Genomic DNA, 57,671 nt, shown 5'->3' with positions numbered 1-57,671 from the left:
GATGCCGGCCCCGGCGCAGCCGGCAGAGCCGGGGATGCTCGAGCAGGTGCTCAAGAGCTCGGCGTTCAAGAGCGCGATGCGCTCGGCGGGCACCGTTCTCGGCCGCGAGATCACCCGCAGCATCTTCGGAACGGGCCGCCGCCGCTGAGAGCGCCGCGAAGCTCTAGCCCCCGCCGAGCTTCTTGTAGACGGCGCCCACGATCGGCGTGACGATGGCCCGCGGCGCGTAGCCGCTGGCCATCGACATGGCCTTTGAGGTCACCCCGGGTACCACCCGCATCTTGTTCTTCTCCAGGCCGTCGAGCGACAGCTTGGCGGTGTATTCGGTTGAGATCCACAGGAAGTCGGGAATCAGCCGCTCGACCAGGGATTGCTCGGCCGCGTCGGGCAGATCGGTGCGCACCGGGCCCGGCGCCAGCACGGTGACGTGTACGCCGGCGTTCTTGAGCTCGCCACGCAGCGACTCGCTGAACGTGTTGGCGAACGCCTTGGAGGCCGCGTAGGTGGCGTTGTTGGGGATCGGTGAGTTGCCTGCCGCGGATCCGGAGGTCAGGATGCCGCCGGATCCGCGTTTGACCATCCCTGGCAGCACCGCCAACACCAGATCGTGCACGCCGAGGACGTTGAGCTGCACCTGTGCCTTCTCGCCGGCCGGATCGAGGTCGACGACCGGGCCGAAAGTGGCGGTGCCCGCGTTGGCGCACAGGATCGAGATCTCGCGCTGGGCGAGTTCGTCGCACAGGACGCCCCGTGCTGTGGGGTCGGCGAGGTCGACGGCGCGCACCTCGACAGTGACTCCGTAGCGCTCGGTGAGGCGCTGGGCGAGGGAGGTCAGCACGTCCTCCCGCCGCGCGGTGATGATCAGGTGGTGGCCGCGGGCTGCGAGTTCGGTGGCCAACGCTTCGCCGATGTTCTGTGAGGCGCCGGTGACGACGGCACGGGCATCCGGACTGGGGGCGGGTACTGGCATGCGGCCAATCCTAAGAGGAGCGGGAGGCCATAAGGTGGCGGGCATGATGAACCCAGGGCGGGCGAGGGTGCTCGCGTGGGCATTGTGGGACTGCGGTGCGACGGGCCTCAACGCCATCGCCGTGACATTCGTCTTCTCGGTGTACCTGACCGGCAGCGTCGGCGCGGACCTCCCTGGGGACACCACGCCGGCCAGCTGGCTGGGGCGCGCCATGACGGTTGCCGGTCTCGCGGTGGCCCTGCTGGCCCCGGTCACCGGAATCTGGGTCGATGCGCCGGAGCGGCGGCGTCGGGTGCTGGCGGTGATGACCGGTGCGGCCGTGCTGTTGACGTCGGCGATGAGCCTGATCCGTGACGACCACCGCTTCCTGCTGCCGGGGCTTGTGCTGTTGGCCTGCACCGCAGCCTGCAACGAGCTGGCCACGGTGCCCTACAACGCGATGCTGCGACAGTTGTCCACGCCCGAGACTTCCGGGCGGATCTCCGGGCTCGGCCTGGCGTTGGGCTACGCGGGCAGTGTCGTGCTGTTGCTGCTGGCTTACGTCGGGTTCATTGCCGGTGACGGCGATACCCGTGGGCTGCTGGGCATTCCGGTCGCGGACGGGCAGAACGTGCGGGCGGTGATGCTGCTCACCGCGGTCTGGTTCGTGTTGTTCGCGCTGCCGATCTTCGTGATGGTTCCTCGCGTGCCCGCCGTCGGCGTGGTCGAACGCGTCGGCTTCTTCGGCGCCTACCGCAAATTGTGGGCCGAGATCCGCGGTGAATGGCAACGCGACCACAACGTCGTCTACTACCTGGTGGCGAGCGCGGTGTTCCGCGACGGGTTGGCCGGGGTTTTCACGTTCGGAGCGGTACTCGGTGTCAACGTCTACGGGATCTCCCAGGCGGATGTGCTGTTGTTCGGGATCAGTGCCTGTGTGATCGCGGCGGTCGGGGCTGTCAGCGGTGGTCTCCTCGATGATCGGGTGGGTTCCAAACCCGTCATCGTCGTGTCGCTGGTCTGTCTGATCGTGGTGGCGCTGTCCCTGCTGATGCTGTCGGGGCCCGTGGCCTTCTGGGTGTGTGGCCTGCTGCTGTGCCTGTTTATCGGGCCGACGCTGTCCGCAGCACGCAACTTGATGCTGCGGATCACCGCTGACGGCAAGGAGGGCGTGGCGTTCGGGCTCTACACCACCGTCGGGCGCGCGGCGTCGTTCCTGGCGCCGTGGCTGTTCTTCACGTTCATCGACATCTTCGGCGCCGACCGTGCCGGGATGGGCGGCCTGGTGCTGGTGCTGGTGCTCGGACTGGCCGGCATGTTGGCCGTACGGGTGCCCACCCGCCAGCCCGGCCCCGCCGTGACGACGTCGTGAGCTGACGACGGATGATTCGTCGGAGCCGCCCCTGAGTCGTCGGCCGACGACTCAGGGAGTGCCGACGCAGATCGTGATTCCCGAGCCGGTGCGATGTTGGGTCTGTACGCCGTTGACGGTCACGGTGCAGGCCACTTCGGGGCCGAAATTCACGACGCTAACGCTGGCGGTTTCGGTCGCCGGCTGAGCCAGTTCGACCTGCTTGCTCCACGGCAGCATGACGTTGAACTCGGTCTGGAGCATGTTGCCGGTGTCCAGGTAGGTGATGTTGATGGCCCGGCCCTCGCCGGTGACCTCGTAGGTGACGGTCTCGGTTGCCCCGGGTGTGGTCTCCGTGGGCGGGGCGCCGGCGGGCGGAGGGACCGGCCGCGGTGCGCGCGAGGTCGTGGTGGTGGGCTTCGGCGACGTGCTGAAGCTGGGCTGCGGAGTGATGGGTTGCGGCGCGACCACGGTTTCCTGGCTCGACCCGTTGGCGATCACCAGCGCGACGACCAGGCCGAGGGCGACCAGGACTGCCACCCCGGCCAGGATCCACAGCCACAGCCGGGGTTCGTGACCATCGGGCTCCGGCGGCGGAGTGGGCGCGCCCGGCGACTGGCCGGTTGCGCTGGGGTCGTATCCGTAGGGAGGCTGGGGAGGCAGCTGTTGGGTGGGATTCGGGGACGCCTGCGGTGGCGTACCGGGCACAGCCGGGTACGCGGGATACGGCGGCTGGTTCGAGTACGCCGGATCTGGATAGTTCACGGGGTAGCCGCTACCCAAAGATTGGGTCGGTTCGGACCCGTCGCGGCGTGGTGAATCGGTCATGCCCACCTCATGGCTGCGAGGGTACCTGTGCGGATGCTCAGTCCGCTGCGGCCGAGGTCCCAGCGATTGGGCGGCGGTGAGAGATGCTGGAGTGGAATGCGGAAGTGACAGGAGGGCGCGAGGTGGCCGCGGATCGGCATGTGCGGGTGAACTACGGCGCGTCGTTGTCACCGGATGCGACGGCCTTTGCCCACTTGGTCGACGACGGCGGCTATCCGCGCGCGGTGCAGCGTTTCCTGCGCGGATGGCGGGCCAGTTCCTCGCGTGACGTCGAGCTGCCCGTGGTGGGTCCAGTGACGAAAGTCATCCATTCCGCCGACGGCCATTGGCTGGCCTGCGAGGTGGCTCCCGAAGGCGGGACCCGCAGCCAGATCTGGGTGGTGACGACCGATCCCGACGACCGGGATGCGCGTCGGATCGACTACTGGCCGCCCGACGCCGAGGGCACCGCGGAACTGATCAGTTGGGACGGCACCCAGATTGCGGCGATCCTCACCGGGCAGGACGGCGTCGGCAGCTCATGTCTGATCGATCCGGCCACCGGGGACACTCTGGTGCTCGACCGGCGCTCGGGCGGCCGGCTGGTGGACGCGTGGGCGGGAGCCTCGCTCGTGCGGGTCGGCCCACGTGGATACCAGGAGCTCATCATGCTGTGGGGGCTCACCGAGATCGCGCTGCTGCCATCAGATCCCGGCTCGGTCACCGATTTCGGTGTGATTCTCGACGATCACACACCGCGCAGGCTCCGCAGTGGTTTCGACGGCGAAACCAGGCTTTACCACCCAGCCGGCACCTACGAACCCAACAGCACCGAAGGTTTCGTGCGGGCTCTGATCCGCAGCGACAACGGCGCCTCCCACGCCCGGCTCCTGGAGGTCACGGTCACCGCCGAGGGCGTGACCTATCACGTGGTCGCCGAGCGGGCCGGCTATGAGCTCGACGAGTTCGTGGTCAGCGACGATCTGTCCACCGTCGCGTTGTTGTGGAACATCGACGGTCGCAGCGAGTTGCAGATCCTGGAGTATGCCGACGAGACGTTGTCGGTGCCGATTGCGCTGCCCGGCCCCGTTGCCGGCGAGCTGAGCATCAGCGCGGGCGGGTCCATGGTGGCGGTGACCGTGCAGGGGCCGTCGCTACCGCGCACCGTCGAGCTCGTCGATCCACGCTCGCTGGAGTGGGAGCGGATCGACCGGGAACCCAGCCGCGGCCCGCTCACCTCGGCGCCGACACTGGAACGGATCAGCGCGCGCGACGGTTTGGAACTCACCGGGTGGCTGTACCGGCCGGCGGTCGAGGTGGTCGGCGCGGTGATGTTCCTGCACGGCGGTCCAGAGGGGCAGGCGCGGCCCGAATACAACGAGATCTTCCCGGCCCTGCTGGAAGCGGGTTTCGCGGTGTTGACGCCGAATGTGCGCGGTTCGGGCGGATTCGGCCGGGCGTTCGTGCACGCCGACGACAAGGAGTTGCGGTTCGCCGCGATCGACGACGTCGCCGATTGTGCGAAGTATCTGGTTGACCGGGGCGTTGCGCCGGCCGACCGGCTCGCCTGTACCGGATGGTCGTACGGCGGCTATCTGACGCAGGCGGCGCTGGCCTTCCATCCGGAGTTGTTCGTGGCCGGCATCAGCATCTGCGGGATGAGTGATCTGAACAGCTTCTACCACACCACCGAGCCGTGGATCGCGGCAGCGTCCTATCCCGAATACGGCCACCCGGTCGCGGATCGTGATCTGCTGGAAAGGCTTTCGCCGTTGCCGAAGGCTGATGCGGTAATCGCCCCGTTGCTGCTGGTGCACGGTGGAAACGACACCAACGTGCTGCCCGATGAATCGCACCAGATGTACGACGCGCTGATGGAGCGCGGGCGCACCGTCGAACTGCTGATCTTCGACGATGACGGACACGAGATCGTCAAACGGGAGAACCGCGCGGTGCTGGTCGATGCCGCCACCCGTTGGCTGTCCAAGGCGTTCGGTGCCTAGCCGGCAGTGAGTGCCGCCAGCGTCATCCGGCGCAGTACCGCGCGTGAATGTGTCTTGGGGACAGCGGGTCTCACGCTGTACGGGGTGGAGTTCAGCAGGCCGAACGCGGCGTGCGCCATCACGCGGGCGTCGTCCTCGGCCAGGTCCGGGTTGACCTGCGTCAGGACTCCCACCCAGATCTCCACGTACTGCCGCTGGGACCGTCGCACCTGACGCTTGGCGGCGTCCGGTAGATGGGCCAGGTCGCGGTCCTGGATGCGGATCAGGTCGGGCTCGCCGAAGACGAAGTCGAGGTGGAAGTCCACCAGACCATTGAGGGTGTCGGCGGGCGGGGCGCTTCGGGCGGTGACCTCCTGTGCGCCCGCGAGCAGGCGGGTACTGATCCCGACTAGCAGTTCGACCAGGAGGGCCTCTTTGTTGGGGAAGTGCCGATAGATGGCCGGTCCGGAGATGCCGACCGCCGAGCAGATGTCGTCGAGGCGTACCGCGAGGTAACCGCGTTCGGCCACAAGCCGTTCGGCGGCAGCGATCAGTTGGCTGCGGCGGTCGGACTTGGCCTTGCTGCGACGTGTGACGGCGCTGTCGGACATGGCGCCTTTCGGGGGTAGACAACTCAGTTAATGAAAACTAACCTACCATCAGTTAGTTGTCATTAACCGAAATGGGAGCCGCCTTGTCATCGCACCGCGACGAGCATCTGGCGCTGGTTGGGGAGTTGCGCGCCAAGCTCGCCACCGCCGCCCTCGGTGGCCCCGAGCGGGCCCGTCAACGCCACGTCGACCGGGGTAAATTGCTGCCCCGCGACCGGGTCGACGGCCTGCTGGACCCGGGCAGTCCGTTCTTGGAGGTCGCCGCACTGGCCGCCGACGGGATGTACGACGACGAGTGCCCCGGCGCCGGGATGATCGCGGGCATCGGTCGGGTCTCGGGCCGCGAATGCCTGATCGTCGCCAACGACGCGACCGTCAAGGGCGGCACCTATTACCCGGTCACCGTCAAGAAGCATCTGCGCGCACAGGAGATCGCGTTGCAGAACAAGCTGCCGTGCATCTACCTCGTCGACTCCGGCGGGGCCTTCCTGCCGCGCCAGGACGAGGTGTTCCCCGACCGCGAACACTTCGGCCGGATCTTCTACAACCAGGCCACGATGAGCGCGCAGGGCATCGCCCAGATCGCCGCCGTGCTGGGCTCGTGCACCGCGGGCGGGGCCTACGTGCCCGCGATGAGCGATGAGGCCGTCATCGTGCGCAACCAGGGCACGATCTTCCTGGGTGGCCCGCCACTGGTGAAGGCCGCTACCGGTGAGGTCGTCACCGCCGAGGACCTCGGGGGCGGGGATCTGCATTCCAAGACCTCCGGCGTCACCGACCACCTGGCCCACGACGACCGCGACGCCCTGCGGATCGTGCGCAACATCGTCGCCACCCTGGGCCCGGCCGAGGCGCCGCCGTGGGCCGTGACGCCCACAGTGGACGCCGTCGCCGACCAGACCGAGCTCTACGACGTGGTCCCGGTCGACGCCCGGGTTCCCTACGACGTGCACGAGGTGATCACCCGCATCGTCGACGGCGGCGAGTTCAACGAATTCAAGGCCGAGTACGGCACCACCCTGGTCACCGGGTTCGCCCGCATCCACGGCAACCCGGTCGGCATCGTCGCCAACAACGGTGTGCTGTTCGGCGAATCCGCGCTCAAGGGAGCACATTTCATCGAACTGTGCGACAAGCGCAAGACGCCGCTGCTGTTCCTGCAGAACATCGCCGGTTTCATGGTCGGCCGCGACTACGAGGCCTCGGGCATCGCCAAGCACGGCGCCAAGATGGTCACCGCGGTGGCCTGCGCCCGGGTGCCGAAGCTGACCGTGGTGATCGGCGGCTCCTACGGCGCGGGCAACTACTCGATGTGCGGACGCGCCTATTCGCCGCGGTTCCTGTGGATGTGGCCCAACGCCCGCATCTCGGTGATGGGCGGCGAGCAGGCCGCTTCGGTGCTGGCCACCGTGCGCGGCGACATGAGCGCCGAGGAGGAAGAAGAGTTCAAGGCGCCGATCCGCGCCCAATACGAGCACCAGGGCAACCCGTACTATTCGACGGCCCGGCTCTGGGATGACGGCGTGATCGACCCGGCCGACACCAGAACCGTGCTCGGACTTGCCCTTTCGGTTGTCGGCCAGGCTCCGCTGGAGCCGGTCTCCTACGGCGTATTCCGGATGTGATGGTGATGATGAAGAGCCTCGGATTCGACACAGTCCTCGTGGCCAACCGTGGCGAGATCGCGGTGCGGGTCATCCGCACCCTGCGGGCCATGGGCATCCGGTCGGTCGCGGTGTTCAGCGATGCCGACGCCGGCGCCCGTCATGTCCTGGAGGCAGACGTGGCGGTGCGTATCGGACCTGCCGCGGCCCGGCAGAGCTACCTCGATATCGCTGCAGTGGTCTCTGCCGCGCAGCGCACCGGGGCGCAGGCGGTGCACCCCGGGTATGGCTTCCTTTCCGAGAACGCGGAGTTCGCCGCCGCGCTACAGGCCGCAGGAATCGTGTTCATCGGCCCGCCCGCTGCGGCGATCGCCACGATGGGCGACAAGATCGCGGCCAAGGCCGCGGTGTCTGCATTCGGTGTCCCTGTCGTACCCGGCATCTCGCGTCCGGGCCTGACCGATGAGGACTTGATCGCGGGGGCGCCGGAGGTCGGTTTCCCGGTACTGGTCAAACCGTCGGCGGGCGGGGGCGGCAAGGGTATGCGAGTGGTGGAGCAGGCCGCGGACCTTCCGGCCGCCCTGGTGAGTGCCCGGCGCGAGGCGGCCGCGGCCTTCGGCGACGACACCCTGTTCCTGGAACGATTTGTGTTGCGGCCCCGCCATATCGAGGTGCAGGTGCTCGCCGACGGACACGGCAACGTGATCCATCTGGGCGAGCGGGAATGCAGCCTGCAGCGCCGGCACCAGAAGGTCGTCGAAGAGGCGCCCTCACCGCTGTTGGATCCGGCCACCCGGGCCCGCATCGGTGCGGCCGCATGCGACACCGCGCGTAGTGTCGATTACACGGGCGCCGGCACGGTGGAGTTCATCGTGTCCGCCGATGCGCCCGACGAGTTCTTCTTCATGGAGATGAACACCCGGCTTCAGGTGGAACATCCGGTCACCGAGATGGTCACCGGCGTCGACCTGGTGGAACAACAGGTCCTCATCGCGGCCGGGGAGAAGCTCGCGATCGGCCAGGACGATGTCGTCATGGCCGGGCATGCGGTGGAGGTCCGGGTGTACGCCGAGGACCCGGCCAACGGCTTCCTGCCGACGGGCGGGCCCGTGCTCGGACTGCGCGAGCCCAACGGGCCCGGGGTCCGGGTGGATTCCGGTCTGACCGCGGGCACCGTCGTCGGCAGCGACTACGACCCGATGTTGTCGAAGGTCATCGCTCACGGCGCCGACCGGGCGGCGGCGCTGCACAAGCTGGACCGGGCGCTGGCCGATACGGCGGTACTGGGCCTGACCACCAACACCGAGTTCCTGCGTTTCCTACTGGCCGATCCCGATGTGGCCGCGGGCCGGCTGGACACCGGCCTGTTGGACCGTCGGGCACCGGATTTCGCGCCCCAGGCGCTCGGCGATGCGGAGTTGATCGCGGCGGCGGCCTACCAGTGGATCAGCAACTGGACCGAGGCCGGTGACGATCTGTGGGCCCGGCCCACGGGGTGGCGGGTGGGGGAGCGTGCGCCGGCGGCCTTCCGGTTGCGGGCCGGCGACCGCACCGATCACGTGTACCTCACCGGCACTCCCGACCAGGCCACCGCCTCCGTCGAAAACGGTGAAACCCACACCGTCAGCGCGGCTTTCGTCGGGGATCGGTTCACCTTCACGCTCGACGGGATGCGGGCCGAGTACCTGGTCGCAACACAGCTGAGCGGCGGGATCGGTCAACTCTGGCTCGCCGGTGCCGGGCGCAGTTACGTCGTCGAGGAGGTGCGCGAGGCGCCGGTGCGACCCGACGACGAGCACAGCGGCGACGCCGAACTCGTCAGCCCCATGCCGGGATCGGTTGTCGCCGTGGGCGTTGCGAGCGGCGCCGAGGTGACCGCCGGAACCATGGTGGTCACCGTGGAGGCGATGAAGATGGAGCATGCGCTGACGGCCCCCACCGACGGTGTGGCCGAACTACTTGTCGCCGTCGGCGACCAGGTCAAGGTGGGCCAGCCGCTGGCCCGGATTACCGTTGCAACACAGGAGAACGAACAATGACGGACTTTCTGTCCACCGGCACTCTGCCGGATCACTACGCGGAACTGGCCAAGACCGTCCGCGACTTCGCCCAGAGCGTCGTCGCCCCGGTGGCCGCCAAACACGATGAGGAACACTCGTTCCCGTACGAGGTTGTGGCCGGCATGGCCGACATGGGCCTGTTCGGTCTGCCGTTCCCCGAGGAGTTCGGCGGCATGGGCGGTGACTACTTCGCGCTGTGCCTAGCCCTGGAGGAATTGGGCAAGGTCGATCAGAGCGTGGCCATCACGCTGGAGGCCGGGGTTTCGCTGGGCGCCATGCCGGTGTACCGCTTCGGCAACGACGCCCAGAAGGAAGAGTGGCTGCCGCTGCTGGCCAGCGGCAAGGCGCTGGGCGCGTTCGGCCTGACCGAGGCCGGCGGCGGCAGCGATGCCGGGGCCACCAAGACCACCGCCAAGATGGACGACGGTCACTGGATCATTAACGGCTCCAAGCAGTTCATCACCAACTCAGGTACCGACATCACCAAGCTCGTGACGGTCACGGCCGTCACCGGTGAGCGTGACGGCGGCAGGAAAGAGATCTCGTCGATCCTGGTGCCCGTGCCCATCGAAGGGTTCACCGCCGAACCGGCCTATAACAAGGTCGGCTGGAACGCGTCGGACACCCACCCGTTGAGCTTCGACGACGTCCGGGTGCCCGCCGAGAACCTGCTCGGCGAGCGGGGTCGCGGCTACGCCAACTTCCTGCGCATCCTCGATGAGGGCCGCATCGCCATCGCGGCGCTGTCGGTCGGTGTCGCCCAGGGCTGTGTGGACGAATGCGTCAAGTACGCCAAGGAACGTCAGGCCTTCGGCGCCGCCATCGGCACCTACCAGGCCATCGCTTTCAAGATCGCCCGGATGGAGGCCCGCGCCCACACGGCCCGCGCCGCTTACTACGACGCCGCGGCATTGATGCTGTCGGGCAAGCCGTTCAAGAAGGCGGCATCGGTGGCCAAGCTGGTGTCCAGCGAGGCAGCGATGGACAACGCCCGCGACGCCACCCAGATCTTCGGCGGCTACGGATTCATGAACGAATACCCGGTGGCACGCCATTATCGGGACAGCAAGATCCTCGAAATCGGCGAGGGGACAACGGAAGTGCAGTTGATGCTGATCGCGCGGGAGGCGGGCCTGTGACCGAGGGTGGGGACAAGAAGGTAATAGAGCAGCGCGGGCTGTGGTTCGAGGAGTTCGAGATCGGGGTCCGCTACCTGCACCGGCCCGGGCGCACCATCACCGAGGCCGACAACGTGCTGTTCACGACGCTGACCATGAACACCCAGGCGCTGCACCTCGATGCGGCGTTCTCCGATGCCCTGCCGCCGTTCAACGCGCGGTTGGTCAACTCGATGTTCACCCTGTCCACGCTCGTCGGCCTGTCGGTGGCCCAGCTGACCCAGGGCACCATCGTCGGCAACCTCGGATTCTCCGAGATCGCCTTCCCCAAGCCGCTTTTCCACGGTGACACGCTGTACGCCGAGACCGAGATCACCGAGAAGCGCGCGTCCAAGAGCCGGCCGGGGGAGGGCATCGTGACCCTCGCCCACACCGGCCGCAACCAGCACGGTGACATCGTGGCCACCGCGTCGCGCAAGACCATGGTGCGGATGCGCCCGGAGGGTGAGGCATAGATGGCACTGGGCAATAACGGGCCAGGTTGGTTGTTCTGCCCGGCCGATCGTCCTGAGCGGTTCGAAAAGGCCGCCGCGGCAGCCGATGTGGTGATTCTCGACCTCGAGGACGGGTGTGCGGCCAAGGACCGCCCAGCCGCCCGTCAGGCACTGATCGACACCCGGCTGGACCCGGCCCGCACGGTGGTGCGGGTGAATCCGACCAACACCGCCGACCATGAGCTCGACCTCAAGGCGGTCGCCGCCACCGACTACACCACGGTGATGCTGGCCAAGACCGAGCATGCCGATCAGGTGATGGCATTGGCACCGCTGGACGTCGTGGTGCTCATCGAGACCCCGCTGGCGGCGTTGAACGTGGTCGAGCTGGTGCAGCCCGACAACGCCTTCGCGGTGATGTGGGGCGCCGAGGATCTGTTCGCCGTCACCGGCGGCACCGCCAACCGCCGGCCCGACGGCACCTACCGCGACGTCGCGCAGCACGTGCGGTCGCAGACCCTGCTGGCCGCCAAGGCCTACGGGAAACTGGCGCTGGATTCGGTGTACCTCGACATCAAGGATCTCGAAGGTCTGCGGGCCGAGTCCGATGACGCGGTTGCCGTCGGTTTCGACGCCAAGGTGGCGATCCACCCGACGCAGGTCGCGGTCATCCGTTCGGCCTACGCCCCGACCGAGGAGCAGATCGCCTGGGCGCGGGCGGTGCTCGATCGGGTGGCAGGAGAACGTGGCGTTTTTCAGCACGACGGCCTCATGGTCGACGCTCCGGTGCTGCGCCGCGCCGAGCGCATCGTCGCCCTGGCCCCCTGACATCCCGTCTGCCCGTGAGGTGAAGGAACCCGACACGCCTGGAGATCCGTTACCGGCCTGGAGGCGGCCCAACTCGATTCGGGCGCATAATGGCGATATGCCCCAGTGCTGCGACGGGCCGAGCGGATCGTCTGACTAGCGCCACACCCAGGCATTAGCCAGAGGCCTCTCACCAGGGGTTTTGCACGTACCGCCGCCGCCCTGAGCACCTCATGGTCTGGCGGCGCAACATGCCGTCACCCGAGAAGGAGGCGGTATGGCTGAGCGGCTTTCGGCACCCTTGAGTGTCGATCTGGATCCGGTACGTCTGGTGGACGCGGACGGTTCACCCACCGGCGAGACCCGCTACAGTCGCGATCTGCCTCACGAGACCCTGGCTTGGCTGTACGAGTCCATGGTGGTCACCCGCGATCTGGACGCGGAATTCATCAACCTGCAACGCCAGGGTGAGCTGGCGTTGTACGCGTCGTGTCGCGGCCAGGAGGCTGCGCAGATCGGGGCGACGGCCTGTCTGCGCAAGACCGACTGGCTGTTCCCGCAGTACCGGGAGATCGGCGCGTTCCTGCTGCGCGGGATCACCCCGGGCCAGATGGGCGCGGTGTGGCGGGGCAAATGGCATGGGGGCATGGAGTTCACCAGCCGCTGCGTCGCCCCGATCGCGATTCCGATCGGCACCCACGGGCTGCACGCGGTCGGCGCGGCGATGGCCGCCCAACGCCTCGGCGAGGATTCGGTGACCGTCGCCTTTCTCGGTGACGGCGCGACCAGCGAGGGCGACGCGCACGAAGCGCTCAACCTGGCATCTGTGTTCAACACGCCATGCGTGTTCTTCGTGCAGAACAATCAGTGGGCGATTTCCGTGCCGGTGAGCCGGCAACAGGCCGGGCCGTCGATCGCACATCGGGCGACCGGCTACGGCATGCCGGGTATCCGCGTCGACGGCAACGACGTGCTGGCCTGCTATGCGGTGATGGCCGAGGCGGCCGAACGGGCCCGCCACGGCGGCGGTCCCACGCTCATCGAGGCGGTCACCTACCGGATGGGCCCGCACACGACGTCCGACGATCCCACGCGCTACCGGTCGGCGAGCGAGCTCGATGACTGGCTGGCCCGCGATCCGATCGCGCGCTACCGCACCTACCTTCAGACCGTGGGCGTGCTCGACGACCGTCTGGACCAACGGGTGGCGGCGCGGTCGCACCGGCTGCGCACCGAGCTACGGGACACCATCGTCGGAGCCGCCGATGCCGATCCGGCCGAGCTGTTCGACAACGTGTATGCCGAGATCACCCCGGATCTGGCACGCCAACGCGATCAGCTGTTGGCCGAACTGGCGAAGGAGGCGTGAGACCCATGACTCAGATCATCGATCGTCCTGCCGCTCAGGGTGATTCGCCGGAGCCCTGGGATCCGGCTCTGACTCTTCTCAACACGCCTCCGGCGCCGGAGTCCATGCCGGTGGCCACCGAACTGACGATGGTCGCGGCCATCAACCGGGCGCTACGCGACGCAATGGCCGCCGACGAGCATGTGCTGGTGTTCGGTGAGGATGTCGCCACCCTCGGCGGAGTCTTCCGGGTCACCGAGGGGCTGGCCGAAACCTTCGGTGCCGACCGGTGCTTCGACACTCCGCTGGCCGAGTCGGCGATCATCGGCATCTCCATCGGCCTGGCCATTCGCGGTTTCATCCCTGTCCCGGAGATGCAGTTCGACGGATTCAGCTATCCCGCGTTCGACCAGATCGCCAGCCACCTGGCGAAATACCACATGCGCACCCACGGCGACGTGAAGATGCCGGTGACGGTGCGGATCCCGTCCTTCGGCGGCATCGGTGCGGTCGAGCATCATTCGGAATCCACCGAGTCGTACTGGTTGCACACTGCCGGCCTCAAGGTGGTCGTGCCGTCCACCCCGTCTGACGCATACTGGCTGCTGCGGTACGCGATCAGCAGTCCGGACCCGGTGATCTTCCTGGAACCCAAGCGGCGCTACTGGGCTCGCGAACTCGTCGACACCAGCGCGCCGGCGCCACCGATCGGCCGGGCCACGGTGCGGCGCAACGGAACCGACGCCACGGTCATCACCTATGGCGGGCTGGTGGGTACCGCGCTGAACGCCGCCGACCTGGCCGCCGATCGGGGCTGGAGCCTCGAGGTCGTCGATCTGCGCTCGCTGAACCCTGTCGACTTCGACACTGTCGCGGCCTCGGTGCAGCGCACCGGGCGCGCCGTGGTGATGCACGAGGGGCCTCGGACCCTGGGCTTCGGGGCCGAACTCGCCGCCCGGATATCCGAGGAGTGTTTCTACGACCTTGAGTCACCCGTGTTGCGCGCCACCGGTTTTGACACGCCGTATCCGCCGGCCCGGCTGGAGAAGGCGTGGCTGCCCGGCGTCGACCGGTTGCTCGACTGCGTCGAGCGTGCGCTGGGTCAGCCGTGAACCGGCAGTTCCTGGTCCCTGATCTCGGCGAGGGACTGCAGGACGCCACCATCACCAGCTGGAGTGTCGCGGTGGGCGACACGGTCGAGCTCAATCAGACACTGTGCACCGTCGAGACCAACAAGGCCGAGGTGGAGATCCCCAGCCCGTTCGCCGGGCAGGTGCTCGAACTCGGTGGCGCAGCGGGGGACACCTTGACCGTCGGGTCGCTGCTGGTCCGGATCGACGCCAGTGAACCGGCGGGCGTTCCCACCGCTGCCCCGAAAAATGGTGCAACACCGCGTAAATCGGTACTCGTCGGGTACGGTGCCGACGACACCATGGATGCCAGTAGACGGACGCCGACGCCGGGCAGTCCGCGGGCACGTGCCAAACCAACCGTGCGCAAGCTGGCGGCCGATCTGCACGTGGATCTCGACGCGCTGACCCCGGGATCCGGGCCCGAGGGGCTCGTCACCCGCGACGACGTGCTGGCCGCTGCGGGCAGTTCGGAGATTCTCGACGTCGGTGGTGTTCAGGCAGCCATGGCGCGACGGATGTCTCTGTCACACAAGGAAATCCCCGATGCCAACGCTCGCGTCGACGTCGACTGTGCCGCGTTGCTGCAGCTGCGTGACCGAATCCGGGCCGCCGACGCGGAGTTGCCCGTCACGCCGTTCGTACTGACGCTGCGGCTGCTGGTCCTGGCGCTGGGACGGCATCAGCTACTGAACTCCACGTGGCTGGAAACCACGGAAGGCGCTCAGATTCACCGGCATCCGGCCGTACATCTGGGCTTCGGGGTGGCCGCGCCGCGTGGCCTGTTGGTTCCCGTGGTCCGTGACGCGCAGGCGATGACAACCCGCCAGTTGGCCGGCACGGTGGCCGGCCTGGTGGCGCAGGCCAGAGCCGGCACGCTCAGCCCGGCAGAACTGAGCGGATCGACCTTCACCGTGTCGAACTTCGGCGCTCTCGGACTGGACGACGGTGTGCCGGTGATCAACTATCCGGAGGCGGCGATTCTGGGCATGGGCTCGATCAAACCGCGCCCGGTCGTGGTGGATGGAGCGGTGGTGGCCCGCCCGACCATGTCGCTGACCTGTGCCTTCGACCACCGCGTTGTCGACGGAGCTCAGGCCGCCGCGTTCCTGGGTGACCTGCGCGCACTGCTCGAGGCGCCCGAGCTGGCGGTGATCGACCTCTAGACCCCGGCTACTTACGTTTGGCAGCAGCCAAACGTGCTGCGAATTCCGGGGATTCGATGGAGCGGGCCTGAGGACTGAGTTCGATGTCGACGGCGGCCCCATGCTGGTCGGTGTCGACCGTCCCCGGATTGGCGGTGGCCCGCATCGACGCCTTGGTGGCGATCACCACGTCGCGCGGCGCGGCGGCCGGGCCTGCGGCGAGCATGCGAGCGGCCCCCACCGGATCCTCGGCGATCGACAGGGCCAGGCCGTGGCGCACCGCGGATTCGGCGTCGAAGCGCATGCCGAACAACAACGCGGCCCGGGCCACCTGCGGGCCGACGCCGCGCTGCAGCATCCAGGTGGCGCCGCCGCCGGGATGGATGCCCAGCTTCTGGAATCGTGGATCGAACAATGCCGCCGGGCCCGCGATACGTACATCGGCGGCCAGCGCCAGGTTCAGGCCCGCGCCCACCGCGGCGCCGTTGACCGCGGCGATCGTCGGCAGCGTGCAATGCGCGACGGCCAGAAACCCGTCGTAGATCTTGCGCAGACCGTCCTCGGTGGCTTCGCCGAGAGCGGTCAGATCGGCGCCGGCGCAGAACGCCTTGCCCGCACCGGTGACGATCACGGCGTGCACGTCGGGGTTGGCCTCGGCGGCCTCGACCGCGGTGCGCAGGGCCGCCGACATCTCGAAAGTCACCGCATTGCGGCGATCGGGATCGTTGACGGTGATGACTGCGATGTGATCGTCGACGCTGACCAACACGGAATCCGACACCAGGTCACCCTAGCGCGCCCCCGCCGACGGCGGTGACCACAAATGTTCATCGAAACGTCAGCCGCGCCGCCCGGCGGTCCGGCCGGTGCGCGCGGACAATGATTCGATGACGGCTGACATTGCCGGTATTTCTGGCGCCCGGTCGACGCAGCCGACGCGGCGCCGATTGCTGTTGCTGGCGGCCGGATCGATCTTTGCGGTCGACGTGGGAACCAAGATGCTGGCTGTCGGCCTGCTCGAACCCGGTCGCGCGGTCCCGTTGCTCGGCGACTGGTTGGCGTGCGAGCTCACCCGCAACTCTGGTGCCGCGTTGTCGATGGCGGCCAACCGCACCGTGATGCTGACCATCGTGGTCCTTTCGGTCGCCGCGGTCATTGCCTGGATCGGCGTGCATGTCCGCTCACCGTGGTGGGCGCTGGGCCTCGGAACGATCCTCGGCGGTGCCGCGGGCAACCTCATCGATCGGTTCTTCCGGGCCCCGGGTCCGCTGCGGGGACAGGTGATCGACTTCTTGGCGGTCGGCCCGATGCCGGTGTTCAACGTGGCGGATCTGGCCGTGCTGGCGGGTGTGGTCTGGCTGATTGCGTTGTCGCTGTCGGGTTTTCCGTTCAACGGCGCCGCCCGGAGCCCGGGGCCGCATGCCGGACGTTGATCGGGACCACCGGGTCGGTTCAACCGAAGGTCCGCCGAGCCCGCCATGGCACGAGACCCCCGCGGCGATGGTCGTCGCCGGCATCGGGGGTGTGGTGGCCATCGGCGCGTTGGTGTTCGCGATCCTGATGACGTCGCACCAGTCGGTACTGCCTCCTCAACCCGATCGACTCACCCCGGTGACGCCCACCAAGCTGTCGTCGCGGTCGGTGACAACCAGCACGAGCACTTCGCCACGGACACCGGTGAGCACCAGCGAGGACATCGGACCATCGAGTGCGCCACCGCCACCGCAGGAGATCCCGGTGGAGACCAGTGCGCCGGCGACCACGACCATGTCGAATCCCTACGCCACCACCTCGGCGCCCAATGCCGGCGCATTCTGATGCAAGCCGACCGGATCGCTCGGAGCGAGGATCAGCCGAATCCGATTCCGATGCCTCCGCGACTCGCAAGGGCGTTCACGAATTCGCGCTCTCGTCTGGGCATTGCACATCCACGTAGACCGTCACCGCTGACTTCGGCAACGGCGGCACCCCGCGGTTGGGGTTGTGGATCGAATTGACCCGGCATCTGTCCAGCGGCAAAGTGCTGGTGCCGCCGACCCAGTTGATCGCCACGGTGTAACCCTCGGCACTGAGGGCCGAGATGGTCTCGTCAGCACGTTGCCCGCTGCCCGCAGTCGGCTCCGCCGCGGCCAAAGGGGCGGCCCCGAGCGCAATGGCCGGGATGATCACGGCCACACCGGTGATTTTCGAATATCGAGCATGAGTGAGCATCCCGACCCTCCCGGCGGTCGGATCTCATGCTGTCGCTCTCACCGGTAGCCCCGACCGTTGCCAGTCAGTGTATTCCCGATGTACAGGAAGTTAACAGAAAGTTACGGAAATTAGTCCTGCTGGCGGCTGCGGGCCGAGTTTGACTGACCGGGGGTATGGGCGGGCACAAAACAATCGGGCAGCATCCGGGATCACCGGATGCTGCCCGAAATGTCTCACGGAGCAGGCGGTGCGGGAACTGGATCCGCCGGGGGGAGTGGTGTTCCCGGCGCCGGCGGTGGCGCTGCCGGATCCGGCAGGTTCTCACCGAGCCCCTGCGGGACGTTCGTCCCGAGCGGCGGCGCGGTGCCCGGAAGTGGTTCACCCAGTTGCTCTTTGGGTACCTGCCCGAGCAACGAGCCACGCAGGTTCCCGTTGTGGGACATGTTGCGCATCTGTCGAAGAAAGTCGAGCCCGGAGATGTCCGCGTTCTCCTGGCCCGGTGCGACGCCGACCACCGCGCCCTCACCCGGCGCCGACGGCTTCTCGTTCTGCGGGAAGAAGTTTCCGTTGTTGAACGCTCTGAGGTTAGGTGCGTTGGTGGCTGGCGGCCCGCCGGGCGCCGACGGAGCTGCATACTGGCCCAGCAGCGCACCGGGACTCATGTCGATCCCGGCCGGGGTGCCCAGTCTGCCGGGTGCCGTTTCGGTCCCGGTCTGGCCCAGCACCGACAACCCGCTCGGGCCGAGCGGTGCGCCCATGAGAGGCACCTCGGGTCCGGGTGGCGGAGGTGGCCCGGGAGCCGGTGCCGGGGCGGCGACTGCCGGCGCACCTGGAACCTCCGGCGGTGCCGGATCGGCGGAGGCGGTTGCCGAGCAGGCAACCGCCGCGCCGACCACGAACAGCCCGGCTGCGGCGAGGGTGGCCATCGCGTTCTTGACCGCGAATGTGCCGTCCGGGTTCTCGCTCATGCCTTCGTGTTTCGCTCTCACGTCCAGCCCGTCAGACCGACTTGGTGACGCCGTAGTAAGCGACCACGTCGTCGGTGTCGGTGGTGGAGCTGGTCAGGGTGGCGTAGGACCGCAGGAAGGACTGACCCACGCAGCCGTCGATCTTGATGTGGACGTCCTTCAACGTGACACGCACCGGCGCGGCCTTGAACGACTTCTTGTTCACCGAGACGTTGGTGACGGTGCCGGGCTTGGCGTGGATCTCGATGGTGCCGGACATCGGCATGCTGACACCGGTGGGGATGATGCCGGCCAGCGTCGAGCCCGACGTGCTCAGGCCGATGGAACCGATGAGGCGGACCTGACCGAGTTCGATCCCGCAGCCGATCTGGTAGCCGGTGTCCAGCGTGCCGCCGGTCAGGGACGTGGACCCGCCGCCGGTGACGGTGCCGGTGAACGTGGCTGCGACGAGGTATTCGCGAGACGACACAGCGGTGGTCAGCGGCGCCACGGGCAGCTGGGTCTCATCTTTCGCGGCGACGGTGAGCTTCCATCCGTCCGGGGTGGTGACGATGCCGGGCTCGGCGGACGCGACGACTCCGTTGTCCGGCGGGGGGCCGGCGTCGACAGCCGGGTCCGCTGGTGGGGGTGGCGGCGGGTCGGCCGACGCGAGGGGCGCCAACGCTACCGGGGCCAGCAGGCAGACAGCAGCCAGGGTGGCGAATCGATTCAACATGCGGGAACTTGTGCCTCTCGTGGGGTTCGAATCCGAGGGATCGGCGTGGCGGTCAGAGCGAATCATGGTCGGTGTCGTATCCGGGCCGAGGTCAGACGGCCTTGGTGACGCCGAGGTAGGTGATGACGTCGTCGGTGTTGTCGGTGGAGCTGGTCAGAGTCGCGTAGGTACGAATGAACGACTGACCGGCGCACTGATCGAACTTGATGCGGACGCCCGTGATGGTCACGCGGGTGCCCGAACCCTTGAACGACTTCTTGTCGATCGGGACGATGGTGACCGTGCCCGGCTTCAGGTACACCTTGCCCTGCAAGCTGATACCGGTACCGGCGCCGACATCGCCCGCGGACCCGGTGAACGGAATCTTGATGCTCGGCGAGAAGCTGATGCCGGGGTTGATCTCCGTCTCGTCGCTGATGATTCCGCAGCCGATCTGAGCGCCGGCCTCCAGCGTGCCGCCGGTGAGCTTGGTCTTGCCACCGCCGGAGACTTTTCCGTTGAAGGTGCCGCCGACGAGGTATTCGCGCGACGACACCGCGGTGGTCAGCGGAGCGACCGGAAGCAGGGTCTCGTTGGAGCCGGTCACCGTCACGTGCCAGCCGTCCGGGGTGTCCAGGACTCCGGGAGGCGAGGAAGGCACGGCGCCGGTGTCCGGCGGGGGCGGGGCAGGCGCGGCGACGTCAGCGACCGGCGCGGGGTCCGGCGGTGGCGGGGGATCCGCTGATGCAAGGGGCGCAATCGCTACAGGGGCCAACATGCAGACTGCAGCCAGGGGGGCAAAACGACTCAACATGCGTGAACTTGCGCCTCTCGTGGTTCTGAATCCCGATGGTCTGCGACGCGCCGTGGTCGTCAGAAGCCAAGGGATCCAAGGTCTCTTGTCGCGACGAATCATTAACCGGTCGCGTTTCGAAACGGTGAACAGCGCCCCAACAACTGCCGCCGCGTTCCCATCCAGCTGGATTTTTCGAACCTGTGAGGTTCCTGGTAATGGGGTGCGCGGCAATGCATTCCAATTATGAGGAAGGGAAAACTCCGGCCGGCACACAATGGACGACCGTTAGGGGGAACGGGTTGGCCGGGTGTTCACCTTTTGGACATGTGAACCCCCGACCGTGAGGTGATCCGGGGGGACGGCAGATGCGTCGATGAGGCGCGGACGTCAACTGTGGCGCTTGCCGCCGAACTGCTATCCGACTGACGGAGGAATCGTTGAGGTCGTCTCAGGTGTACGAGCGAGGGATTGCATCGCTGCTCATTGCCTTCAGCATTGGGTTCGGTGCCATGCCCACGGCACTCGCCGAACCCGGTGATGAGGCCGGGGCTCCGGGGCCGGCGGCGCCCGGGGTGCCCGAGTTGCCTCCGGTGACACCGGGTGCGCCGGTGGCAGGTCCGGTGCCGGTGCCGGTTGCGAGCACGGATGACGCTGGCGTGCCGGCGGTTACGGCGTGCTCGACGTTCGCCGACGCTCTCGATTCGGCATCGACCTTCTACGGCGATTTCGCGGATTCCATCGAAGGTGTGGAGCGCCCCGACTATGGGGATCCGACAATCAGCACCACGAACACGAGTGGCCGGACGGCGCTGCGCGAAGCTGCTGCGTCGGCGATGAATGCCGCCGGCACACCGGGGCTCTCGCCCGACATTGCCAACCCGATGCGGTCATGGTCTTTCGGTGCCACGAAGCTGCTGCTGAAGATGGGGCTGCGGACCGGCGGTCAATCACTCAATGACTCGGCCACCCAGCTCAACACCGACGCCAACAACGCGCAGATGGCCTGCGCCGCCGCCGGCACCCACGCCTGACGGAGAACTCAATCATGTTGGAATGATCGGGTAATCGCGGCTCGGGCCGGAATCCGCCATCTTCGAACACTCACCTACCCGATGCGCGGTGCACCGTGCCTTCAGTAAAGGATTACCGTGGTCCGGCTTGTGATCTCGTTGGTCGCGCTCGTGCTAGTGGCAACCAGTTGTACTGGAAACGGTGACAAGGCCCAGGGTCCGCCGAAGGACGTGCCCAAGTCGGCACTCGAGGGGTTGTTGCTCAGCGCCGAGGAGGTCAACACCCTGATGGGGACCGACGGGATGACGGCGCACCCACCGGTCACCGAGATGAGCGACCACCGCAACCTGCTGCCCAACCTGAATTGCCTGGGCGCCTGGCAGGTCAACGAGTCCGCCATCTACGGGGATCACTGGGCCGCCATGCGCCAGGTCCTGCTCAGGGGCCCGGACAATGACAACTGGGACAACCTGCTGGTGCAGTCGGTGGTGATCTTCCCGTCAGCGCAGGACGCCACCGACTTCCTGAATCAGTCGGCCGATCGCTGGTCCAAGTGCACCAACCACCACGTGAACATCACCCTCAACGGTGAACGCCTGCCCAAGTGGACGAGCGGCGATCTCACGAGGACGGATTCCGAGCTCACCCTGCCGTTTACCCGCGTCGACGGGGATCAGACCCGCGACTGCCAGCGTGCGCTGGCCGTGGCCGCCAACCTGGTCATGGACATCCAGGCGTGTAAGCCGGCGGGATCCTCGGTGACCCAGGCCGCCGATGTGGTGGACAAGATCAAAGCCGCGATGCCCCGGTAGGTGGTGCTCACCACCGGGTAGTCTGAGCCGCGCAGTTGGTTTGTCGGTGCCGGGGGTAGATGCGGCGCCGACATCGAACGCCGCAGGCTGATTGAGATGCGACGTGAGAGGGAACCCGGTGAGAATCCGGGACTGTCCCGCAGCGGTATGCAGGAACGACCGCCGTCATCAGCACTGGCCCGCAGGAATCTGCGGCTGGGAAGCGACGGCCAGTAGGAGCACGGTTTGCGTGCGCGCCTGTGAGTCCGAAGACCTGCCAGCCGTACCGGGCGCGCCGCGTCCGGTGGTTCATCGCCTCGCGGAATGGGCAGTGGCCGAAAGCGGTTCACTCATGGTGGGTGGCTGTGTTCGGTTCGGCGTCTCCAGGCGATGGCCATCCCTCGCACGTTGAAGGACGTCGTCATGAGCACAACCGCAACACCCTTCGTCGCCACCATTCTCGGGTCGCCCCGAATAGGTCCCCAACGCGAACTCAAGCGCGCCGTCGAGAAGTACTGGGCGGGACGGATTGATCGCGATGAACTCGAGTCCGTCGCTGCCACCCTGCGCCGCGACACGTGGGCGTCGCTGGTCGCGGCCGGGCTGGACTCGGTCCCGGTCAACACGTTCTCCTATTACGACCAGGTGCTCGACACCGCAGTTCTGGTCGGTGCCCTGCCGACCCGAGCCCACGGTATCGCCGATGATCTCGACCGCTACTTCGCCGCAGCCCGCGGGAACGACGACATCGCCCCGTTGGAAATGACCAAATGGTTCGACACCAATTACCACTACCTGGTGCCGGAACTGGGGCCCGACACGTCGTTCTCGCTCTGCCCGACGAAGGTGCTGGGGGAGCTGGAAGAGGCTCGGGTACAGGAGATTCCGGTACGGCCGGTGATTGTCGGGCCCCTCACCTTCCTGGCGCTGTCGAAAGCTGTCGACGGCGCGGACACACCTATCTCCCGGTTGGAGGAACTCGTCGAGGTCTACGCCGAATTGTTGGGCCTGCTGGTCGACGAGGGAGTCGAGTGGGTCCAGTTCGATGAGCCGGTGTTGGTGACCGACATCCTGGACAACGCTGCCGAACTCGCCGAGCGGACGTACTCGCGGCTCGGTGCTGTGGGCAAGCGGCCTTCGGTCTTCGTCGCGACCTACTTCGGTGAGCTGACCGACACACTGCCCGCCCTGGCCCGCACGCCGGTCGAGGCCATCGGTATCGATTTGGTGGCCGGCTCTGCCACTGCCCTGGCAGCTGTGCCGGAGCTGAGGGAAAAGCTCCTGGTGGCGGGGGTGGTCGACGGACGCAATATCTGGCGCACCGATCTGGAGCGCGCTCTGCGCACTTTGACCACGCTGCCGGCGTCCGCGGCGGCGGTAGCGGTTTCGACGTCGTGCTCGACGCTGCATGTGCCGTACACCCTTGATGCCGAGCCGGATATCGATGCGGCGCTGCGCAGTTGGCTGGCCTTCGGGTCCGAGAAGGTTGATGAGGTGGTGGTCTTGGCGCGCGGCCTCAGGGAGGGACGGGACGCGATCTCGGCCGAGATGACGGCATCCAACGCTGCCATCGCGTCCCGCAAGTCCGATCCACGGCTCAACAACGGCCGAGTCAGGGCGCGGATCTCGTCCCTCGTCGCCTCGGGTTCCACACGTGGACCGGCCGATGAGCGTCGCAGCGCACAGCAGGACCGGCTGAGTCTGCCGACTCTGCCCACCACCACGATCGGGTCCTACCCGCAGACCGCGGCCATCCGCGTTGCCCGTGCCGATCTTCGGTCCGGCAAGATCGATGCCCCCGAATACGAGGGCCGGATGAAGTCGGAGATCGCCGATGTCATCGCCTTGCAGGAGCAACTCGGCCTCGATGTGCTGGTACACGGTGAGCCCGAGCGCAACGACATGGTGCAGTATTTCGCCGAACAACTTGACGGGTTCTTCGCCACGCAGAACGGCTGGGTGCAGTCCTACGGCAGCCGCTGCGTGCGCCCGCCGATCCTCTACGGGGACGTGGCGCGGCCCAAGCCGATGACCGTTGAGTGGATCACCTATGCCCAGTCGCTGACCGACAAACCGGTCAAGGGCATGCTCACCGGCCCGGTCACCATCTTGGCCTGGTCTTTCGTCCGGGACGATCAGCCATTGGCCGATACCGCTTTTCAGGTTGCCCTGGCCATCCGGGACGAAACTGTGGACCTGCAGTCAGCAGGCATCGCGATCATCCAGGTGGACGAGCCCGCGTTGCGCGAACTGCTACCGCTGCGCACCAATGACAAGGCGGCGTACCTACGCTGGGCCGTCGATGCGTTCCGGCTGTCCACCTCCGGCGTCGCCGACTCCACACAGATCCACACCCACCTGTGCTACTCGGAGTTCGGTGAGGTGATCGGGGCGATCGCTGACCTGGACGCCGACGTGACCTCCATCGAGGCGGCCCGTTCACACATGGAGGTGCTCGGTGATCTCAATGCCGCCGGGTTCTCCAACAGTGTCGGCCCGGGTGTCTACGACATCCACTCACCGCGGGTGCCCGGCGTGGAGGAGATCGTGAGGTCACTGCGTGAGGCTCTCAAAGCGGTTCCCGCCGAACGTCTCTGGGTCAATCCAGACTGCGGACTGAAGACCCGAACCACAGGTGAGGTGGCCGAGGCGCTCAGGCATCTGGTCGGCGCTGCCGCGGAAGTGCGCGCGGGATAGCGTCATTCAGGTCGCCGAGCGTGGGCCTTGTGCACGCAATCGGGTCGATTGCCGTGCACAAGGCCCACGCTTGTTGCGGCTCAGCATCTCCGGTGCATCAACCGAACTCGACGACGTTGGTCGGTGCCCGGAAGCGTTCCAGCGACCGTGATCGGTAGACGACCGCCGCAGCACGCGACAGGACCTTGCCCCGGCCCGCAGGCATCTCAAGTTCATGGGCCGCGCGAACGCCGGGGATCGCACGCAGCTCGCCGTAGCGGTCGGCGGTGAATGAGAAGGGCATCGGCGGCGCGGTGTACTCCTTGCTGAGTCTGATGCCGCGCCGTTGCGAGTACCAGCTCAGAAACCGCGGGACGCTGTCGAAGATCAGATGTCCCCCGGGGAATCTGGCGGCACAGACGGCAATGAGGTCGAACACCGCGTCGTGCTCCAGATATTGGAACAAGCCCTCGGCAGTGATGAGCACACCGTTGGCAGTGTCGACCTGGTCCATCCAGGAGTAGTCGAGGGCGGACTGCGCCAGGTAGCGGAGTCTGTCCGAGGACGGTAGCAATTCCTGACGCAGCCCGATGATCGGATCCAGATCCACTGAAAGCCAATTCATCTCGCCGTTGTCGAGACGCCAGAAGCTGGTCTGCAGCCCCTCGGCGAGCGCGACCACGGTGGCACGTGGGTGCGCCCGGAGGTACCGCCGAGAAGCGTTGTCGAATGCCAGGGCCCGCAGTGCGGTGGCTTGGTGGGTACGGCCGAAATGCTGATAGTCGTACCCGAGGCCATCGCGCAGCGTGATCGCCAGCGGGTCCTCGATGATGCCGTCGGACCGGGCAGCCTCGGTCGCTCTCTGATGCAGAGTCAGTAGCGCGGTTTCTGATATCGCCGTCAGATGACGAGCGTCGATGACTGGCATGCGCCGACCGTACCCCGGCGGCGCACAAGCAGAGGCACAGGTGTTGCGTCGTCGAGAACCATTGCCCCGGTTGAAAGATCATCACGGAAATCCCGGGAACTTTCTGGTGCTCGTGCCCGACTAGCTCAATTACGAGGCAACGCGTACCGGCGGTGTGGTCGCAATCAACGCTCATGCGAGGAGGTGATGACGTGACCGCACCGCTGTGGTTCGCGGTGCCTCCAGAGGTGCATTCGGCTCTGTTGACTGCCGGGCCGGGTCCCGGATCCCTGATCGCGGCAGCTGCCCAGTGGCAGGGCTTGAGCGCGCAATACAGTGCTGCGGCCGCCGAGCTCACGCAGATCCTGGCCGAAGTTCAGGGCGGTAGCTGGGAAGGGCCCAGTGCCGCACAGTATGTGGCTGCCCACGGCCCTTACCTGGCGTGGCTGGAACAGGCCTCGGCCGACAGTGCCGTCACCGCGGCGCAGCATCAGACCGCTGCCGCCGCTTACAGCACCGCGTTGGTGACCATGCCCACCCTGGTGGAACTCGCCACCAACCACGTCACCCGCGGCGTGCTCTTGGCCACGAACTTCTTCGGCATCAACACCATCCCGATCGCGCTCAACGAAGCCGATTACGTGCGGATGTGGCTGCAGGCGGCCGAATCGATGGCCACCTACGAAGCGGTGGCGACGAGCGCGTACTCGGCGGTTCCCTCGACCCGGCCGGCCCCGTCGATCCTCGCGCCGGGAGGTGAAGCACGGAGCGAGCAGCAGAATACGTCCGGCTCAACGTCAGGGGAGAAGCCGCTGGACGACGTCTGGAAACTGATCTCGGATCTCATTTCCGGAGCCGGCAATCCCCAACAGCTCCTCGAGACCTTTCAACAATTCTTCGGGCAATTGGGGTTCAATCCGGCCGAGGCCGCCATACTCGCCGCCATAGCACTGGTCCTCTACGACATGCTCTGGTATCCCTACTACGCGTCGTATTCGCTGCTGCTCCTACCGTTCTTCGCGCCGGCGCTCAGTGCCCTAAGCGCCCTGGGCGCGCTGGCGCTGCTGCAGGACAAGGTCCCGGCGCCCGGGCTGATGCCGGGGCCCACCGACGTCGACACCGGGCACCGCGCAGGCCGGTCAGTCGAGGTCGGCGTGCCATTGCCCCCGTCCGCAGCCTCGACAGCAGTTCCGCAGACCGGTACGGGGTCTGGTGCGCCCACCCCGAGCAGTCCGGGCACCACGGGCGGTGCGGCAGGCCCATCTACTGTCGGCTACGCCGTGCCCGGTTTGGATCCGCCCGCAGTGACCGCAGGACCCAGGACCGGCGCGAATTCACCTGACCGAATGGCGGACGTCCTCACCACCGTAGCCGCGGCCAGAGCGGCGGCCGTGGCCCGCAACCGGCGAAAACAGACGGGGCGCAACCGAGACCGCGCACGTAGTTACCGCTATGAATTCCTGGACGCCACGGATGCGGTGGACGGCCCGGCGGAAGGCCACGATCTTGGCCGACCCGCGTCACCGTCATCCAGTAGGACGGGGGCGTCCGTACTCGGGTTCTCCGGAGCCGCCCCGGTCACCACCAGTGCACCTGCGGCCGGGTTGGTTCGGCAAATGTCCGACGGCGCCGGACAATCCGTCCCCGTGCTTCCCAGCACTTGGGCGGGAAACTCACAGAAGAATCGCGAATAGCGGGAACTTTCAACCGGTTTGGCTCGACCAATCCGACAGTCGCAACATCAGCGCGACGCAGAACAGCGCCGAACGAGGAGAAGAGATGACGCTGAATGTGAAAGGGGAGGGGCTCGGGACGCAAGTCACGGGAATCGATCCCAGGAACCTCGACGGCGTCATGAGGGACGAGATCCGCGAGATCGTGTACCAGAACAAGCTGGTGATCCTGAAAGATGTCCATCCGACTCCAGCGGAGTTTCTCGAATTGGGCCGCATCGTGGGTGACGTCGTCACGTACTACGAGCCGATCTATCACCACCACGACCATCCCGAGATCTTCGTCTCCTCGACGGAGCAAGGTCACGGCGTGCCCAGGACCGGCGCATTCTGGCACATCGACTACATGTTCATGCCGGAACCGTTCGCATTCTCCATGGTGGTGCCGCTGGCGGTGCCGGGGACTGATCGGGGAACCTACTTCATCGACCTCAACAAGGTCTGGGAGTCCCTACCGGACGCCGTACGCGACCCGGTCCGCGGAACTTTCGCCACCCATGATCCCCGGCGCCACATCAAGATTCGCCCACATGACGTGTACAAACCGATCGGCGAGGTCTGGGACGAGTTCTCCAGGACCACGCCGCCGATCACCTGGCCGACGGTGATAAGGCACCCGAAGACCGGGCAGGAGATCCTCTACATCTGCGCATCGGGCACCACGAAAATCGAGGACCGGCACGGACATCTCCTGGAGCCCGCCGTGCTGCAGGAACTGATGAGTGCCACCGGACAACTCGATCCAGATTTCGCCTCGCCCTTCATTCACACCCAACACTACGAAGTCGGCGATGTTGTGTTGTGGGACAACCGGGTTCTGATGCACCGGGCGAAACACGGCACCACGCCGGGCACTTTGACGACTCATCGGCTGACCATGCTGGACGGCCTCACCACACCGGGATATGGAGTATGAGCATGAGCACCGTTGAGACACTGCCTCTGGCCAGCAGTGGGGACAGCATCGCGCACATGGCACCGATCCCCGAGGATCTGCTGGTCAAGGTCCTGGAACCCTATTCGTACAAGGGGTGCCGCTATCTTCTCGACGCGGAGTACGAAGCCACCGAGAACTCGGTGTTCGCCATCGGGAACTTCAGCATCAAGGAGCCGGCATACATCCGCGACACCGGCCACTTCAATGCTGCGGAATGGGTCCTGTGCTTCAACCAACTCGCCTACAGCGCGTTCGCGCCCGCCATCCTCAACGAGGTGATACCCGAATTCCGGGGATGGTCGATCGAGGACTACTTCAACTATCAGCTGCCCAGCATGTTGATCAAGACCACGGCATCACGTTTCAAGCGTCCGATCAAGTCTCATGGATTCTCGGCGCGGTTGCTGTGCAAGGACTTCGAGGTCGTCGACCGAACGATTCGCTATCTCAAGATCCCCTGCACGGTCGAATTCTGGGATGAGGACGGCGGGGCTGCATCCGGCGAAGTCGAACTGGCGGCACTCAACATTCCCTGATCCGTCTACGAGAGCAGTTACACAGCTATGGCACACCCACCAGCCACGGTGCTGGAACGCATCGTCGAGAGGGCGAGGCAGCGTCCGGACGCGATCGCCCTGCGCCGCTGCGACGGCGGCAGCGTGATCCGCTACCGAGACCTCATGGCCGAAGTGAAAAGAGTGGCAGGCGATCTCGCTTCTCATGGCATCTCGACCGGGTCTCGGGTGTTCGTCGTCTCGGACAACGGGCCCGAGACCTATTTGTCCGTGTTGGCCTGTGCGGCAGTGGGCGCCATCGCGGTCATGGTCGACGGCCGCCTGCCTCCGGCCACCATCGACCGCTTCGGCGAGATCACCACCCCCAGCGCGATTCTGATCGGTCCCGGGTGCCGGCTACAACCCACCGAGCTCTCAGAGGGACTCCGTTCGATACCCGTCTGGGCTGTCCACATCCCCGTGGGAACGGACTGCGCCGCTCCGGTTCCAGAGCCGGTATCCGGCTTTCCCGATCTGGGAGCCGATCATCCGCTGGCGATGATCTTCACCAGCGGCACGACCGGTGCACCGAAAGCCGTTCTGCTGCCGAATCGGACCTTCTATTCGATCGCCGATACCCTGCAGCGAGAGCGATTGACCTGGGTTGACTGGGTCGTCGGCGAAACCACCTACTCGCCGTTGCCCGCGACGCACATCGGTGGGCTCTGGTGGATCCTCAATTGCCTGATGCAGGGCGGGTTGTGCATCACCGGCGGCGACCACGCGTCATCCATCGGCGAGATCCTCACCGCGAATGGCGTTGCGACAACGTGTCTGGTTCCCACGCTGCTGACGCGCTTGGTGTCCGAACTGCGGTCCTCCGGTGCGCCGGTCCCGCCGTCACTTCGCATGGTGGGTTATGGCGGATCCCGCGCGATTGCTTCTGACGTCAGCTTTGTAGAGGCGGCGGGCGTTCGTACCGCGCAGGTCTACGGTCTCAGCGAAACCGGTTGTACCGCACTGTGCCTCCCCACCGATGACGGGTCGATCGCCAGAATTGCGGCGGGCGCGGTGGGCCGGCCGTATCCCGGCGTGGAAGTTCACCTGGATGACGACGGCAGCGGTCCGCCCACACAGTCCGGCTCCGGTTCGGCTTCCTCGGGCGTGTCGTGGATCAAGTCCCCGGCGAACATGTTGGGGTATTGGGACAACCCCGACCGCACCGCGGAAGCTCTGGTTGACGGGTGGGTGAACACCGGGGACCTTCTGGACCGTCACGACGACGGCTACTTCTACATCAGGGGACGGTCATCAGAGATGATCATCTCCGGTGGGGTGAACATCGCGCCCGACGAGGTTGATCGAATCGCCGAGAGTGTCGCCGGCGTCGACGAGGCGGCCTGCTTCGAAATCCCCGACGAGGAGTTCGGTGCGCTGGTGGGTCTGGCTGTGGTCGCGTCGACCAGCATGGACCAGTTAGGGGCCAGGAAGCTCAAACAGGCCATTGCGGCTCGCTTCCGGCAGGAATCAGAACCCATCGCCAGGCCATCGACAATCAGGTTCGTGCAAGAGATTCCACGAACCCGGTCCGGCAAGATCATGCGAACGTCGCTGAGTGCTGGGACCGGCAGTGATACCGCCACGGTGACTGCCGGTGGCTGAGACACCGAGGGAGAGAATCCTCGCTGCACTCGCAGAGGTGCTCTACGTCGATGAGTCGGATCTCGTCGACGGTGACGCCACCGACCTGAGAGACCTCGGGCTGGACTCGGTTCGATTCGTCCTGTTGATGAAGCAACTCGGCATCGATCGGGAATCGGACCTACCGCGGCGACTGGCGGACAACCTGTCGATCGCCGGCTGGGTCCGGGAGTTGGAGAAGCTGGGTGAACCTGTCTGAAGGTGCTGATGCACCACGTATTCCGCTGAGTCGATCCCAACAGAACATCTACCGCGGGGCTCTGCACGACGATGATCCCGACCTCTACCTGATAGGTAGAAGTTACCGGTTTCAACCAATGCCGTCATCGGACTTCCTGTCGGCCCTGCGCGCCACGATCCTCGGCAACCCGGTTCAGCTGTGTGTCCTGGTGGCTCCGGCTGATGCCGGCGGATATCCGGATCTGGTACCCGGGCTGGATGTCGATGACATCGTGCACGTGTGCGGCGATGACGGAAGCGCAGAGCCCGGTCACGCGCTGGCCCAGGTGTGGGGATCCGGCATCCTGGCGAAACCGCTGGCACGCTACACCGTCTACGTTGACGGCGATGGCCTGGTGTATCGCCTCGAAGCCCACGCGCACCACATCTTGCTCGATGGTGGTGCAATCGGGATCGTCGAAGCCGACCTCGGACGTGCGCTCGCACAGGGTGACTCGCCCGAGGTCGGCTGTGGCGGCGACCTCCTGGCCGACATCGTCGCGGCGCACCGCCGGGAGTCGAGCCGTATCGACGAATCACGTGAGCGGCTCACCACCGCTGTGCAACGGGAGCTAACAGAGGCCACCGGCGGGAGCGGTCATGTACATCCTGCCGTCGAACATCCGGTAGCGGCAGCCCGGGGAACTCTGGCCGAGTCCGCGGTGATCTCCGGTGCGGACTACCACCACGTTCTCAACGTGGTCGAGCGTGAAAGCGTCCCGCTCAACGTACTTGTCGCGGCAGCGGCGACGGCAGTAGACGCGAGTGTTCGACAGCGGACCGAGGCCCTTCTGGTGCACGCGGTGGACAACCGCTTCGGCGCCCCTGATCTCGATGTCGCGACGTGCCTGGTCAACTCGGTGGCGCAGCCCGTTCGGTTTTCGGCATTCGCGTCGGTGGCGGACGTGGTGCGCACGGTGGATCGGGGTTACGTCAAAGCCGTAAGGCGCCGGTGGCTGCGTGAAGAGCACTACCGCCGAATGTATCTGGCGATCAATCGGACCACGTCGGTGGAAACACTGACGCTCAACTTTCTGCGCGAGCCCTGTGCACCTGAGTTGGCGCCCTTCTTGGCCGACGCACCGGTGACGACGCATATCGGCCCGGTCGAGGGGGTGACCGTGGCGGCTGTCCTCGACGAGCGACGACACACACTCACTCTGAACATCTGGAACCGAGCCGATCTGTCACGTCGGACCGTCGGTGTGGCGGACCGGATCGCGACCGCCCTGAAATCCATGTCGAGGATGTGGGATCTGCCCATTGCGATGACCGTCGATGAGTGGTGCGGGATTGCCGACGACGGGACACGGTGCTCGGTTGCACCGGTACCTGTCCGCAGCGGTCTGCCGGCACCCGCGTGGTTTCTGGATCGCCCCGAGGTCATCGACGAATGTCGTCAGCGTCGCCCCCGAGTCGATCCGTGGATTTCCTGGTTGCTCGAAATCCGCGCTAGGCCTGGTGATGTGGTGGTCTTCACCGACGACGACACCGACACGACCATCGACCTCCTGATCGCGTGTCACCTGGCCGGCTGTGGCTACAGCGCCTGCGACAGCAAGGATCAGCTGGGAGAGCGGGCACAAGGGATCGACGAATCCGGCAACGGTATGTCAGTGCATATCGTCGATGTCGACTCAGCGACCATCCCGCAACGCCTCGACGAGGACCATCGACGTCGGGTGAAGGCCCGCGTCGACGAGGCGATGACGGATCCGCACCTCGCCACCAGGACCGCCTACGTCATGCCCACGTCCGGATCGACCGGGGAACCCAAACTCGTGCACGTCAGCCACGGATCGCTGGCGGCGTTCTGCGTTGGGGCGGTACGTGCCTACGGTTGGGGCCCGCACGACACCATCGTGCAATGCGCACCGCTCACGTCGGATATCAGCGTCGAGGAAATCTTCGGTGCTGCCCTCAGCGGAGCGGCGTGCGTCCGTTCGGCCGCTCTGAAAGCCGGTGATCTGCAGGCACTTACCAGCGATCTGGTCGCATCCGGGGCCACCATTGTCGATCTGCCGACCGCGGTGTGGCATCTGTGGTGTGACGACGTCGACGCGATGTCCGTTGTCCGCGGCTCTGGGCTGCGGCAGATCGTGATCGGCGGTGAACCCATCCGCTCCGCCGCCGTCGACAAATGGATGAGTACGGTTGGTGCCGCACAGATCTCGTTGACATCGAGCTACGGCCCGACTGAGACCACCGTGGTGGTGACCTACCTGCCGATCATCCGTGACGGGCAGGTGATGGCACCTCACGCGCGCCTGCGACTGGGCCGGCCACTCGATGCGAACGCGGTGGTGATCGCGTTCGGCGAAGTCGTGGTGGTGGGGGAGGCGGTGGCCGACGGCTATCTCGGCGTGGACAGCGCCAGTTTCGGATTGGTCACCACTGCCGACGGCCGGCGGCTGCGCGCCTTTGCGACCGCCGATCGGGTAACGATCGACGGCGACGGATACCCGATCTTCGCGGGCCGTAAGGACGCCCTCGTCAAGATCTCCGGCAAGCGGGTCGACACCGCAGAGATCACCCGACGCATCGTGGCAGACCCGACGGTGGTCGATGTCGCCGTTGAGCTTCACAACGGCGGTCTGGGTGTCTGGTTCGAGACCCAGGGGACCCGCGACGGCGGCGAAGACCCCGCTGCGGCAGCACGTATCAGGAGCGTCCTGGTCGATTCGCGTGTCCCGTCGTTCGTCGTTTCGGGCGTCGCGCGCATTCCCAGAAAGCCCAACGGAAAAACCGACACGACCAGGCTGCGAACATCGGCCGTCTCGGGCGATGGCCTGCGAGTCGATGCCGACGCCGGAGAGCGGGCGGCCGGCCTGGCCGAAATATGGAGTGCTCACCTCGGTGCGTCGATCACGCCCGGCACTTCGCTGCTGTGCGAGGGCATCGGGTCGCTGGATCTTGTCCGCATCTTGCCCGATACGCGCAGGTATCTCGGTCGGCAGGTGTCGATTCTGGACCTGATCGGTGCCGATACCGCGGCGAACCTGGTGGCCGACATGTCGATTGCGGATGGCTGGATGGACAGCAGCACCGCTGCCGAGATCGAATGTGACTTGACCGCACTGTCCACGCGGCGCACCGGTGAGATGTCGAACCCACGGCGAGCATCAGCCCGTAGCGCAGAGCCCGTCCTGGTGTTGGGTGCGTCTGGAATTCTGGGCAGCGGATTCGCTGAGGCGATTCTGGAGCTGACACGATCAGGCGCGCCGCGTCCCGACATCGTGCTGGCCATGAGGTCAGCCACTCCCGATAACGGGGTCTGGACGGAGCTTCGCGGGACGCCGGGCGTGCGGATCGAACGCCTCGTCCCCGGTTTCGGTCCGGTCGAGTTGGGAAAGCTGATCCGCGAGACCGGCACCCGGACCCTCGTCAACTGCATCGGGAACACCAACGTGGTGGTTCCCTACCGTGAACTCCGTTCGGCCAATGTGGAATTGGTGGCGACCATGGCCGAGTCGTGCTCGGATTCGGGCGCCCGGCTGGTGCACCTGTCGACGTACGTCGTCAATGCGGACGTCAACGCACCACACGTGGTCGACCCGCGTCAGGCTCCGTACCCATACGCCGCCTCCAAGGCGCTCGCGGAACTGGCGGTGGCCGGGGCCGGCCGAGACCTCGATTTCACGGTGGTGCGCTTGCCCCGGGTCCTGGGGACAGCCGAACAGGTGCGGGGGTCCGCCGACATCCTGGTGTCCGTTGTGGATGCCTGCCATGCGCTACAGGCCTTTCCGGCGGTGGAGTTGACCGAGGAGGTGACGACCGGCCGCGCGGCGGCGGAGAGCATTCTTCGCAGGTTGCCGGACTTCGGTGGACCGGATGAGCTGGGATGCGGGATCGATGTGATGCGTGGGCAGTCAGTGGCGTACCGGGAATTGCTCGGCACGGTTGCCTGCGAAGAGGTCGCTATTCACGATTGGAAGGGTCGCTTGGATGAAAGTGATTGGGCGAAGGCCAATCCGCGTCGTTGGTCGGTGATCGACGCGTGGATCGGCTTGGGAATGACGCTCGACGGACGTTCCTACGCGGAATACCTTGCCGAGTTTCCGAGTCTTGCACTGGACATCGACTCGGTAGGCGAACTCGTGACGAGGCCGCCGTCGTTGCAGAATCTGCTCGCCGACGGATATTCGGGAACTCAACACGGTTGTCCAACGACCTATCAACCAGACGCCGTTAGACAGTGAGGGATGGCAGTGACAGACGTAGCCGCGCACCGTACCGAGACATCAGGTACCCGACGGATCCGACTCGACGTGACGGGAATGTCCTGCGGAGCGTGCTCGCGCCGGGTGGAGAACAAGCTGAACAAGATCGACGGAGTGCACGCCTCGGTGGCCATCTCCACCAAGATCGCTACCGTCGACGCCCGCCACGACATCAGCGTCGCCGACCTCTGCGAGGCCGTTGAACAGGCCGGTTACCACGCCGAAGAGCGCACCGCCGTCGATGACGATGAGACGCCTGCCGAGCCCGGTGGATCGCCTCAGACGAAGCCCTCGCTGGTGTCGAGGGCTATTCGCTGGGTGAGCGTCGGGCACATGGGCGGCTGAATAGCTGAGTATCCGCCGGGAACTGTCGAGGTGGCGCGAACGACCACTCTTATCGAGGACCGTTCGACCACTGAGGAGCCATGGGCCAGAATCCGTCGAAAGCCACCGATGAGAGCCCGACGTCACCGACGCCGGAGTCGTCGACCCAGCCCCCTGAGCGGACAGCGCACTACCGCGCGTTCTTGCTGCGCCTGCACTTCTACGCCGGGGTCTTCGTCGGTCCCTTCCTGCTGATCGCAGCCGTCAGTGGCGGGCTCTACGCCATCGCACCCACCATCGAGCAGTTCGCGTATCGCGATCACCTGCGAACGCACAGCAGCGGTGACATGCTGCCGGTCGCCGAACAGATTCGGGCCGCGCAGGCCGAACGGCCCGACCTCCCGGTGACCGCGGTACGTCCGGCGACCGGTCCCGGCGAGACCACTCGCGTGATGTTCGACGATCCGGCGTTGGGCGAGTCCGAACGCCACGCCGTGTTCATCGACCCGGTGACCGCGGCCTCACACGGGGACCTCACGGTCTACGGCAGCAGCGGTGCGCTGCCGCTGAGGACCTGGATCGATCAGTTGCACCGCAGCCTGCATCTCGGCGAACCGGGGCGGTTGTACAGCGAGCTCGCGGCGTCGTGGCTGTGGCTGATCGCGCTGGCCGGGGTCTTCCTGTGGTGGGGCAGATACCGGCGAATGTCGCGGCAAGGGGATCCGAAAGCCAGGCTGTTGACGCCGGAGCGCTCTGAGCCGGGCCGGACCCGGACGCTGAACTGGCATGGTGCAGTGGGGATCTGGATCGCCATCGGATTGCTGTTCCTGTCCGCGACCGGACTGACGTGGTCCCGGTTCGCCGGTGACAACATCACCGCTCTGCGCACCGCACTGTCATGGACGACGCCGACCGTGTCGACTGCCATCCACGGGGCGCCAGAAGTCGAAATGTCCGGCCACAAGGGCCATCACAGCGTCCCGGCTCCCGTCCCGGCTCCCGTCGCGGCGGACCAGACGGGCGCACACATGGTGGGCGAAATCGACCGGGTGCTGAAGGCTGCCCGCGACGCCGGTGTCGGCGGCAATGTCGAGGTCAGCGTTCCGGCCCGCGCCGATACCGCGTTCACCGTGGCGCAGACGCGACAGCCGTGGGTGATGTCGAACAACGCCGTGGCTGTCGACGGGGCGTCCGCAGCAGTCACCGACATCTCGTGGTTCGCCGACTGGCCCTTGGCGGCAAAGCTTTCCGCGTGGGGCATCCAGCTGCACATGGGATCGCTGTTCGGGGTTGCCAACCAGCTCGTGTTGTCGGGCCTCGCGGTCGCGTTGGTCACCGTGATCGTGCGGGGCTACCTGCTGTGGTGGCATCGCCGACCCACTGCCGGGGGCCGCCCCATGGGTAGTGCGCCACGCCGCGGCGTCCTCACGGGACTACCACCCGGTACCGCGGTGGCCGTGGTCCTCGTGGTGGCCGCGGTCGGCTGGTTCGTCCCGATGCTGGGTGCGAGCCTGATCGCCTTCGTGGCCGTCGACGTCCTGGTGGGGTGGCGGCAACACCGCCTGCGGCGTCGGTTGCCCTAACCGGTCAGGTCGTCCTGCTGGGCCGCCGCAATCAGGTCTTCGCGGGCGCGTGCCACCCGCGAACGGATGGTGCCGACGGGGCAGCCGCACACCTCGGCTGCTTCCGCATACGACAAGCCGAGGACCTGCGTCAGCAGGAGAGCGTGGCGCCGGTCGGGGTCCAGTCCGTCCAGCAGGAGGCGGATCTCCACCATCTTCTCGAAGCCGCCCACCGGGCGGTAGCTTTCGAGGACCTGCTCGACATCGACCCCGTGCTGGGTGCGGGGCCGGGCCTGCTTGTGCCGAATCTGGTCGACCACCACGCGCCGGGCGATCGACAGCAGCCAGGTACGGGCCGATGACCGGCCACTGAACCGGGGCAGCGCGGACATCGCGCGAATGAAAGTCTCTTGCGTCAGGTCATCGGCCGATCCGGCGTCACCCAGGTAGGCGACGGTTCGCCACACGTCGGTCTGGGTGGCCCGGATGAATTGCTCGAGCGCCGCCGAATCGCCGCGGCCGGCGGCGAAAGCCAGCCGCGTAACCTGGTCCTCGCCGCGTTCGGTAGTCACAGCCATCGACATTATTCGATGCCGCCCGGGAACTCAGCATTGGGCGGGGCCGACTATCTAGATGGTGACGTATGCCACCGGTGTGGTGAATGAGCAATTGGGAGTGGTGGTGACAACAGCAACTGTCCCTGACGAAGACGTGACCCAGCGCATTGCGCTCGATGTCTCGGGAATGTCGTGTGGGGCCTGCGCTGCCCGCGTGGAGAACAAACTCAACAAGGTCGACGGGGTACGCGCGTCAGTGAATTTCGCCACACGCGTCGCCACTGTGGAGGCCACCCCGGACATCGACGTCGAGCAATTGTGTGCGGTGATCGAGCGAGCCGGATACCAGGCGGCCCCCCGTGCCGAGCGCTCCGCGCCCGACGTCGATCCCGACGCCGACCACGCCCGCAGCCTGCTCCGGCGCCTCGCCGTGGCGGCCGTGTTGTTCATCCCCCTCGCGGACCTGTCGGTGATGTTTGCCGTCGTCCCCGACACCCGGTTCGCCGGATGGCAGTGGGTGCTCACCGCGTTGGCGGCGCCGATCGTGACGTGGGCCGCATGGCCGTTCCACCGCAGCGCGCTGCGCAATGCCAGGCACGGAACCTCGACCATGGAGACCTTGATCTCCATCGGCGTCACCGCGGCCACCGTCTGGTCGATGTACACGATCTTCTTCGATCACCAGACCTACCACGCTTCGGGTATCTGGCAGGCGCTACTCGGCAGCGATGCGATCTACCTCGAGGTTGCCGCGGGCGTCACGGTTTTCGTGCTTGCCGGTCGTTACTTCGAGGCCCGGGCACGTTCGCGCGCCGGGGGAGCGCTGCGGGCGCTTGCGGCACTCGGCGCCAAGTCGGTGACGGTGCTGCTTGCCGACGGCACCGAGCTCGTGCTGCCCGCAGACGAACTCAAGGAGGGGCAGCGTTTCGTCGTGCGTCCCGGTGAGGCCATCGCCGCCGACGGCCTCGTGGTGAGCGGGGCGGCCGCAGTCGACGTCAGCGCGATGACCGGAGAGTCGAAACCGGTACAGACACACGAAGGTTCAAGTGTCGTCGGTGGCACCGTGGTCCTCGATGGCCGCTTGATCGTCGAGGCCGCCGCGGTCGGACCCGACACCCGGTTCGCCGGGATGGTCCGCCTGGTGGAGCAGGCGCAGGCGCAGAAGGCCGACGCGCAGCGACTGGCCGACCGCATCGCCGCAGTGTTCGTGCCGTGTGTGCTCGTGATCGCGGCGGCCACCGCCATCGGCTGGCTGTTGGTCGATGGTGACGTCAACCGAGCGGTTTCGGCCGCCCTGGCCGTGCTGGTGATCGCCTGCCCCTGCGCGCTGGGGTTGGCGACCCCGACGGCGATGATGGTGGCATCGGGCCGCGGCGCTCAGCTGGGCATCTTCCTCAAGGGCCACCGCGCCCTGGAGGCGATCCGCGCCGTCGACACCGTCGTGTTCGACAAGACCGGCACCCTGACCACCGGACAGCCTCAGGTCATCTCCGTCGTCGCGGCCGACGGCTGGAACGAGGACGAGGTTCTCGCACATGCGGCGGCGGTCGAGTCGGCGTCCGAGCATCCGGTTGCCCATGCGATCGTCAGCACCCGCGCGGGCCGTGACATCGCCGAGGTCGACGACTTCCAAGCGTTCGCCGGCCACGGTGTCTCCGGTTCCGTGGGCGGTATCGCCGTGGCAGTCGGGCGTCCCGCCTGGGTGACGCGGGACCGGGTGGTGCCCGCCAATCTTGCGGCCGCCCGCAAGCTCGGCGAATCACGCGGCCAGACAGTGGTGTTCGTCGCCTGTGGCGATACCGTCTGCGGTGCCATCTGTGTTGCCGACGCCGTCAAGGACTCGGCGGCCGGTGCCATCGCAGAACTCCATGCCGAGGGCATGAAAACCATGCTGTTGACGGGAGACAACGCCGCGACCGCCGCCGCGATCGGCGCGGCCGTGGGCATCGACGATGTGGTTGCCGAGGTACTGCCGGAGGACAAGGTCGGCGCGATCGAGAAGTTGCGCGAGCAGGGCCGGGTGGTGGCCATGGTCGGCGACGGGATCAACGACGGTCCCGCGTTGGCTTGTGCTGACCTGGGCCTGGCCATCGGCCGGGGCACCGACGTGGCGATCGGTGCGGCCGACATCATCCTCGTGCGTGACAACCTCGATTCGGTTCCGCAGGCGTTGGGCCTGGCCCGGGCGACGATGCGGACCATCAGGGTAAACATGATCTGGGCCTTCGGGTACAACATCGCGGCCATTCCGATCGCCGCGGCAGGTCTGCTGAACCCGTTGATCGCCGGCGCGGCGATGGCGGTGTCATCTTTCCTGGTCGTGTCGAACAGCCTGCGGTTACGCAATTACGGGACGGTGCAACCGAACACGTTCGGTGATGCTCAGTTGCCGGCCGCGCGCATATCTGGCTGAGACGAGGCCAGTGGGGCCAGGCACACACCCAGCCATCCTGCGGTCAACGCCGCAACGGTGAGCGTGCCCAGTGCCGCCGGAATCCAGGAAGCGGTATGTGCGGTGTGATGCCACCAGAACGCCCCGGCCCCGTCCACGGTGGCGAGAGCGGACGCACACATCGCCATACAGCACCATCGAAATCGGCGACGCAGCAGAGCGAATGCCGATACCGATGCCGCGAAAGCAAATAGCGAGAAAGCCACCAGTGATATCCAGTGCCCGTTGCGCGTGACGCCGGCAGGTGCGTCGCCGGTCGCCCGCAGTGTCACGGCCAGCACCGCCAAGGCTGCGGCAAGTGCGGCCAGGGCGCGGGCGCGCGTGGCGCTGATCCAGACGTCTTCGAATACCCGGCGTTCAATAGCCCGCAGTTCGGTCTCGACAGTGCCGGTGCTCTGCCTCGAAGTCACCGAGATACCTCGCTCATCAATGTATTTGACCGCCTGACATCGACCGTTGGGGAGTCCATTGATTGGTCGGGAACACGACGGGATTAGTTCCGTTGCGACCTGATCAGCAACCCTTGGGCGTAATCTCACATGCATGACCAGCAATGAAACAGCCGAGTCGACGAAGTGCGACAACCCGAACTGTACGTGCGAAAACTGTACCTGCGGCAGCAACTGCAGCTGCGGTTCCGACACCGCCGAATAACCTAGCCATTGCCGCCATCCGGGCCGGATCGGTCTGGACGCGCGTCACCGACGGTTGCGTGCGAGCTCGCTGAGCATCGCGTTGTAGGCGTCGAGTTCGTCGTCGTACCCGCGATCGCTGTGGCGGTCCTCCCGCGCTCCCGCTCGGCGGTCTTGGCGTGCCCATTGGGTCACCAGGGCGATCACCACGATGATCACCGGCAGCTCGCTCGAACCCCACGCGATGGCGCCACCCATGTGTTGGTCGTCCGAAATGCTCTGCAGCCAAGGAAGGTTGACGGATCTGTAGAAGCTCTCGCCCAGGGATGACGTCATCGTCATCGTGGCGATGCCGAAGAAGGCGTGGAACGGCATCACGGCGAACAGCAGTCCGAGCCGCCCTAGGAAGGGGAGCCGCCGAGGTCCGGGATCGATGCCGATGATTCCCCAGTAGTACAGGTAGCCGGTCAGCAGGAAGTGCACGCTCATGAACTCGTGGCCCCAGTGATACCGGATCAAGGTGTCGAACAAGGGCGTGAAGTAGACGAGGTACAGCGACCCGACGAACAACATGAACGCCGTCACCGGGTGGGACAGGAATCGCGTCACCGGGGCGTGCACGAACCACACCAGCCACTCGCGGGGCCCAGGTGCCTCGCCTTTCGGCGCGGTGGGCAGCACACGTAGCGCGAGCGTGACGGGGGCGCCGAGCACCAGGAGCACCGGGACGAACATGTTCAGCGCCATGTGCTCACCCATGTGCACGCTGAACATCGCCGATCCGTAGGCACGCACTCCGGAACTGGTGGTGACCAGCAGGGCCGCGCAACCCAGGGACCAGGCAATCGTGCGTCCGAGCGGCCAGTGGTCACCACGTCGCCGAAGCAGCGCCACAGCGACGAGATAGCACAGCGCGAACACGATGGCCGCCGTTCCGATCAGCGGATCGAAACGCCACACGGTGAGCAGGCTGGCCGGACTCGGGGGTGCATCGAGCTGGTAGCCCAAAAAGACGTCCCACGTGGAGAACTCATGGACGGTGAACCGGGGCGGCACACTGCTCGCGGCGAGCGCCACCGCCGCGGTGACGACGATCATCCCGGCCGCAGACACAGTGTTGACCAGGCGCGAAGGCGTACTGCGCGTCAGCAGGAGTGCGCCGTCGCCAACCCACACCAGCACCAACAGCACCCCAGCGACCACCACGGCCCGCCCGTAGGCCGACTCCAGGATCGGCAATCCGCCCAACATCAGCGTGGCAAGGAGGGCGCCGTAAATGATGGCGACCGACCCGCATGCCAGCTGCAGCGCTTGGGTCCGGCGTCGAACTACTACGTCCTGCAATCCGGCGGAGGCGACTTTCGTCCCGGCCCATACCGCGATTGCCACGCAGAAGACGATCACGGCGCTCGTAGCGATGTCATGGTCCGGCCCCTGCCCGGCGTTCCCGGTCACCGGTACTGCCACCACTCCGACCAGGGCCGGCAGCAGGGCGACGCAATGTCCGATCCAGCGGAGCGTGAAACGCACGCCGACGGCCAAGATCAGCGCGCACAGCGCCGCCACGCACCACCCACGTGCACTCTCTGACGCGGCGATGGCGCTGCCGAGGCCAGGACTGCTGATGAGCCGGCCGATCGGGATTCCCGCATCGGCCGACGCGGAGACGACCACCATTGCAGTGGCGCAGCAGGCCCACACGACAGCGACGCGTTCGACAAGGACGTGCGCAGAAAAGGACTGTGCGTCGATTCGCCCGTCGTCTCGAGGTGTCGCGGTCGTCACAATCCAGACAAGCACTCCGGTGCACACTGCGGCCGCCAAGGTCGCTGCCCAGTGTCCGAGGAGCCGAGCCGCGCTGGTGGCCGTTCCCGGGTCAGCGATTCCCGCGGCCGCCAACCGCTGTGCACCCAGCTGCACGGCACACATGAACAGCACCGCAGTGCAGGCTGCGACAGTGGCAACCAGCGTCAGGCGTGCCCGCCGCACGCCGGCGGCAACGGGCATACGCACACGCGCCATAGTCGGACCGGCCTTCCGCCGCGAAAATGAACGAAACGTCGCGGCCATGCGAGTCTACGACAATGCGTCGTAGCGCTGGCGGGTGCGGGAACTCTGGCGCCGCCTCCTGCGACCAAAGGAGGATGGCCTCGCCCGACGACCCTCGCAGACAGGACCTGGAATGATCGCCGATCTTGCACTTCGTTGGGTGGTGACGGTGTTGTTCGCCCTGAGTGCGGTTGAGTGCACCTACGCCTTGGTGGGCTCTCGTGGCCGCCTTAACGCTGCGGTGAGCCAGTTACTCCACCTGGCAATGGCCGTCGCGATGATGGTGATGGCCTGGCCCCGGGGAGCTGAGCTGCCCACACTCGGCCCGATGTTCTTCTTCCTGGCTGCCGGTCTGTGGTTCCTGGTGTCCTTGCTGAGGTCAGCTTCATCTGAGGCCCGCCTGCTCAACGGCTACAACGCCGTGATGATGGTGGCGATGGTCTGGATGTATGCAGTCATGAACGGCAACGTGCTTCCGCGCCATGGCGAAACGATCGCCGCGGGCAGCCATGACATGGATGCGATGCACATGACCGGACACGATGCCGGTGGCCCGGCGATGGCCATGGAACACGCCTCACTGCAACCACTTTGGATCCCTGCCGTCAACTGGCTGGTGACGATCGGTTTCGTGATCGCCGCGACCGTATGGCTGTACCGCTACTTCGCGGCACGTCAGCAGTCGGAGACGTCGCCGTTCTCACATTTCGGCACGCTGTGCCGGGCGATGATGGCCGCCGGCATGGCGATCATGTTCGGCGTCATGTCGTAGTGGCTCACGCGGCGGGGTCGTCGGCCGCCCGCAGATGACGCCGCCTGGACGCCGTCGGGCCCGGCTCATCGTCTCCACGTGCCCTGGGCGACGGGTCGCGCGGTCGTTGTGTGCGCGAGGCCCACACGGAGACGATCGCGGCCAGCGCCACCGGCACATGACTCACTACCCGGACCGGGGTTACCTGTCCCACGAGCGCATCTGACACGACGTAGTAAGCGAGGAATCCGCAGTAGATCACCAGCACGCAGGCGAGTCCGGGCGCGATGCGACGGCGGAAGGCCATGGCGATCGTCGCGATTCCCAATGCTGCCGACCACGCCGTGGACTCGTTGAGCAGGTGGGCTCCGCTGGCCGACCCGTGGTGCGCGGCAACCATCCCGAAATTCGTGCCTGCCGCTTGCGCGACCGCCAATCCGACCTGGACAGTTCCGATGACGACGATTGCCGTGGTCATCACGCGTTGACTCAACCGCTGCCACAGCTCGGTCAGGGCGCTCGTCCTGCGACCAGGCGTGTGCACTGTGCCGATCAATCCGGTGTTGGCCAGATCGCGCAGTTGCAGGGCTTGGACTCCGGCCCGGTCATACCAGGTGGTGCAGTCCGGGCAATCACGCAGATGCTCGTCGACGCGCGCAGAGGGGACGGGCTCACGCTCCCCGTCCAGGCGCGCCGAAAGCGCCTCTCGTGCCACCACGCATTCCACCGGGCCATTCTCCCGCATTGACCTCTGACATTGCACACCCGCTCGCACCCGCGTCCGACGCGCCCGCGGCGACCCCTACGCGGTCGGGGAGTACGGCAGATTGCTGCTGGTCTGAGAGTCGACATGCACCGGCCTGCCCACATAGGGGAAAGCGCGTTGCGGGCAGGCCGGGCGGTCGCAGATCCGGCAGCCCGCACCGATGGGGACGGTGGCCTCCGGGTCGGTGAGGTCGATGCCCACCGAGTAGACGAGCTTGTCGGCATGGGTGAGGTCGCACCCGAGTCCGATGGCGAAACTCTTGGGAGTACCCAGGTACCGGCTCGGTGCCGAGGCCGAGGTTCTCGCGACCCAGAAGTAGCTGCGGCCGTCCGGCATCTGGGCGACCTGAGTCAGGAACTCGCCAGGACGGGAGAACGCCTGGTGCACCACCCACAGCGGGCAGTTTCCACCCACCCGGGAGAAGTGAAAAGCTGTGGCGGACTGGCGCTTCGAGATGTTTCCGGCACTGTCGGTGCGGACGAAGATGAACGGGATGCCGCGCGCGTCCGGCCGCTGCAGGGTCGACAGCCGGTGGCAGATGGTTTCGAATCCCACCTCGAATCGCCGGGCCAGCTGGTCGATGTCATAGCGAAGCTCGTCGGCGGCAGACAGGAACATCCGGTAGGGGAGCAGCAGGGCGCCGGCGAAGTAGTTGGCCAACCCGATGCGGGCGACATCCCTTGCCTCCGGGCTCAATTGATCGTCGGTCGCGACAATGGAATTGATCAGCTCGGAATGCAGCAGCAAGGCGATCTGGGTGGCGAGCTGGAATGCACGCTGGCCGGCCAACAGCCATCGTGCGACATGCAGCGTCCCGGCCTCGGGCTGGTACCGCCGTTTCACGCTGGAACCCAGCACATCTCCGTCGTCGACCACGACCGCGATGCCGAACTCAGTGGACAACAGGTCGGCCAATTGCCGGTCCAGGCCGCCGATCTGCAGTCGGTGTCGGGTGAACATCTCCTCCGCGGCGCGGTCGAGTGCGTCGATGTAGTTGCGGCGGTCGTAGAAGAAATCACGCACTTCCTCGAACGGCATCGGCTGCTGTGTGCCGGCCTGCGAGTCCAGGTTGGCCCGCCCGTGCACGGCCTCCAGCTCGGCGGTGGCGTCGTGCAACCGGCGGTGCATGCTCACCATGGTCTGGCCGACCTCGGGCATGCGGGCGACGAGCTCTTCGATCTGCGCGGTCGTGGCCGGGCTGTCCGCCAGGATCTCGCGCAGATCCGAGACCAGGCGGGCGTCGGTGTCCGGTGCGAAGTACTGCGTCGGGAGATCGAAGCGATCGGCCAGGGCCAACAACACCGGGACCGTGATCGGCCGCTGGTCGTTCTCGAGTTGGTTGACGTAGCTGGTCGACAGTCCCAGCGCACGCGCCAGTGCGACCTGTGTCAGGCCTCTCTCGTCACGTAGCCGTCTCAGCCGGGCGCCGGCGAATGTCTTCGTCACCGCTGCCGAGACTACGCCGATTCGGTTTCGCAACATTCGCAAAACTGCCCATCAAAGGACACAAAAATACGCATTTACAGGTGGTTCCGTTGTTGATCGCATCTGCGTACCGTGCGGATCATGCTGGAACACAACGTCAGAACACGGCGCAGCGCCGAGGACTTCCCGCGCAGCGAGCACTTGGCTTGGAGGATCGCCGAGATCGCCGCCGACCCGATTGCGGTGCCGACCGAGACCGAGGCGATGGTGATCAACCGCATCATCGACAATGCGGCGGTATCGGCCGCGTCGGTGATCCGGCGGCCGGTGACGGTCGCGCGAGCGCAGGCGCTCGCCCACAGGACGCCGCGGGGTGCCACTGTGTTCGGAGTCCACGGCACGGTCTCACCCGAATGGGCGGCGTGGGCCAACGGTGTCGCTGTCCGCGAACTGGACTTCCACGACACCTTCCTGGCCGCCGAGTACTCGCACCCGGGTGACAACATCCCCGCTCTGGTCGCGGTGGCGCAGCAGCTCGGCGTGAGTGGCGCCGACCTGATCCGCGGCGTCGCCACCGCGTACGAGGTGCAGGTCGACCTGGTCAAGGGAATCTGCCTACACCAGCACAAGATCGACCATGTCGCCCACCTGGGCCCATCGGTCGCCGCCGGTTTGGGCACGATGCTGCGGCTCGATCCCGAAACCATTTATGCCGCAATCGGTCAGGCGCTGCACCTGACCACTGCCACCCGCCAGTCGCGGAAGGGGCTGATCTCCAGTTGGAAGGCGTTCGCGCCGGCGTGGGCGGGCAAGGTCGCGATCGAGGCCGTCGACCGGGCGATGCGCGGCGAGGGGTCGCCCGCCCCGGTCTGGGAGGGCGAGGACGGGGTGATCGCCTGGCTGCTGTCGGGCCCGAACCACACCTACCGGGTTCCGCTACCGGCCCCGGGAGAGCCCAAGCGCGCCATCCTGGACACCTACACAAAGGAACATTCGGCGGAGTACCAGAGCCAGGCGCCGATCGACCTGGCCCGCCGGATGCGTGAGCGCATCGGAGATCTGGACCAGATCGCCACCGTCGTGCTGCACACCAGCAACCACACTCACGTCGTGATCGGCACCGGATCCAACGACCCGCAGAAATTCGATCCCGACGCGTCCCGCGAAACGCTCGACCACTCGGTGATGTACATCTTCGCCGTCGCGCTGCAGGACGGAACATGGCACCACGAACGGTCGTACGCGCCCGAGCGGGCGCACCGGCCCGACACCATCGAGCTGTGGCGCAAGATCTCCACGGTCGAGGACCCGGAGTGGACCCGGCGCTATCACTCGAACGACCCGAACGAGAAGGCCTTCGGCGCTAAGGCCGTCGTCACCCTCAAGAGCGGTGAGACCATCGTCGATGAACTCGCGGTCGCCGATGCCCACCCGCTGGGGGCACGCCCGTTCGAACGCGAACAGTACGTCGCCAAGTTCGCCGAGCTGGCCGAGGGGGTTGTGGAAACCGAAGAGCAGCAGCGGTTTCTGACTGCGGTCGAGAACGTTTCGGCGACCAAGGCGGGTGGCCTCGGTGCGCTCAATGTCCGCGTCGATCCGCGGGTATTGGACGAGGCGCCGACGATTCCCTCTGGGATCTTCCGATGAGCGCTTGCGGGTTGCTCGGCTCTGACGTCCCGGCATCGGAGAAGCGCCGAAAGTTCCGCCGCGGGTTGGAGTCCGGTCGGCTCCTGCGCTTTCCTGGTGCGTTCTCCCCGCTGGTGGCCAAACTCGTCGCCGAGATCGGCTTCGACGGCGTCTACGTATCCGGCGCGGTGCTCTCCGCCGATCTGGGCCTGCCCGATATCGGGTTGACGACGCTGACCGAGGTGACTGGACGCGGCGCCCAGATCGCCTCGGCCAGCGATCTTCCGACCCTCATCGATGCCGACACCGGTTTCGGCGAACCGATGAGTGCGGCGCGCACCGTCACACTGCTCGAAGACGCGGGGCTGGCCGGGCTTCACCTGGAAGATCAGGTGAATCCCAAGCGGTGCGGGCATCTCGACGGGAAGGCCGTGGTCGAGACGGCCGAGATGGTCAAGCGACTGCGTGCCGCTGTCTCGGCGCGTCGTGATCCCAACTTCATCATCTGCGCCCGTACCGATGCCGCGGGGATCGAGGGGATTCCCGCGGCGATCGACCGGGCCAAGGCTTACGCCGACGCCGGCGCGGATCTGATCTTCACCGAGGCCCTGCACACCCCGGCGGATTTCGAACAGTTCCGGGCGGCGGTCGATGTTCCGTTGCTGGCCAACATGACCGAGTTCGGCAAGTCCGAGCTGCTGACGACTCAGCAGTTGTCCGAGATCGGCTACAACATGGTGATCTACCCGGTGACCACGCTGCGCCTGGCGATGTACGCCGTCGAAGTCGGCCTGCGCGAAATAAACACGGCGGGAACACAATCCGGTCTCCTCGATCAGATGCAGCACCGAAGCAGGCTGTACGAGCTCCTGCGCTACAACGCCTACAACCAGTTCGACTCGGATATCTACAATTTCTCGCTGCAAGGGGCGACACCATGACCATTACCGCCAAGGACGCAGTCCAGCCGAGTATCCACAAGGGCCTGGCCGGCGTGGTGGTCGACACCACTGCGATCTCCAAGGTTGTCCCGGAGACCAACTCACTGACCTACCGGGGTTACGCCGTTCAGGATCTGGCCGCGCACTGCAGCTTCGAGCAGGTCGCCTACCTGCTGTGGCACGGGGAACTCCCCACCGATCAGGAGCTGGCTCTGTTCACCCAGCGTGAGCGGGCTTCCCGCCGCATCGACCGCTCGATGCAGTCACTGCTGGCCAAGCTTCCCGACAACTGTCATCCGATGGACGTGGTACGTACCGCGATCAGCTACCTGGGCGCCGAAGACCCGGAAGAGGACGACAGCACCCCCTCGGCCAACTTCGCCAAGTCGTTGCGAATGTTCGCGGTGTTGCCGACCATCGTTGCGGCCGATATGCGGCGGCGTCGGGGGCTGGAACCGATCGCCCCGCACAGCCATATGAGCTACTCGGAGAACTTCCTCAACATGTGCTTCGGCGAGGTACCGAACCCGGTGATCGTCAACGCTTTCGAGCAGTCGATGGTCCTCTACGCCGAGCACAGCTTCAACGCCTCCACGTTCGCGGCGCGCGTGGTCACCTCGACGCAGTCCGATATCTACAGCGCGGTGACGGCGGCGATCGGTGCGCTGAAGGGCTCACTGCACGGCGGCGCCAACGAGGCCGTGATGCATGACATGCTCGAGATCGGCAGCGCCGGGGATGCCGCGGAATGGTTGCACGGAAAACTGTCCCGCAAGGACAAGGTGATGGGATTCGGGCACCGCGTCTACAAGAACGGCGATTCCCGGGTACCCACCATGAAAGCGGCCCTGCACCAGGTTGCGGCTGTGCGTGACGGGCAGCGGTGGCTCGACATCTACGACCGCCTCGAACAGAACATGCTCGCCGCCACCGGGATCAAGCCCAACCTGGATTTTCCGACCGGGCCGGCCTATTACCTGATGGGCTTCGACATCCCCAGCTTCACACCGCTTTTCGTGATGAGCCGGATCACTGGCTGGACGGCGCACATCATGGAGCAGGCCGCGTCCAACGCGCTTATCCGCCCGCTCAGCGAATACAGCGGGCGCGCGCAGCGGACCTTGGCGTAGCGATACGCGGGATCCGAAACGAAACAGCGGTCGATCGGGCTCTGTCGACTTGGCTGTGATGAGCCGGCGGCGGGGAAACCCGACGGCAACCACCCTGGCTGTTTCACAGCGTTGTTCGCCGAGGTGGTTCGCCTGCACTGAGCGGCGCCTGTCGCCAGGGGCGAATGTGGCCGTTGTGTTCTGAAGGCGTGTGTGCATTGCTGAGGGTGCGAAAACCCCTGTTGTTATGTGCTTTTGAAGTTCGCGTCGAATATTGACGGCCGCTGTGGGCGGTCGATGACGGGGCGCATCCGCCGAAAAGGAACGCCCCACCACCAAGAAATCATTGGTTAGGCTCCCCTCGCTGGTCGAAGGAGGCCGCGGGTTTTGCGTGGCGCGCACAGTGACGTGGCGCCCCGGCCTGCGCCCGAGACAGGGGGATGGGGCTTTGACGTGTGATGAAGTGCTGCAGCGCAGCGTAACTGGTGTTTTCGGTCCTCGAACGCGGTGCGCGTGACGAACGTACCGACGCGGGTGCTACCACGGGAACTCAAGAACATTTCCGATGCTGTACGGCGCACGCCAGGACCGCCGAAGCCGCAACTGTTGCGGCCGAGCAAGATTCGGGTGGCCACCGATGGCGACGCCGCCATGATCGCCGAGTGGATGAACCGGCCGCACCTGGCCAGGGCCTGGGAATATGACTGGCCGGTTGAGTGCTGGCGCGAACACCTGAAAGCTCAGGTGGAGGGCGATTATTCACTGCCGCTCGTGCTGAGCATCGGCGGGGTGGATCGCGGCTACCTCGAAATCTACCGCGCAGCCAAAGATTCCATTGCTGACCGGTATGACAGTGAGCCCCACGATCTCGGGTTGCACGGGGCGATTGCCGACGAGGAATTGGTCAACCGGGGTCTCGGCCCGATGCTGCTACCCAAGATCGTCGCCAGTGTCCTGGCCGCGGACCCCGACTGTGAACGGATCATGTTCGACCCGGACCACCGCAACACCACGGTGCGCGGATTATGCGAATTCACCGGTTGCCGGTTCCTCGGCGAGCACGAGATGTCCAACCGCAGGATGGCGCTCTACCAACTCGACCGGGCCACCGCCCGGAAATGGATGGCCTGAGTCCAGGCTTGCCGATCCGGCTGGCTACCAGTCGGTTTCAATGCAATCAACCGATCCCGTACCGGAAACGAAAGGTGAGGTTGGGTCTCGTCGACCAGCCGATACAGCAAATATGACCGCTACCGATTCATCCGCAACGCCCGCTGTGACCGACGGGCTGGTCTCCCTCCTGCGTGACGATCTCGAACTACCATGTCAATCACTCAGTCCCAGTACACGTCTTGTCGATGACCTCGGGATGGATTCGGTCTCGTTCGCCGTCGGTCTGGTGACGATCGAGGAGAAGTTCGGTGTGCAGCTCAGCGAGGAAGACCTCATCACCTGCCGCACGGTGGGCGATCTGCAGTCGGTGATCGACCGCAGGAGCGCAGCATGAACCCGCTCGCCGGCGCCCTGCGGGAGGCGATGGCCGGCTCACCGCACGACCTGGTGGTCCTGGACCGAGACACCGAAACCTGGCAGCGCCGCCCGTGGCCCGAGGTACACGGGACCGCCGAGCACATCGCGGCCTACCTGCTGGGACGCGACCACCCCGGCGCGGTGGGGCTGGTCGGCGAACCGACGGTGGAACTGATTGCCGCCATTCAGGGTTCGTGGCTGGCGGGTGCGGGGGTGTCGATCTTGCCGCGGCCGCAGCGCGGCGCCGAGCCGTCGGAGTGGGCGCGAGCCACGTTGTCCCGGTTCAGCAGCATCGGTGTGACAACGGTGTTCAGCTACGGCATTACCCTGCAGCTGCTGCGGGAGGCGGGCTCTCCGCTGACGGTGTGCGATGTCGGAGACGCCGCACGCACACCGACCTCGACGCAACTGCGGTATCCCGACACCGCAGACGTGGCCATCCTGCAGGGCACAGCGGGATCCACCGGTACACCGCGTACCGCGGTGTTGCCGCCGGAGGCCGTACTCAACAACATTCTGGCCGCCACCCAGCGATTGTCCCTGGGCCGCAACGATGTCGGCTGTTCCTGGTTGCCGATCTACCACGACATGGGCCTGGCGATGGTGCTGGCGTCGACGATGTCCGGTATGCCGCTGTGGCTTGCGCCGACGGGCGCCTTCTCAGCTTCCCCGCTGCGCTGGGCCGAATGGCTGTCCGAATCGTCGGCGACCTTCACTGCGGGGCCGAATTTCGGATACTCGGTGCTCGGCCGGTTCGCCAACCGTGTCTCCGACGTCGACCTCGGTTCGGTGCGGATCGCGATCAACGGGGGTGAGCCCGTCGACTGTGCCGGTGTCGATCGATTTGCCATCGGCATGAGCAGGTTCGGTTTCGACGCCGCGGCAATGGCGCCCTCCTACGGGATGGCCGAGTCGACGTGCGCGGTGACGATTCCCGCACCCGGCGAAGGACTGCGCATCGATATTCCAGACGCCACGGACACCGGCCGGCGCTATGCGTTGCTCGGGCGTCCGGTGCCCGGCATGGAGATTCGTATCGTCCCGTCTGCGCACGACGAGACGGGTGCGTCGGGCGAGGTCGAGATCCGTGGCTCGTCGATGATGACGTCCTACCTGGGGGATGCACCCATCGATGCGGGCGGCAACGGCCAGTGGTTCCCGACGGGCGACATCGGCTACCTGGTCGACGGTGCGCTGGTGATCTGCGGGCGCTCCAAGGAGATCATCACGATCGCCGGACGCAATATCTTTCCCACCGAGATCGAGCAGGTGGTGGGCGAGGTGGACGGCGTCCGTGAAGGAGCGGTTGTGGCTGTCGGCTCGGAATCCGGCGCCGCGCAATCGCGGCTTCTTGTCGCCGCGGAATTCATCGGCACCGAGCAGGACGCCACCCGGAGCGCGGTGATCCGGCGCATTGTGTCGGTGTGCGGAGTCACCCCTGCGGAGGTCGTGCTGATGTCGCCGGGATCGCTGCCACGCACATCGTCAGGCAAGCTCAGGCGACTGGACGTCCGTCGTCAACTGGAAGCCGCGCGGTAGTCGTCTCGCAGGTGCGATGAGTTTTACCCTCGTCCCGAGTCAAATCAGCATCCATTGACGAATCACCGGGAGAGAACACGTGGCCCAACTGCTCAAAGTCCAGAACTTCAATGTCTCCAGCGACGGTTTCGGGGCCGGCGAGAACCAGAGCTTTGAGCGTCCGTTCGGTCATGCCGACCCGGGGGAGATATTCGCCTGGGCCGGCGCCACGGCAAGTTGGCCCAACCGCACCGACCCGGGTGGAAGTCGTGGCCTCGACGACTACCTGGTCCGCGATTTCCACAACAACATCGGTGCCGAGATCATGGGTCGCAACAAGTTCAGCCCGCACCGCGGCCCGTGGCAGGATCACCCCGACTGGCAGGGCTGGTGGGGTGAGGTGCCGCCGTTCCACACCCCGGTGTTCGTGATGACCCATTACGAGCGACCGTCGTTCAGCCTGTCCGACACCACGTTCCACTTCGTCGACGCCGACCCGGCGACCGTGCTCGAGCAGGCCCGGGTTGCGGCGCAGGGCAAGGACGTGCGGTTGGGCGGGGGAGCGAGCACCATCCGGGAGTTCCTGGACGCCGACCTGATCGACACCCTGCACGTGGCGGTGTCGCCGGCCGAGTTGGGCAGCGGGTCTCGCCTCTGGGAATCACCCGATGAGTTGAACGACCGGTTCCACCACGACGTCGTGCCCAGCCCCGGCGGCCGGGTCACCCACCACCTGTTCTGGCGACGCTGACGCCCCGCGAGCGCGGGGGCGTCAATCGCGGCAACGCACCCCGCGCTCGAAGGTGCGAATGACGGCAGGAGCCGCCGCGTGCTGCGGCATCAGGCCGTTCTTTGAGTCCTGGCAGGCCCACATCACCAGACCGTAGAGCGCATGCTCGAGCCACTGCGTGCTCGATTCGGGATCGAACACACCCTCGGCCTGGCCGCGTTCGATCAGGCTGGTCAGGTAGCTGTTGTCAGGCACCGCCTCGGGTGGCAGGCCGCGGACAACGGTGGGGTCGTCGAAGAGGAACAGCAGCCGGTTACCGACCGAGATCATCGCGTTGATGACGCGCCGCATCGCCTCGATCGCGCAGCCGTCCTCAGGTGCCGCGGCGGCCACGGCGGCGGTCAGGACCTGCACCGAGTCGAGAATCGTCGCGTTGATCAGGCTTTCCCGGTCCGGAAAATAGCGGTGCACCGTGGTGCGGCCGACCCCGGCCGCCTTGGCGATATCGGGCAAGGTCGCGGTCCGGTCGTCAGCCAGAACTGCGGCGGCGGCCTCGATGATCGCACCACGGGTACGCGCCTGGGTGCCCGAGAGCTCGCCTGTGCTCATGCGCAGATGATAGCGACGCAGTCTCCCAGCGAACCTTCGATCACGGTCTCGCGACCGGTATCGGCGCGGTCCGGTCCGAGAGGAAACGCGCCGGACGCTGGCGCACGGGCAGCGGCCACCAGAACCAGCGGCCGAGGATCGCAGCAATCGTCGGTGTCATGAGCGAGCGAACGACGAGAGTGTCGAACAGCAGGCCCAGGCCGATGGTGGTGCCGCCCTGTCCGATGGCGATCAGATCACTGGTCGCCATCGAGGCCATCGTGAACGCGAACACCAGGCCGGCCGCGGTGACCACGCCGCCGGTGGCGCCCATGGCCCGGATGATGCCGGTATTGATGCCCGCGCTGACCTCTTCCTTCATCCGCGAGACCACCAGCAGGTTGTAGTCCGATCCGACCGCCAGCAGGATGATGACGGAGAACGCCAGTGTCATCCAGTGCAGATCGATTCCGAACAGGTACTGCCACACCAGAACCGACAGGCCGAACGATGCCGCCAGGGACAGGATCACGGTGCCGACGATGACAAACGATGCGATCAGGGCGCGGGTGATCAACAGCATCACGATGAAGATCAACGTGATCGCGCCGCAGGCCGAGATCAGCAGATCCCACTGGGCGCCGACCTGGATGTCCTTGTAGGTGGCCGCGGTGCCGCCGAGGTAGATCTTGGCGTCGGCCAGCGGTGTCGTCTTGATCGCCTCGCGTGCCGTCTTCAGGAGCGGGTCGACGTGCGAAATACCTTCGGAGGTAGCCGGATCCACGTCGTGGGTGATGATGAACTGTGCCGCCTGACCGTCCGGCGAGACCATCAGATCCAGCCCACGCTTGAAGTCCGGGTTGTCGAACGCCTCCGGCGGCAGGTAGAACGAATCGTCGTTGCGGGCGTCGTCGAACGCCTGGCCCATCACGGACGCGGTGTCGGTCATCTTGCCGATCTGGTCGACCAGCCCGTTGAACGTGCTGAACATCGTCTTCATCGTGCCCTGCATCGACTTCGAGATGGCGATCATCGGCGGCAGTTGCGCCACCAACTGAGGCATCAGCTGATCCATCTCGTTCATGTTCTTCACCGAATCCGCGAGGGTTTCGGTCATGGTGTCGATGCCGTCGAGCCCGTCGAACAGCGAGCGCATGGACTGGCACATAGGGATGTCGTAGCAGTGCGGTTCCCAGTACAGGTAGTTCCGCATCGGCCGCATGAAATCGTCGAAATCAGCCATGTGATCCCGCATTTCGTTGGTGCTCGCCTGCATGGCGTTCATGCTTCCGGTGAGCTCGTGGGTGATGCCGGTCATCCGGTTCATCAGGCCCAGCATGTTCTCCATGATCCCGATCATCCGGCCCAGATCATCGGTGAGCGTATTCATGTCGCCCATCCGCTCCCGCAGGAACTGCAGGTTCTCGGTCATCGACACCGACTGCATACTCACCTGGAAGGGCACCGAGCTGTGCGCGATGGGACGGCCCAGCGGGCGGGTGATGCTCTGCACACGGGCGACGCCGGACACCCGGATCAGCTCCCTGGCGATCTTGTCCAGCACGATCATGTCGGCCGGGTTGCGCAGATCCCGTCCCGCATCCACGAGCAGCAGATCGGGATTCATTCGAGCGGCCGTGAAATGGCGTTCGGCGGCGGCATATCCGACGTTGGACGGCAGATCCTTGGGGATGTAGAGCCGCTCGTTGTACGAGGTCTTGTAGCCGGGCAGGGCCAGCAGTCCGACGAGCGCGACGGCGATGGCCGCGGCGAGAATCGGAACCGGCCAACGCACCACAGAGGTACCGAGCCGACGCCAACCGCGCGAACGGATCTCGCGCTTGGCATCGAGCAAGCCGAACCGACTGCCGACCACCAGCATCGCCGGCGCAAGTGTGAGTGAGGCGAGCACCACGACGGACATGCCGATGGCGCTCGGCACACCCATCGAACTGAAGTAGTTCAACCGGGTGAAGTGCAGACAGAGCATGGCGCCGGCAACCGTGAGACCGGAGCCGAGGATGACGTGCCCGACACCGTGAAATGCGGTGTAGTAGGCGTCTTCTCGTTCCTGGCCCTTCTGCCGGGCCTCTTGGTATCGGCCGACGAGGAAGATGGCATAGTCGGTTCCGGCCGCGATGGCCAATGAGGTCAGCAAGCTCACCGAGAACGTCGACAAGCCGAGCAGACCGGCGTGGCCGACCGCGGCCACCACACCGCGCGCCGCCGACATCTCCAGCAGGACCACGATGAGCATCAGCAACATGGTGGCGATCGACCGGTAGACGACGATCAGCATCACCGCGATCACGGCGATCGTGACGAAGGTGATCTTGATCATGCTCTTGTCGCCGGCCTCGTTCATGTCCGTGGTGAGCGGACCTTGGCCGGTGACATAGGCTTTCACGCCCGCTGGCGGGTGCGAGTCGTCGATGATCTTGCGGACTGCGGCAACCGATTCGTTGGCCAGCGTCTCGCCCTGGTTGCCGGCGAGGTTGACCTGAACGTAAGCGGCCTTGCCGTCGGTGCTCTGGGAGCCCGCCGCGGTGATCAGGTCGCCCCAGTAGTTCTGTACGTGCTGAACGTGTTCGGTGTCGGCCTGCAGCGTGCGGACCAGCTCGTCGTAATAGTGATGGGCTTCGGTGCCCAGGGACTCGTCGCCCTCCAGCACCACCATCGCGATCGTGTCCGAGTCGAATTGATCGAAGCGCTCGCCGATCTTCTTCATCGCCACCAGTGCCGGCGCGTCCTGCGGTGACAGCGAGACGGCGTGCTCGTGGCCGACGACTTCGAGTTGCGGGACAAGGGCGTTCAGGACGATGACGAGGACGACCCACGCCAGGATGATGGGGATCGACGCGACGCGGATGACGCGGGCGATGCCCTTGTGTTCAGGGGTGGCGGCGTGGTTACTCATGCGGCCTTGTCCAAGCAGAAGGCCTGGGCGTTGTGCTGATTCACGGTCTGCTCATCACGGACGTCGCCGTTGACGATGATCCGGCAGGTGATCACGTCGCTGTCTCCTTGTGCAACCACATTCGCGAACACCGTCGGCAAGGTGGTGACCACCTCGTGCCGCCAGGGCAGCGAGCTGAAACTCTCGGTGTGCGGTTGGGCGTCGGCATCCAGGAAGCTGACGTGCCCACTGGTCCCACTCGGGCCCTCGATCTCGTAGACGACGCGCTTGGGGTTGAACTCCACGATGTCGTCGCCGGCGGACTGGCCCGGATCGGTGTTGATGTGGGTCCCGAAGATCCCGTGCATCCGGTTCATCGCGAACCCGCTGACCGCAAGGGCCGCCACCAATACCAGGGGAATCCAGAAGCGCCTTGCAAGCCCAAACAGGGAAGTCACGGCAAAATCCACCTCTCCGATTCGGCGCATGCCGACGGAAACCCCATCCGACCGCATTTTGATCGGCTGAACGTAACAGGCCCTTAGTGGATCGACAACGTTCCATTAAGGAATGTTGATCTTCCTCACAGTTACTTCCCAAACGGAATTTTTAGCCCCCCACGACGCAGTCTGCAGCGCACACGTTCTTCGGGATCTGGTTCCAGCGAACAAGATTGGGCCTCGAAGTCTGCTGCCCTGGAAACGCGCCGACGCTGTTCGCGGTTTGCCGCCGCAATCGCGTGGGCGCACATCTCTCGATTCCGCCATTGGCCGGCGGCGGCTTGTGCTGACTTTCTGAAGAGAGAATGTGCTCTACGCGGTGAGCAGGCGCACCGGGGCGCCGGCACAGTAGGCCGCGATGTCCTCGACGATGTCGCGGTAGAAGATCGTCATCACGCCTTCGGTGACGTAGCCGAGGTGCGGGGTCAGCAGCGTGTTGGGCAGGGTCGCCAACGGGTGTCCCGGCGGCAGCGGCTCGTGTTGGTAGACATCGAGTGCCGCACCGCGAATCCGGTGGTTGCGCAGCGCTTCGGTCAGGGCGGGCTCGTCGATCAGGCCGCCACGGGAGGTGTTCACCAAGATCGCCGACGGCTTCATCGCGTCCAGTTCGGCCGGCCCGATCAGACCGCGGGTCGAGTCGGCGAGCACCATGTGCAGCGAGACCACGTCGGCATCGGCGAACAGGGTGTCCCGATCCACCCGCGTGACACCGGCTTTGGCGGCACGCTCGTCGGTGAGGTTGGGGCTCCACGCGATGACGTCCATGCCGAATGCCTTGCCGATCGCGGCCACCCGGCTGCCGATCCGGCCCACCCCGACCAGCCCCAGGGTGGCCCCGGAGAGGTCGGTACCCACCGTGGTCTGCCACAGCCCGTTGCGGATGCGCTGATCCTCGACGACCAGGTGGCGCTGCAGTCCGAGGATCAGTGCCCAGGTGTGTTCGACGGTTGGGGTGATGGCGCCGCCGGT

The 57,671-nt window shown here is 66.1% G+C and carries 51 protein-coding genes and 1 riboswitch (2 of these 52 running past the window's edge); of the genes, 33 read left to right on the top strand and 18 right to left on the bottom strand.

All coding sequences use genetic code 11. From position 1 onward, the window contains the following. Positions 1-148: the 3' end of a helicase HerA-like domain-containing protein gene (locus AB0I14_RS30505; RefSeq protein WP_358030170.1), read on the top strand. 1,424 nt of this gene lie to the left of the window's left edge; only the last 148 of its 1,572 coding nucleotides appear in the window; the start codon falls outside the window, past its left edge; it ends in the stop codon at positions 146-148. 15 nt (positions 149-163) lie between these two features. Here AB0I14_RS30505 and cmrA read toward each other — a convergent pair whose 3' ends face one another. Then, complete coding sequence (cmrA, locus tag AB0I14_RS30500; RefSeq protein WP_358030167.1) at positions 164-970, bottom strand: mycolate reductase; 807 nt, start codon at positions 968-970, stop codon at positions 164-166. Positions 971-1,013: 43 nt separating this feature from the next. On the opposite strand from cmrA, the gene AB0I14_RS30495 reads away from it, so the two are divergent. After that, positions 1,014-2,321, top strand: a complete 1,308-nt coding sequence (locus AB0I14_RS30495; protein ID WP_358030164.1) for an MFS transporter — start codon at positions 1,014-1,016, stop codon at positions 2,319-2,321. Between the two features lie 51 nt (positions 2,322-2,372). Here the strand turns inward: AB0I14_RS30495 and AB0I14_RS30490 are convergent, their stop codons facing one another. Then, positions 2,373-3,128 (bottom strand): MmpS family transport accessory protein, encoded by a 756-nt coding sequence (locus AB0I14_RS30490; RefSeq protein ID WP_358030161.1) that lies wholly within the window; start codon positions 3,126-3,128, stop codon positions 2,373-2,375. Between the two features lie 104 nt (positions 3,129-3,232). On the opposite strand from AB0I14_RS30490, the gene AB0I14_RS30485 reads away from it, so the two are divergent. After that, positions 3,233-5,110 carry an alpha/beta fold hydrolase gene (locus tag AB0I14_RS30485; RefSeq protein WP_358030158.1) on the top strand — a complete coding sequence of 626 codons (1,878 nt, stop codon included), beginning with the start codon at positions 3,233-3,235 and terminating at the stop codon, positions 5,108-5,110. On the opposite strand, the gene AB0I14_RS30480 is transcribed toward AB0I14_RS30485, so the two are convergent. Then, positions 5,107-5,700, bottom strand: coding sequence for a TetR/AcrR family transcriptional regulator (locus AB0I14_RS30480; protein WP_358030155.1), 594 nt, complete (start codon positions 5,698-5,700; stop codon positions 5,107-5,109). The two genes, AB0I14_RS30485 and AB0I14_RS30480, sit on opposite strands and share 4 nt — an antisense overlap. A gap of 71 nt (positions 5,701-5,771) precedes the next feature. On the opposite strand from AB0I14_RS30480, the gene AB0I14_RS30475 reads away from it, so the two are divergent. From AB0I14_RS30475 to AB0I14_RS30440, 8 genes are all read left to right on the top strand, one after another. Continuing rightward, positions 5,772-7,325 (top strand): carboxyl transferase domain-containing protein, encoded by a 1,554-nt coding sequence (locus AB0I14_RS30475; RefSeq protein WP_358030275.1) that lies wholly within the window; start codon positions 5,772-5,774, stop codon positions 7,323-7,325. Between the two features lie 8 nt (positions 7,326-7,333). Further along, positions 7,334-9,343: an acetyl/propionyl/methylcrotonyl-CoA carboxylase subunit alpha gene (locus AB0I14_RS30470; RefSeq protein ID WP_358030272.1), complete on the top strand. Its 2,010-nt coding sequence runs from the start codon at positions 7,334-7,336 to the stop codon at positions 9,341-9,343. Beyond that, entirely contained in the window at positions 9,340-10,503 is a 1,164-nt protein-coding gene (locus AB0I14_RS30465; RefSeq protein WP_358030151.1) for an acyl-CoA dehydrogenase family protein, read from the top strand. Before AB0I14_RS30470 ends, AB0I14_RS30465 begins: the two co-directional genes overlap by 4 nt. Further along, on the top strand, positions 10,500-10,997 hold the full coding sequence (locus tag AB0I14_RS30460) for a MaoC family dehydratase (RefSeq protein WP_358030149.1): 498 nt from the start codon (positions 10,500-10,502) through the stop codon (positions 10,995-10,997). The genes AB0I14_RS30465 and AB0I14_RS30460 overlap by 4 nt, the downstream gene beginning before the upstream one ends. Beyond that, the gene (locus AB0I14_RS30455; protein WP_358030146.1) at positions 10,998-11,804 is read left to right on the top strand and encodes a CoA ester lyase; all 807 of its coding nucleotides are present in this window, start codon (positions 10,998-11,000) and stop codon (positions 11,802-11,804) included. Positions 11,805-12,060: 256 nt separating this feature from the next. Beyond that, positions 12,061-13,152 carry a pyruvate dehydrogenase (acetyl-transferring) E1 component subunit alpha gene (gene pdhA / locus AB0I14_RS30450; RefSeq protein ID WP_358030144.1) on the top strand — a complete coding sequence of 364 codons (1,092 nt, stop codon included), beginning with the start codon at positions 12,061-12,063 and terminating at the stop codon, positions 13,150-13,152. A 104-nt stretch (positions 13,153-13,256) separates the two neighbouring features. Continuing rightward, positions 13,257-14,243, top strand: a complete 987-nt coding sequence (locus AB0I14_RS30445) for an alpha-ketoacid dehydrogenase subunit beta (RefSeq protein ID WP_358030270.1) — start codon at positions 13,257-13,259, stop codon at positions 14,241-14,243. Beyond that, a complete protein-coding gene (locus tag AB0I14_RS30440; protein WP_358030142.1) occupies positions 14,240-15,427 on the top strand; it encodes a dihydrolipoamide acetyltransferase family protein in 1,188 nt (395 codons plus the stop codon). Before AB0I14_RS30445 ends, AB0I14_RS30440 begins: the two co-directional genes overlap by 4 nt. Positions 15,428-15,434: 7 nt before the next feature. Here AB0I14_RS30440 and AB0I14_RS30435 read toward each other — a convergent pair whose 3' ends face one another. After that, complete coding sequence (locus AB0I14_RS30435) at positions 15,435-16,187, bottom strand: enoyl-CoA hydratase (RefSeq protein ID WP_358030140.1); 753 nt, start codon at positions 16,185-16,187, stop codon at positions 15,435-15,437. 106 nt (positions 16,188-16,293) lie between these two features. Here AB0I14_RS30435 and AB0I14_RS30430 point away from each other — a divergent pair, with 106 nt between their 5' ends. After that, complete coding sequence (locus tag AB0I14_RS30430) at positions 16,294-16,839, top strand: signal peptidase II (RefSeq protein WP_358030137.1); 546 nt, start codon at positions 16,294-16,296, stop codon at positions 16,837-16,839. Next, positions 16,826-17,224 carry a hypothetical protein gene (locus AB0I14_RS30425; RefSeq protein WP_358030134.1) on the top strand — a complete coding sequence of 133 codons (399 nt, stop codon included), beginning with the start codon at positions 16,826-16,828 and terminating at the stop codon, positions 17,222-17,224. The genes AB0I14_RS30430 and AB0I14_RS30425 overlap by 14 nt, the downstream gene beginning before the upstream one ends. 75 nt (positions 17,225-17,299) lie before the next feature. Here AB0I14_RS30425 and AB0I14_RS30420 read toward each other — a convergent pair whose 3' ends face one another. The 4 genes from AB0I14_RS30420 to AB0I14_RS30405 all read right to left on the bottom strand — a co-directional run bounded on the left by AB0I14_RS30420 (position 17,300) and on the right by AB0I14_RS30405 (position 20,039). Then, complete coding sequence (locus tag AB0I14_RS30420; protein ID WP_358030132.1) at positions 17,300-17,581, bottom strand: hypothetical protein; 282 nt, start codon at positions 17,579-17,581, stop codon at positions 17,300-17,302. 251 nt (positions 17,582-17,832) lie between these two features. Beyond that, on the bottom strand, positions 17,833-18,567 hold the full coding sequence (locus tag AB0I14_RS30415; RefSeq protein ID WP_358030129.1) for a hypothetical protein: 735 nt from the start codon (positions 18,565-18,567) through the stop codon (positions 17,833-17,835). Between the two features lie 31 nt (positions 18,568-18,598). Then, entirely contained in the window at positions 18,599-19,282 is a 684-nt protein-coding gene (locus tag AB0I14_RS30410) for an MspA family porin (protein ID WP_358030126.1), read from the bottom strand. A gap of 91 nt (positions 19,283-19,373) precedes the next feature. Continuing rightward, complete coding sequence (locus AB0I14_RS30405; RefSeq protein ID WP_358030124.1) at positions 19,374-20,039, bottom strand: MspA family porin; 666 nt, start codon at positions 20,037-20,039, stop codon at positions 19,374-19,376. Between the two features lie 527 nt (positions 20,040-20,566). Between AB0I14_RS30405 and AB0I14_RS30400 the strand changes: the two genes are divergently transcribed. The 3 genes from AB0I14_RS30400 (at position 20,567) to metE (ending at position 24,556) form a co-directional block, all read left to right on the top strand. Beyond that, positions 20,567-21,088, top strand: a complete 522-nt coding sequence (locus tag AB0I14_RS30400; protein ID WP_358030121.1) for a hypothetical protein — start codon at positions 20,567-20,569, stop codon at positions 21,086-21,088. A gap of 117 nt (positions 21,089-21,205) precedes the next feature. After that, on the top strand, positions 21,206-21,880 hold the full coding sequence (locus AB0I14_RS30395; protein WP_358030118.1) for a sensor domain-containing protein: 675 nt from the start codon (positions 21,206-21,208) through the stop codon (positions 21,878-21,880). Positions 21,881-21,947: 67 nt separating this feature from the next. Next, positions 21,948-22,156, top strand: a riboswitch (cobalamin riboswitch). Positions 22,157-22,282: 126 nt separating this feature from the next. Beyond that, positions 22,283-24,556: a 5-methyltetrahydropteroyltriglutamate--homocysteine S-methyltransferase gene (gene metE / locus AB0I14_RS30390; RefSeq protein WP_358030115.1), complete on the top strand. Its 2,274-nt coding sequence runs from the start codon at positions 22,283-22,285 to the stop codon at positions 24,554-24,556. A gap of 97 nt (positions 24,557-24,653) precedes the next feature. Here metE and AB0I14_RS30385 read toward each other — a convergent pair whose 3' ends face one another. Further along, entirely contained in the window at positions 24,654-25,463 is an 810-nt protein-coding gene (locus tag AB0I14_RS30385; protein ID WP_358030112.1) for a class I SAM-dependent methyltransferase, read from the bottom strand. A 191-nt stretch (positions 25,464-25,654) separates the two neighbouring features. Here AB0I14_RS30385 and AB0I14_RS30380 point away from each other — a divergent pair, with 191 nt between their 5' ends. From AB0I14_RS30380 to AB0I14_RS30345, 8 genes are all read left to right on the top strand, one after another. Beyond that, positions 25,655-27,136, top strand: a complete 1,482-nt coding sequence (locus tag AB0I14_RS30380; RefSeq protein ID WP_358030109.1) for a PPE domain-containing protein — start codon at positions 25,655-25,657, stop codon at positions 27,134-27,136. 85 nt (positions 27,137-27,221) lie between these two features. Beyond that, positions 27,222-28,091: a TauD/TfdA family dioxygenase gene (locus tag AB0I14_RS30375; protein WP_358030106.1), complete on the top strand. Its 870-nt coding sequence runs from the start codon at positions 27,222-27,224 to the stop codon at positions 28,089-28,091. 2 nt (positions 28,092-28,093) lie between these two features. Then, the gene (locus AB0I14_RS30370) at positions 28,094-28,648 is read left to right on the top strand and encodes an FcoT family thioesterase (protein ID WP_358030103.1); all 555 of its coding nucleotides are present in this window, start codon (positions 28,094-28,096) and stop codon (positions 28,646-28,648) included. Positions 28,649-28,675: 27 nt separating this feature from the next. Then, complete coding sequence (gene fadD10, locus AB0I14_RS30365) at positions 28,676-30,268, top strand: fatty acid--CoA ligase FadD10 (RefSeq protein WP_358030100.1); 1,593 nt, start codon at positions 28,676-28,678, stop codon at positions 30,266-30,268. After that, entirely contained in the window at positions 30,261-30,506 is a 246-nt protein-coding gene (locus AB0I14_RS30360) for an acyl carrier protein (RefSeq protein WP_358030098.1), read from the top strand. Before fadD10 ends, AB0I14_RS30360 begins: the two co-directional genes overlap by 8 nt. A gap of 118 nt (positions 30,507-30,624) precedes the next feature. Further along, the gene (locus AB0I14_RS30355) at positions 30,625-34,725 is read left to right on the top strand and encodes an AMP-binding protein (RefSeq protein WP_358030095.1); all 4,101 of its coding nucleotides are present in this window, start codon (positions 30,625-30,627) and stop codon (positions 34,723-34,725) included. 3 nt (positions 34,726-34,728) lie between these two features. Continuing rightward, positions 34,729-35,091 carry a heavy metal-associated domain-containing protein gene (locus AB0I14_RS30350; RefSeq protein WP_358030091.1) on the top strand — a complete coding sequence of 121 codons (363 nt, stop codon included), beginning with the start codon at positions 34,729-34,731 and terminating at the stop codon, positions 35,089-35,091. An 80-nt stretch (positions 35,092-35,171) separates the two neighbouring features. Then, positions 35,172-36,653 carry a PepSY domain-containing protein gene (locus AB0I14_RS30345; RefSeq protein WP_358030089.1) on the top strand — a complete coding sequence of 494 codons (1,482 nt, stop codon included), beginning with the start codon at positions 35,172-35,174 and terminating at the stop codon, positions 36,651-36,653. Here AB0I14_RS30345 and sigC read toward each other — a convergent pair. Further along, entirely contained in the window at positions 36,650-37,210 is a 561-nt protein-coding gene (gene sigC, locus AB0I14_RS30340; protein WP_358030087.1) for an RNA polymerase sigma factor SigC, read from the bottom strand. The genes AB0I14_RS30345 and sigC overlap by 4 nt on opposite strands. A 100-nt stretch (positions 37,211-37,310) precedes the next feature. On the opposite strand from sigC, the gene AB0I14_RS30335 reads away from it, so the two are divergent. Beyond that, positions 37,311-39,602 carry a cation-translocating P-type ATPase gene (locus tag AB0I14_RS30335; protein ID WP_358030267.1) on the top strand — a complete coding sequence of 764 codons (2,292 nt, stop codon included), beginning with the start codon at positions 37,311-37,313 and terminating at the stop codon, positions 39,600-39,602. On the opposite strand, the gene AB0I14_RS30330 is transcribed toward AB0I14_RS30335, so the two are convergent. Both AB0I14_RS30330 and AB0I14_RS30325 read right to left on the bottom strand, forming a co-directional pair. Then, positions 39,572-40,051, bottom strand: coding sequence for a hypothetical protein (locus tag AB0I14_RS30330; protein ID WP_358030085.1), 480 nt, complete (start codon positions 40,049-40,051; stop codon positions 39,572-39,574). The genes AB0I14_RS30335 and AB0I14_RS30330 overlap by 31 nt on opposite strands. Positions 40,052-40,339: 288 nt before the next feature. Beyond that, on the bottom strand, positions 40,340-42,280 hold the full coding sequence (locus AB0I14_RS30325; RefSeq protein WP_358030264.1) for a cytochrome c oxidase assembly protein: 1,941 nt from the start codon (positions 42,278-42,280) through the stop codon (positions 40,340-40,342). Positions 42,281-42,455: 175 nt separating this feature from the next. Here AB0I14_RS30325 and AB0I14_RS30320 point away from each other — a divergent pair, with 175 nt between their 5' ends. Further along, positions 42,456-43,094: a DUF5134 domain-containing protein gene (locus tag AB0I14_RS30320; RefSeq protein WP_358030082.1), complete on the top strand. Its 639-nt coding sequence runs from the start codon at positions 42,456-42,458 to the stop codon at positions 43,092-43,094. 4 nt (positions 43,095-43,098) lie between these two features. Here AB0I14_RS30320 and AB0I14_RS30315 read toward each other — a convergent pair whose 3' ends face one another. Continuing rightward, positions 43,099-43,791 (bottom strand): zf-HC2 domain-containing protein, encoded by a 693-nt coding sequence (locus AB0I14_RS30315; protein WP_358030080.1) that lies wholly within the window; start codon positions 43,789-43,791, stop codon positions 43,099-43,101. 84 nt (positions 43,792-43,875) lie between these two features. Continuing rightward, on the bottom strand, positions 43,876-45,321 hold the full coding sequence (locus AB0I14_RS30310) for a short-chain fatty acyl-CoA regulator family protein (protein ID WP_358030077.1): 1,446 nt from the start codon (positions 45,319-45,321) through the stop codon (positions 43,876-43,878). Positions 45,322-45,405: 84 nt separating this feature from the next. On the opposite strand from AB0I14_RS30310, the gene prpD reads away from it, so the two are divergent. The 7 genes from prpD (at position 45,406) to AB0I14_RS30275 (ending at position 52,739) form a co-directional block, all read left to right on the top strand. Next, positions 45,406-46,911, top strand: a complete 1,506-nt coding sequence (gene prpD, locus AB0I14_RS30305; protein ID WP_358030075.1) for a 2-methylcitrate dehydratase PrpD — start codon at positions 45,406-45,408, stop codon at positions 46,909-46,911. Further along, a complete protein-coding gene (gene prpB / locus AB0I14_RS30300) occupies positions 46,908-47,831 on the top strand; it encodes a methylisocitrate lyase (protein ID WP_358030072.1) in 924 nt (307 codons plus the stop codon). The genes prpD and prpB overlap by 4 nt, the downstream gene beginning before the upstream one ends. Next, positions 47,828-48,961 (top strand): bifunctional 2-methylcitrate synthase/citrate synthase, encoded by a 1,134-nt coding sequence (locus AB0I14_RS30295; protein ID WP_358030070.1) that lies wholly within the window; start codon positions 47,828-47,830, stop codon positions 48,959-48,961. Before prpB ends, AB0I14_RS30295 begins: the two co-directional genes overlap by 4 nt. A gap of 513 nt (positions 48,962-49,474) precedes the next feature. After that, positions 49,475-50,071, top strand: a complete 597-nt coding sequence (locus AB0I14_RS30290) for a GNAT family N-acetyltransferase (protein WP_358030261.1) — start codon at positions 49,475-49,477, stop codon at positions 50,069-50,071. A 40-nt stretch (positions 50,072-50,111) separates the two neighbouring features. Next, the gene (locus AB0I14_RS30285) at positions 50,112-50,447 is read left to right on the top strand and encodes an acyl carrier protein (protein WP_358030068.1); all 336 of its coding nucleotides are present in this window, start codon (positions 50,112-50,114) and stop codon (positions 50,445-50,447) included. Beyond that, positions 50,444-52,009 (top strand): long-chain-fatty acid--ACP ligase MbtM, encoded by a 1,566-nt coding sequence (mbtM, locus tag AB0I14_RS30280; protein WP_358030065.1) that lies wholly within the window; start codon positions 50,444-50,446, stop codon positions 52,007-52,009. The genes AB0I14_RS30285 and mbtM overlap by 4 nt, the downstream gene beginning before the upstream one ends. Positions 52,010-52,088: 79 nt before the next feature. Continuing rightward, the gene (locus AB0I14_RS30275; RefSeq protein ID WP_358030063.1) at positions 52,089-52,739 is read left to right on the top strand and encodes a dihydrofolate reductase family protein; all 651 of its coding nucleotides are present in this window, start codon (positions 52,089-52,091) and stop codon (positions 52,737-52,739) included. A 21-nt stretch (positions 52,740-52,760) separates the two neighbouring features. Here AB0I14_RS30275 and AB0I14_RS30270 read toward each other — a convergent pair whose 3' ends face one another. The 4 genes from AB0I14_RS30270 to AB0I14_RS30255 all read right to left on the bottom strand — a co-directional run. After that, on the bottom strand, positions 52,761-53,327 hold the full coding sequence (locus AB0I14_RS30270; RefSeq protein WP_358030060.1) for a TetR/AcrR family transcriptional regulator: 567 nt from the start codon (positions 53,325-53,327) through the stop codon (positions 52,761-52,763). Positions 53,328-53,367: 40 nt separating this feature from the next. Beyond that, positions 53,368-56,223 carry an MMPL family transporter gene (locus AB0I14_RS30265; protein WP_358030058.1) on the bottom strand — a complete coding sequence of 952 codons (2,856 nt, stop codon included), beginning with the start codon at positions 56,221-56,223 and terminating at the stop codon, positions 53,368-53,370. Beyond that, positions 56,220-56,690: an MmpS family transport accessory protein gene (locus tag AB0I14_RS30260; protein ID WP_358030055.1), complete on the bottom strand. Its 471-nt coding sequence runs from the start codon at positions 56,688-56,690 to the stop codon at positions 56,220-56,222. Before AB0I14_RS30260 ends, AB0I14_RS30265 begins: the two co-directional genes overlap by 4 nt. A gap of 324 nt (positions 56,691-57,014) precedes the next feature. Continuing rightward, on the bottom strand, positions 57,015-57,671 hold the 3' portion of the coding sequence (locus tag AB0I14_RS30255; protein WP_358030052.1) for a D-2-hydroxyacid dehydrogenase family protein. Its footprint extends 303 nt past the window's final position; 657 of the gene's 960 nt are visible here — the last part of the coding sequence; the start codon falls outside the window, past its right edge; the stop codon is at positions 57,015-57,017.

Source organism: Mycobacterium sp. NPDC050441 (genome assembly GCF_040655355.1).
In the GTDB taxonomy this organism is placed as follows: domain Bacteria; phylum Actinomycetota; class Actinomycetes; order Mycobacteriales; family Mycobacteriaceae; genus Mycobacterium.
The sequence above is the reverse complement of the archived record's forward strand: the minus strand, read 5'-3'. Positions and strand labels throughout refer to the sequence as shown.

Bases quoted from the DNA above. Each gene is read 5' to 3' on its own strand.
- cmrA (WP_358030167.1), bottom strand. From the start codon at position 970: ATGCCAGTACCCGCCCCCAGTCCGGATGCCCGTGCCGTCGTCACCGGC.
- AB0I14_RS30495 (WP_358030164.1), top strand. From the start codon at position 1,014: ATGATGAACCCAGGGCGGGCGAGGGTGCTCGCGTGGGCATTGTGGGAC.
- AB0I14_RS30490 (WP_358030161.1), bottom strand. From the start codon at position 3,128: ATGACCGATTCACCACGCCGCGACGGGTCCGAACCGACCCAATCTTTG.
- AB0I14_RS30480 (WP_358030155.1), bottom strand. From the start codon at position 5,700: ATGTCCGACAGCGCCGTCACACGTCGCAGCAAGGCCAAGTCCGACCGC.
- AB0I14_RS30475 (WP_358030275.1), top strand. From the start codon at position 5,772: ATGGGAGCCGCCTTGTCATCGCACCGCGACGAGCATCTGGCGCTGGTT.
- AB0I14_RS30470 (WP_358030272.1), top strand. From the start codon at position 7,334: ATGAAGAGCCTCGGATTCGACACAGTCCTCGTGGCCAACCGTGGCGAG.
- AB0I14_RS30465 (WP_358030151.1), top strand. From the start codon at position 9,340: ATGACGGACTTTCTGTCCACCGGCACTCTGCCGGATCACTACGCGGAA.
- AB0I14_RS30455 (WP_358030146.1), top strand. From the start codon at position 10,998: ATGGCACTGGGCAATAACGGGCCAGGTTGGTTGTTCTGCCCGGCCGAT.
- pdhA (WP_358030144.1), top strand. From the start codon at position 12,061: ATGGCTGAGCGGCTTTCGGCACCCTTGAGTGTCGATCTGGATCCGGTA.
- AB0I14_RS30445 (WP_358030270.1), top strand. From the start codon at position 13,257: ATGCCGGTGGCCACCGAACTGACGATGGTCGCGGCCATCAACCGGGCG.
- AB0I14_RS30430 (WP_358030137.1), top strand. From the start codon at position 16,294: ATGACGGCTGACATTGCCGGTATTTCTGGCGCCCGGTCGACGCAGCCG.
- AB0I14_RS30425 (WP_358030134.1), top strand. From the start codon at position 16,826: ATGCCGGACGTTGATCGGGACCACCGGGTCGGTTCAACCGAAGGTCCG.
- AB0I14_RS30415 (WP_358030129.1), bottom strand. From the start codon at position 18,567: ATGAGCGAGAACCCGGACGGCACATTCGCGGTCAAGAACGCGATGGCC.
- AB0I14_RS30410 (WP_358030126.1), bottom strand. From the start codon at position 19,282: ATGTTGAATCGATTCGCCACCCTGGCTGCTGTCTGCCTGCTGGCCCCG.
- AB0I14_RS30405 (WP_358030124.1), bottom strand. From the start codon at position 20,039: ATGTTGGCCCCTGTAGCGATTGCGCCCCTTGCATCAGCGGATCCCCCG.
- AB0I14_RS30400 (WP_358030121.1), top strand. From the start codon at position 20,567: ATGCCCACGGCACTCGCCGAACCCGGTGATGAGGCCGGGGCTCCGGGG.
- metE (WP_358030115.1), top strand. From the start codon at position 22,283: ATGAGCACAACCGCAACACCCTTCGTCGCCACCATTCTCGGGTCGCCC.
- AB0I14_RS30385 (WP_358030112.1), bottom strand. From the start codon at position 25,463: ATGCCAGTCATCGACGCTCGTCATCTGACGGCGATATCAGAAACCGCG.
- AB0I14_RS30375 (WP_358030106.1), top strand. From the start codon at position 27,222: ATGACGCTGAATGTGAAAGGGGAGGGGCTCGGGACGCAAGTCACGGGA.
- AB0I14_RS30370 (WP_358030103.1), top strand. From the start codon at position 28,094: ATGAGCACCGTTGAGACACTGCCTCTGGCCAGCAGTGGGGACAGCATC.
- fadD10 (WP_358030100.1), top strand. From the start codon at position 28,676: ATGGCACACCCACCAGCCACGGTGCTGGAACGCATCGTCGAGAGGGCG.
- AB0I14_RS30355 (WP_358030095.1), top strand. From the start codon at position 30,625: ATGCCGTCATCGGACTTCCTGTCGGCCCTGCGCGCCACGATCCTCGGC.
- AB0I14_RS30350 (WP_358030091.1), top strand. From the start codon at position 34,729: ATGGCAGTGACAGACGTAGCCGCGCACCGTACCGAGACATCAGGTACC.
- AB0I14_RS30345 (WP_358030089.1), top strand. From the start codon at position 35,172: ATGGGCCAGAATCCGTCGAAAGCCACCGATGAGAGCCCGACGTCACCG.
- sigC (WP_358030087.1), bottom strand. From the start codon at position 37,210: ATGGCTGTGACTACCGAACGCGGCGAGGACCAGGTTACGCGGCTGGCT.
- AB0I14_RS30325 (WP_358030264.1), bottom strand. From the start codon at position 42,280: ATGCCCGTTGCCGCCGGCGTGCGGCGGGCACGCCTGACGCTGGTTGCC.
- AB0I14_RS30320 (WP_358030082.1), top strand. From the start codon at position 42,456: ATGATCGCCGATCTTGCACTTCGTTGGGTGGTGACGGTGTTGTTCGCC.
- AB0I14_RS30310 (WP_358030077.1), bottom strand. From the start codon at position 45,321: ATGTTGCGAAACCGAATCGGCGTAGTCTCGGCAGCGGTGACGAAGACA.
- prpD (WP_358030075.1), top strand. From the start codon at position 45,406: ATGCTGGAACACAACGTCAGAACACGGCGCAGCGCCGAGGACTTCCCG.
- prpB (WP_358030072.1), top strand. From the start codon at position 46,908: ATGAGCGCTTGCGGGTTGCTCGGCTCTGACGTCCCGGCATCGGAGAAG.
- AB0I14_RS30295 (WP_358030070.1), top strand. From the start codon at position 47,828: ATGACCATTACCGCCAAGGACGCAGTCCAGCCGAGTATCCACAAGGGC.
- AB0I14_RS30285 (WP_358030068.1), top strand. From the start codon at position 50,112: ATGCAATCAACCGATCCCGTACCGGAAACGAAAGGTGAGGTTGGGTCT.
- mbtM (WP_358030065.1), top strand. From the start codon at position 50,444: ATGAACCCGCTCGCCGGCGCCCTGCGGGAGGCGATGGCCGGCTCACCG.
- AB0I14_RS30270 (WP_358030060.1), bottom strand. From the start codon at position 53,327: ATGAGCACAGGCGAGCTCTCGGGCACCCAGGCGCGTACCCGTGGTGCG.
- AB0I14_RS30265 (WP_358030058.1), bottom strand. From the start codon at position 56,223: ATGAGTAACCACGCCGCCACCCCTGAACACAAGGGCATCGCCCGCGTC.
- AB0I14_RS30260 (WP_358030055.1), bottom strand. From the start codon at position 56,690: ATGCGCCGAATCGGAGAGGTGGATTTTGCCGTGACTTCCCTGTTTGGG.